Origin of the sequence: Blastomonas sp. SL216 (assembly GCA_026625625.1) — a bacterium.
GTDB lineage: Bacteria > Pseudomonadota > Alphaproteobacteria > Sphingomonadales > Sphingomonadaceae > Blastomonas.
In genome coordinates, this window is the sequence record CP113055.1 from 1,886,371 (window position 1) to 1,943,094 (window position 56,724).

A 56,724-nucleotide genomic window follows, 5' to 3' on the forward strand; every position below is an offset into this window, starting at 1 on the left:
CCGCGTCGGCAGAGTCGCGCGCAGCCGTTTAATCGTTTGGTTAAACAGAGATATGCAGGGGTCCGGGGCGCTTGTCTAGGGCGTGCTGCGATTTTCCTGACATCTATGTCAGTGGCTCGTTACCTGCCGTCAATTCCACGCACGCGCGAGTGCCGGGTCAGCCTTTCAACGGGCGGCAGAACGACTTCTTGCGATATGCATCCACCGCACCGATCTCCCCCCGGTTCTTGAGCAGCACGCGGATCAGCGCGACGCCCTTGGCATCGGGCAGCATGATCTTGCGCGCGCCTTCGGGCACCGCCTGATCGGCCGTCGCCAGCACGATGCGGATAGACTTGCCGCGCGTATCGCGATCGCTTTCGACAAAGGCGACATCGGTCACGCTGTCGAACACCGTCAGCGACCAGTAATGATCGGGCACCGGGTTGGCCATGACCTCGAGCGGACCCTGGCCAAGATCGAAGGTGCAGACCGAATAGGCAAGGTCCGGGCTTGGCCGCACGATGGTCTGCCGCTCGGCGGTCACCAGCGGCGTATGCGCCATCGTGTTCGTGCCGACCTGATCGGCCAGCCGCGCCCATGCGCGGTCCATGATGACGGTCGGCGCAGCGGCCAGCGTACCGTACCAGCCGGCCAGCGCAGCCAGAACGGCCAGCAGCAAAGGTCCTGCCCAGCGGCTCATGCGCGGCACTCCCCACGTTCGATGCGCGGCAGGCTGACGCTCCCGCGCCGCGCCAGCAGATCGCGCGAGGGATGATAGGCGCGCAAAGTCAGCTCGAACGGCTGATCATCGGGCATCGCGATCCAGTGCGGGCCGGTGCGCCTGGAGGAGATGTCGACGGTCCAGTTGCCCACCTCTTGTGGTCCGATTGCAGCGCTGCCGACCGAATAGACGCTTTCGGGATTGGAGATCAGATAGCCCTTGCTGTCGTACAACGTCAGGCTCCACCAGCGCGCATCGATAGCGCCGCCGGTGACGCGATAGCTGCATCTGCCCTCGAGCTGGCGGCCCTGGCTGTCGGTGGTGGCATTGAAATAGATCGCCTCGCGCTCGGGCAGCGCCAGAAGACCGCGCAGCGCGACCGATGCGCGCGTCGAGACGCTGGCATCGGCAGTGCCCACCTTCTCGCCGGTGTGCCAGGGGCCGTTCTCGATCCCCATCGCGGCAAAGCTCTGGCGCAGCTGCAACGCTGCCGCCCCGGTGCCGACCGCCAGTCCGGCGACAAGCATGATGCCATAGCGAAACGCGGTCCGCATGCGATCCCCTCCCTGTTTTGACACAGGCTATGCCGGAAGATCCTGGCCGATGGCAAGCGCGATTGCGGGGTGGCACCAGCTCCCTTTCCCCTCCCCGCGGGGAGGGGCAGGCCCGGCTTGCCCGGGCCGGGGTGGGATGGGCGCACAGCGGCTGCCGCAGCCCCACCCCGCCCTTCGGGCACCCCTCCCCAGCGGGGAGGGGAGAATTCAGCCTCAGCCCTTCTTGAGCGCTGCCTGGGCTGCTGCCAGCCGTGCGATCGGCACGCGATAGGGCGAGGCGCTGACATAATCGAGGCCTGCGGTCTCACAGAACGCGATGCTCGCCGGATCGCCGCCATGCTCGCCGCAAATGCCCAGCTTGATGTCGGGCCGGGTCTTGCGGCCCTTGGCGACCGCGATCTCGATCAGCTGGCCGACACCTTCGATATCCAGGCTGACGAACGGATCGCGCGCGAAAATGCCCTTGTCGACATATTGCGTGAGGAACCGTCCGGCATCGTCGCGGCTGACGCCCAGGGTCGTCTGCGTGAGGTCATTGGTACCGAAGCTGAAGAACTCGCCCACTTGCGCGATCTCGTCGGCCATCAGCGCGGCGCGCGGCAGCTCGATCATCGTGCCGACCAGATATTCGATCCGGCGGCCCTTTTCGGCGAACACCATCTCGGCGGCGGTATCGACGACCTTCTTCATCAGCTCCAGCTCGCGCCGGGTGGCGACCAGCGGGATCATGACTTCGGGGATCGGGGCTGCACCGCTCTTTGTGGCGACATCGCATGCCGCCTCGAAGATTGCGCGCGCCTGCATCTCGTAGATTTCGGGATAGGTTACGCCCAGGCGGCAGCCGCGATGGCCCAGCATCGGGTTGAATTCGTGCAGCTCGTTGGCGCGACGCTTCAAGACCTCGATGCCGACACCGGCGGCCTCGGCGACCTCGGCAAACTCGTTCTCGCTGTGCGGCAGGAACTCGTGCAGCGGCGGATCAAGCAGGCGGATGGTGACCGGCAGGCCCGCCATCACCTCGAAGATGCTGTGGAAGTCGCCGCGCTGTTCGGGCAGCAGCTTTTCCAGCGCCAGACGGCGGCCAGCCTCGTCCTCGGCCAGGATCATCTGGCGCACGGCGGTGATGCGGCTCGCCTCGAAGAACATGTGCTCGGTGCGGCACAGCCCGATGCCTTCCGCGCCGAAATCGCGCGCGACGCGGCAATCGTCGGGCGTTTCGGCATTGGTCCGCACCTTGAGGCGGCGGACCTTGTCAGCCCAGCCCATCAGCACGCCGAAATCGCCGACCAGTTCGGGCTGTACAGTGGGCACTTCGCCCAGCATCACCTCGCCCGAGGTGCCGTCGATGGTGATGACATCGCCCTCGCGCAGCTCGCGCGATCCGATGCGCAGCACGCGCTCCTTGTTGTCGATCGACAGGCTGCCCGCGCCCGAGACACAGGGACGGCCCATGCCGCGCGCCACCACGGCAGCGTGGCTGGTCATGCCGCCGCGCGCCGTCAGGATGCCCTTGGCGGCATGCATGCCGTGAATGTCCTCGGGGCTGGTCTCGATCCGCACCAGGATCACCGCATCGCCCATTTCGTTGCGACGCTCGGCGGTATCGGCATCGAACACGATGATGCCGCTCGCCGCGCCCGGCGATGCGGGCAGACCCTTGGTCAGCACGTCGCGGGTCGCCGACGGGTCGAGTGAGGGGTGGAGCAGCTGGTCGAGCGCCATCGGGTCGACGCGCGCAATGGCCTCTTCCTCGGTGATCAGGCCTTCATTGGCCATGTCCACCGCGATGCGCAAAGCCGCCTTGGCGGTGCGCTTGCCCGAGCGGGTCTGCAGCATCCACAGCTTGCCGCGCTCCACGGTGAACTCGATGTCCTGCATGTCGCGATAATGCTTTTCGAGGATGTCGAACACCCGCGCCAGCTCGCCATAGGTTTCGGGCATGGCCTCTTCCATGCTCAGCGGCTTGGCATTGGCTTCCTCGCGCGCCTGTTTGGTGAGGTACTGCGGCGTGCGGATGCCCGCCACCACGTCCTCGCCCTGTGCGTTGATCAGGAACTCGCCATAATACAGGTTTTCACCGGTCGAAGGGTTGCGCGTGAACGCCACGCCCGTCGCCGAGGTATCGCCCATATTGCCGAACACCATCGCCTGGACGTTGACCGCAGTGCCCCATTCGCCGGGAATGTCGTTGAGGCGGCGATAGACCTTGGCGCGCTCCGACTGCCACGAGCCGAACACGGCGGAAACCGCGCCCCACAGCTGGTCGTTCACATCCTGCGGGAAAGGCTTGCCCCATTCGGCCTCGACCAGGCCCATATATTCGCCGACCAGCGCCTTCCAGTGCTTGGCTTCCATCTCGGTATCGCTGAAGAAGCCATTGTCTTCCTTCATGATCTCGAGCGCTTCCTCGAACGCATCATGGTCGAGGCCGAGCACGACGTCCGAATACATCTGGACGAAGCGGCGATAGCTGTCCCAGGCGAAACGCTCGTCGCCCGACACCTTGGCGAGCCCCTCGACGGTCGCGTCATTGAGGCCGAGGTTGAGCACCGTGTCCATCATGCCGGGCATCGATACGCGCGCGCCCGAGCGGACCGATACCAGCAGCGGATCGGCCGCATCGCCGAATGTCTTGCCGGTGACGCTTTCGATATGCGCCAGGCCCTCGGCCACTTCGGCCTTCAGGCTGTCCGGAAACACCTCGCCATCCTGATAATAGCGGGTGCACATTTCGGTGCTGATGGTGAAGCCGGGAGGCACCGGCAGGCCGATCGAGGCCATGCCATCAAGGTTCGCGCCCTTGCCGCCGAGCAGGTTCTTGTTGCCCGCGCCGCCATCATTGGCGCCGCCACCGAACCGGTACACATATTTGGTCATCAGCTTCAGCCTGTCTGTGTGAAATGTTGGTGAAGGGTGTCGAGGCTATCCCTCGATCTTCGAAAAATCGGCGACGCGGTGAACCGCGCTGCGGAACCGGGCCAGCAGCGCCAGCCGCGCTGCCCGCTTGGCCGGATCGGCATCGTTGACGGTCACGCTTTCAAAGAATGCATCGATCGGCGCGCGCAACGCAGCGAGCGCGGCCATCGCGCCTTCGAAATCCTCGGCCTCGATCGCGGCAATCGCGCGCGGCTCGGCGTCATCAAGCGCAGCGATCAGCGCGGCCTCGGCGGGTTCCAGTCCCTCGCCCGGAGGAACGGGGGTGAACTCTTCCTTCTTCAGAATATTCGCCGCGCGCTTGTACCCCGCGAGCAGATTGCCCCCCTCGCCCGTCTCGACAAAGGCCTGCAGCGCATGAACGCGCGCAAGGAGGAGGACCAGATCGTCCTCGCCGCCGAGCGCGAACACTGCGTCGATCAGATCGTGCCGGACACCGGCTTCGCGCTGCTGGACCTTGAGGCGGTCGGCGAAGAAGTCGAGGAGCTCCTCCTCTACTTCGATTCCGCTATACAATACCCTTCCCGCCTGGCTCCCGAGCAGCTCCGCGGTCATTTCAGGGCGATTATCTGCACTATCTTGGCGAACTACGAAAAATGTATCCACGTGTCGTGGATCAGATTTACTATCGTCGACAATAAGTTTGGAGCCGTCAAACTTCAGATTATAAATCCAGAATTGAGATTTCCATTGCTCATAGTAAACATCGAAAGCCAATGAGAAAAGTCGAGTGAGGCTAGCCCTTAGACCGCTTGTATGAATAGTCGTAAGTACCGCAATGGCTGCTCGGCGAAGTGCAAATGGATCTTTTGATCCAGTTGGGCGCAACCGGTTAGCATAGAACCCAACCAAAGTATCCAGCTTATCCGCCAGACTCACCGCCACCGTCACCGGCGCGGTCGGTACGTCATCGCCCTGCCCGACCGGCTTGTAATGGTCGCGGATCGCGGCGGCGACTTGGGGGTCCAAGCCTTCCTTCGCCGCGTAATAACCGCCCATAAGCCCCTGAAGTTCGGGGAATTCGCCGACCATCTCGGTGACCAGATCGGCCTTGCACAGCCGCGCGGCCTGCTCGGCGAGCGCCGGATCGCCTTTGACGATACCCTCTTCGCACAGCCAGCGCGCGAGTTTGGCGACGCGCTCGACCTTGTCGGCGACGGTGCCCAGTTTTTCGTGGAAGACGATGTTCTTGAGCTTCTCGGAATGCTGCTCGAGCGTCTTCTTCTGGTCGAGTTCCCAGAAGAAGCGCGCATCGCTCAATCGCGCTGCCAGCACCTTCTCGTTGCCCGCGACGATCGCCTGGCCGCCATCGTGCGCCGCAATGTTCGCGGTGCAGACGAACGCGGGTGCCAGTGCGCCCGCGCCATCGCGCACGACGAAATATTTCTGGTTGATCCGGGTGGTTAGCTGGATGACCTCAGGCGGAACCTCAAGAAACGCGGGGTCGTAGCGGCCGAGCAGCGGCACCGGCCATTCGGTGAGCCCGGCATTCTCGACCACCAGTCCTTCGTCCTCGACGAGGACAAAACCGGCGTCGCTCGCCGCCTTCATCGCGCCATCGCGGATGATCGCGGCGCGCTCGTCATGATCGACGATCACATGCGCGGCGCGCAGTGCGCTGGCGTAATCCTCAACGCCGCTGATCGTCACCGCGCCCTTGTGGTGGAAGCGGTGGCCGACGGTGGTGTTGCCAGCGACCAGCCCATCGACCTCGCAGGGCACAACATAGCCGCCCAATAGCGCGATGATGCCCTGCAGCGGACGCACCCAGCGCAGGCTTTCAGTGGTCTGGCTGGCGGTGCCCCAGCGCATCGACTTGGGCCAGGGAAAGGCGCGGATGATCGCGGGGATCGCATCGGCCAGCACATCGGCGGTGGCGCGGCCAGGCTTGTTGATGACTGCAAACAGCGTCGCGCGGCCCTTGACGTCGCGGGTTTCGAGCGCGTCGCGGGTCAGCCCCGCCTTGCGCAGAAAGCCCTCGACCGCCGCATCGGGCGCATCGGCGGGCGGACCCTTGAGCTCTTCCGATACCGCTTCGGTCGTCTCGGGCAGCCCGCGGGCGATCAACGCGAGGCGGCGCGGGGTCGAGAAGGTCTGCAGGCTCTGAGCCTTGAGGCCGGCGGCGGCGAGCTGATCGGTGAACAGCTTTTCCAGATCAGCGCGCGCCTTGCCCTGCATCCGCGCTGGGATTTCCTCGGATAGCAGTTCGAGCAGGAAGTCGGTCATGCGCCAACTCCCTTCGATAGAACACAAACCCCGTCACCCTGAACTCGTTTCAGGGCCCATCGGGCACCAAGCGCCTTCACCCTATCGGCACCCGGACGGTGGATGGGTGCTGAAACAAGTTCAGCATGACGGAAATTGGCGGGTCCCATCATCACGCTGCCCATCCGTTCTTTTCCATCCAAGCCTGGCAGCTGCCCTTCGCGAGGTCGCGCACGCGGCCCATATAGGCCTGGCGTTCGGCGACCGAGATCACGCCGCGCGCCTGGAGCAGGTTGAACACATGGCTCGCCTGGATCGCCTGCTCATAGGCCGGGATCGGCAGCTTATTGTCGAGGCAGTTCTCGCACTCGGCGACCGCCTTGCGGAACGCGTCGAACAGGCTCTCGGTGTTCGCCACTTCGAAGTTCCACGCGCTCATTTGGCGTTCGTTCTCGAGGAACACGTCGCCATAGGTGACCCCGCGTCCGTTGAAATCGAGGTCGTAGACGCTGTCCTTGCCCTGGATGTACATGGCCAGCCGCTCGAGCCCGTAGGTCAGCTCGCCCGCGACGGGCTTGCAGTCGAAACCGCCCATCTGCTGAAAATAGGTGAACTGCGTCACCTCCATGCCGTCGCACCAGACCTCCCAGCCCAGCCCCCATGCGCCCAGCGTCGGGCTTTCCCAGTCATCCTCGACAAAACGGATGTCGTGCAGCAGCGGATCGACGCCGATCGCGGTCAGGCTGTCGAGATAGAGCTGCTGGATGTCGCCCGGCGAGGGCTTCAGGATCACCTGATACTGGTAATAATGCTGCAGCCGGTTGGGGTTCTCGCCATAGCGCCCGTCGGTCGGGCGGCGGCACGGCTGGACGAACGCGGCATTCCACGGATCGGGGCCCAGCGCACGCAGCGTGGTCGCGGTGTGGAAGGTCCCCGCGCCCATCGGCATGTCATAGGGCTGCAAGATCAGGCAGCCATGCTGGCTCCAGAAATTGTGCAGGGTCAGGATCATGTCCTGAAAGGAAAGGCTGTGCTCGCTCAAACGTCCGGCCTTCGCAGATGCAAAAAATGATGCGCCGCGCTTTGGCGGATGGGACGCCGCTGGTCAAGGGACTGGTGATTCAGCGTTGGTGTCAGGGGGCTTAGTTGAGCTTTGCCAACCTAACTCGTCATTCCCGCGCACGCGGGAATCCCGCTTCTGCGCCGAGATCGGAAAAAAGCGCTCCCCCCCGCTTTCGCGGGGGTGACGACATGGGCGGCAAGAGGCCCTTATTCCGCCGCCACCGCCTGCTCCACCTTTTCCAGCGTCACCGGCGTGCCGTTGAGCACGGCGTTGCCTGAAATCGGGTCCATCGCCTGCGGGTCGGTCAGGTCGTTGAGCGACACGCCGGGGCGCTTGGCGGCCACCGACAGCCTTGTCCCGGGCTTGTCCTGGCCAAAGCCGTGCGGGATCGAGATCACGCCGGGCATCACATCCTCGCTCACCTCTGCGGCCAGTTGCACCGATCCGACCCGGCTGGTGACGCGCACCTGGTCGCCACTGGCGATGCCGTGCGCCGCCGCATCATCGGGGTGGATCATCGCGGTGCAGCGGTCCGGCCCCTTGGAGAGGCGCGGGCTGTTGTGCAGCCAACTGTTGTTGTTGCGCACATGCCGCCGCCCGATCAGCAGCAACTGGTCTGCGGGTGTCTTCTCGAAATCGGCGCGCCATTGCGCGAGCGCCTCCAGGCACAGCGGCGGCGCGCAGGCGATGCGCTTGTCGGGCGTCTGCAGCCGTTCGGGCAGCCGCTGGACATGCGGGCCGAAATCCCTGCCATTGGGGTTGGGCTCCAGCTCTTCCAGCGTGACGTCATAGTCCGAACGCTGGAGCATCGCGGCGAGCACCGCGCGCGGCGGCACGATATTGGGCACCGCCTCGCCCTTCGCGCCCAGGATCGCGCGCGCAAGCTCCGCCACGATCTCCCAATCGGCCTTGGCGCCCGCTTCCATCGGCAGCGTCGGCGCGGAATAATCGGCATAGTTGCGGATCGCGATGGGGCCGAGCAGCAGCGGATAATGGTCCTTTTCCAGCGGCCCGCACGGCGGCAGGATGTAATGTGCGTGCGCGCTGGTGCCCGTTACATACATGTCGATCGACACCATCAGGTCGAGCTGGGGCAAGGCCGCTTCCCACGCACCCGGTGCCGACAGCGCCGGGTTGCCGGAGATCACGACCAGCGCCTTGATCTGCCCCTCGCCGGGCGTGCTGATCTCTTCGGGCAGCAACGCGCAGGGGAATTCGCTGATCACCTCGGGCCGGTTGCCGATGCGCGAGCGGAAGCGGTCATAGGTGCCCGGCCCCGCACCTGCGACCAAATCGACGACGGGCGACGAGAACATCACGCCGCCCTCGCGGTCGAGATTGCCGGTGGCGATGTTGAGCAGCTGGATCAGCCACAGGTTGAGCGTTCCGGCATGGGTGACCGACACGCCCATGCGGCCGTAGACAATCCCCGGTTCGCCGCTGCCCAGTTTCGCCGCCAGATCGCGGATGACGCTCTCCGCCACGCCGCAATGATCGGCCAATGGCGCAACCTCGAAGCTGCGGATCATCTGCCAGGCAGCGGCCCAGCCTTCATCGAGCATCGCTGCCAATCGGCCCGGCGCGACCAGCCCCGCCTCGTCGAGCGCTTTCAGCAGCGCCAGCAGCAGCGCGGTGTCGGTGCCGGGTCGGATGAAATGGTGCGCATCGGCGATTTTCGCGGTCTCGGTGCGGCGCGGGTCGATCACCACCACCTGCCCGCCGCGCTTCTGCACCGCCTTCAGCCGCTTTTTCACATCGGGGACGGTCCAGACGCTGCCGTTGCTCGCCAGCGGATTGCCGCCGATGATGAGCATGAACTGCGTGCGGTCGACATCGGGAATCGGGAACAGTGCATTGTGCCCATACATCCACATCTGCACGAGCTGATGCGGGATCTGGTCGAGCGTCGAGGCGGAATAGAGTGTGCGCACCCCCAGCGCCTTGCGCAGCACGCCGGTCTGGGTGCCGGTGGCATAGTTATGCGCATTGGGGTTGCCCATATAGAGCGCCGGTTGCCCGCCGCTCGCGATGATGCCCGCCATCCGCGCGCCGATCTCGGCAAAGGCGGTGTCCCAGTCGATCTCCTGCCATCCGGTCGCGGTGCGCTTGACCGGGCGGCGTAAGCGATCAGGATCGTCCTGAAGGTCGGCGAGCGCGGTCGCCTTGGGGCAGATATGGCCGCGGCTGAGCACATGATCGGGATTGCCACGGATCGAGACGACCTTGCGCCCCGCGACCTCAACCAGAACGCCGCAATTCGCCTCGCACAGATGGCACGTGCGGCTGTGCGTGGTGGTGGCCGATTCGCCTGCCATGATGCTCTCTCCCATTGCCTTTGGCGCTAAGGCTATCAGCCGCCCGGCCCGCTGACCAGCCACCGAAAACCGCCACTTTCCCTAGCGGATGTCATGCGTCACTGCCACTAAGTCAGGGTCACTTGACATGGTCAGCGAATCACGACATAAAGTAAGGGTCAGCTGACATTAGGTCAGTGAACAATGACAGGACGCAGCGATGGACAGGCCCTCACCGCCGATCTCAACGACAGCCCTTCGCCGGGCTTACCGCTGGACCATAGGCCTGGCGCTGGTGACCGGCGCGGTCTGCGCGCTGATCAGCATCCGGGCACCCGATGCGGGATCATCGTCGGCGTCCGGCGGTGCCCAGCGGGTCATGCCGATGCTTCTGGTACTCGCATGACTGGACCGATATCGGCAGGTGCACAAGGATGACAAACGGATGGAAGAGATGAAAAACCGTCTGAAGGTGCTGCGCGCCGAACGCGACTGGAGCCAGGCCGAACTCGGCGCCCGGCTCGATGTCTCGCGCCAGGCCGTCAATGCGATCGAAACCGGGAAATACGATCCGTCGCTGCCGCTCGCCTTCCGTATCGCACGCCTGTTTGACATGCCCATCGAGGAGATTTTCGATGACGAATTCACCGGAGGCAATCATGGTTGAAGGCGATTGGCAGGCGCGCGCCAAGCAGCGCACCCGACGGATCAACACCGTGGTCGGCGCGCTGTTTGCCGTGGGACTTGTATCCGGCTTCTTCGTCGGCTTTTTCGAGGACAAGAACGCCGGCCTGGTCGCGGCCAACAGCATTCCGCCCTGGCTGGCGGTGGTCAGCGCCGTCGTCTTCGTCGTCTCGGTATCTTATGGCTCCTGGAAGCTGATGCAGGTGTCAGACGAACTGGAACGGGTGGTCCATACCAAGACCACCGTCGTCGCCGGCAATGTCATGCTGATCGGCTACCCCAGCTGGTTCATTCTATGGAAGGGCGGCATCGTGCCCGAACCTGACGCCCTCTGGCTTTTCGCCGCCGGCATTTTCAGCAGCGCGCTGGCTTATGCCTGGTACAAATATCGCTGATGTTTTCTCAATACCCCAAGAAGAGGATGACCCCATGACGAACATTTTCAAGACCTTGCGCAACGGCGTTGCCACTATTGCTATCGGTGCAATGGCCAGCGTCACCTTTGCCAGCCAGCCGCTGATGGCGCAGCAGCCGACCTCGGTCGCAGAGGCGCTTGGCCCCGCCCCCGAGGTCAAGGACATCAATCCCGCGATGTGGATGGTGCGCGACAAGGATACCACCATCTATCTGTTCGGCACCGTCCATGTGCTGCGCCCCGGGCTCAACTGGCTGAAGGGCGACATAAAGACCGCCTTCGATGCCTCGGACGAGCTGATCCTGGAAGTGCAGGAGCCTTCAGACCCCGCCGCGATGCAGGCGACCGTCAACAAGCTGGCGACCAACCCGCAGGGCACGACACTGCGCAGCCTGCTGACCCCGCCGGTGCTGACCAAGTACGAAAAGACGCTGGGCACGCTGAACATCCCGCCCGTTGCACTTGACCAGTACGAACCCTGGTTCGCCAGCGTCACGCTGACCACCCTGCCGCTGATGATGAAGGGCTATGACCTCAACAGCGGCGCGGAAAAGGTGCTGTCCATCGCGGCCAAGGCGCAAAGCAAGCCGCTCGGCCAGCTGGAAACCATCGAGCAGCAGCTCGGCATCTTCGATAGCCTGAGCACCAAGGAGCAGGTCGCGTTTCTGGACGTAACGCTCGATGGCGTGCCCGAAGTGACGACGCAGATCGACGCGCTGGTCGATGCCTGGGGCAAGGGCGATCTGGCCACGCTCGACAAGCTGATGAACGAGGGGATGGAAAGCTATCCCGGCCTGTATGACGCGCTGCTGACCAACCGCAACGCCAACTGGGTGCAGTGGATCAAGGCGCGGATGGACAAGCCGGGCACCGTGTTCATGGCGGTGGGTGCAGCGCATCTGGTCGGCAAGGACAGCGTGCAGGCCCAACTCGCCAAGGCCGGCATCCAGAGCGTTCAGGTCACCAGCAACTGATCTCCCCAGATCCTGATCTGACGAACCCCGTCAGCGCCCCCGCGCTGGCGGGGTTTGCCTTTCAGAGACTGGCGTTGCGGAAGCAGGCCTGCACCTCGGCAACGAAGATTTCGGGCACCTCCAGCGCAGCAAAATGCCCGCCCTTGTCCACCTCGTTCCAATAGATGATATTGCTGAAGCGCTTTTCCGCCCAGCGGCGCGAGGTCTGGAACAGCTCCTTGGGGAAGATCGTGCCACCCATCGGCAGGCTGACCGGATCAAAGCCCATGTTGGAGAAGCTGTGCCAGTAAAGCCGCGCTGACGAAGCTGCAGAGTTGGTCAGCCAGTAAAGCGTGATCGTGTCGAGCAAAGCATCGCGGCTGAAGCCCGAAAAGCTGTCGTCGCAATCGGACCAGTTGCGGAATTTCTCCAGGATCCACGCCATCTGCCCGACCGCGGAATCGGCCAGCGCGTAGCCGATCGTCTGCGGCCGCGTCTTCTGGATCGACGAATAGCCGCTTTCCTTGTCCTGATAATATTGCATCCGCGCCGCCGCGCGCTTTTCCAGGTCGCTCAGATCGCCCATCGCCGCAGGGTCGGGCAGCGCCAGCACCATGTTCGAATGCACCGCCGCGCATGCCCCCAGATTCTGCCGCGCGATCTCCAGCGTCACGCCCGAACCCCAGTCGCCGCCCTGTGCGAAATAGCGGTCATAGCCCAAAGCCAGCATCAGATCGTTCCAGACCTTGGCGATCTTGGTGATCGACCAGCCGGTTTCGGCAGGCTTGCCCGAAAAGCCGAAGCCGGGGAGCGAGGGGATGACGAGGTGGAAGGCATCGGCCGGATCGTCCGGGTTGGTCAGCGGCGCGATCACCTCCATGAATTCCAGCACCGATCCGGGCCAGCCATGCGTCAGGATCAGCGGCCGCGCGCTTTCATGGCGGGAGCGAATGTGCAGGAAATGGATGTCGACGCCGTCGAGCTCGATCAGGAATTGCGGATAGGCATTCAGCGCCGCCTCGCACTTGCGCCAGTCATAGCCGTTCGCCCAATAGGCCGCGTAATCCTTGACCACGGCCAGCGGAATGCCCTGATCCCAATCGTCTACCGTCTCCTTTTCGGGGAGACGGGCATGTGCAATGCGCGCCTTGAGGTCGTCCAGCGCGGACTGGGGGATGTCGATGGTGAAGGGGCGTGGCTGTGTCATGCCGCAAGGCTAGACTGCGGCGGGGGGACCGCGCAACTGACAATCGTGTCAGCGATCAGACCGGACGCGCGCCCGATCCCTTGCCGCCGCGATTGGCATATTCCTGGGTGCCCAGGTGATAGACCTTGTCGCCGCCCAGCACCGCCTGGTTGGAATAGGTGAAGCCCGGCGTCAGCCCGCGATACAGATCATCGAAATTGCGCTCGACCGTCTTGCGGAACAGCTCCTCGAAGCTGTCGATGACGAAATAGGTCGGCTGCATGTCCGAGATCACATAATCGGTGCGCATCACCCGGTCGACTTCCAGATGGATGCGGTTGGGCGACTGCGCCTCGACCGAGAATACCGCCTCGAGCGGGCCGGACAGGATGCCCGCGCCATAGGCCTTGATACCATCGGCCTCGCGGATCAGCCCGAACTCCACCGTGTACCAGTAGAGCGCGGACAGCGCCTTGAGGCGGTTGTACGCCAGTGCCTTCCACCCCGCGCGGCCATATTCCTGCATGTAATCGGCATAAACCGGATCGGTCAGCATCGGCACATGACCGAACACGTCGTGGAATACGTCCGGCTCCGAGATGTAATGGAATTCCTCGCGCGAACGGATGAAATTCCCTGCCGGGAAGCGCCGATTGGCGAGGTGATAGAAGAACACGTGATCGGGGATCAGCATCGGCACCGGCACCACCGACCAGCCCGTGATCGCTTGCAGTTCCTCGCTCAGTGCGCCAAAATCGGGCACGCCGCCGCGCCCCAGATCGAGCCGGTCAAGCCCCGCCATGAAGCTGCTCGCCGCTCGGCCCGGCAGCACGTCCATCTGCTGCGCGAACAGATCGTCCCAGATGGCGTGCTCTTCGCTCGAGTAGACGCGCTGCTTCGGCTCCAGCCAGTCCTCACCCAGATGCTCGGGGCGCACCAGCGGCGCGACAAAGGTGTCGGCGGGCACGTCGGGAATGACCGAGAAGTCCACGGCACCCGGTGTGATGAGCAGGCTTTCCATATCCGTTCCCTGTTTGTCAGCTGAATGAGACATATAGCACCCCATAAGCGAAAAATCCTGTCCCATTCTTGCCTTTCGGAAGCCCAATCCAGAAGGTTCTTCCATTTTCAGCGGATAACTGGCAATTTCTATCCATGACCGATCTGGACGCCGAAGATATCCGCATCCTGCGCGCGCTGCAGGAACACGGCCGCATGACCAATGCGGAACTCGCCGAAACCGTCGGCATGTCCGCCTCTCCCTGCTGGCGGCGCGTGCGAAGGCTTGAGGCAGACGGCGTGATCCGCGGCTATGCGGCACGGCTGAGCCGCCGCGCACTGGGCCTGGGCGTGCTCGCCTATGTCAGCGTCGAGATCGCCGACCATGGCGAGGCGGTGACGCGCGAATTCGAAGCGGCGATCGCCGGGCTGGACGAGGTGATCGCCTGCCACCAGGTCACCGGCGGCGCGGACTATATCCTCACCGTGGTGAGCCGCGACCTCGACAGCTATGCGGACTTCGCCAACACTAAACTGCGCCCGATCGCGGGCATCAAGGCGATCAGCACCAGCTTCGTGCTGAAGGAGGCGAAGGCGCAGGGCGGGCTGCCGATTTAGGGGACCGGAACTGGGTGGTGAGCCGACGTCAGGCTTCGTGGCTATCAAACTCCCAGCGCGACCATTGCCCCAGTTTCGTGGCTATGGTCTGCCAATCCGGGCCAGTGGCATGAAGCAAACGCTTTCGCACATAGGCTTCTACGACTGCCGGAGCGAACCGTTTGGCAATCAGGCGCGAACCACCGGAGAGAATGGGCAAGCTGTCCAATTCGTTCTCCAACCATGCCGGCGAGCATACATCAAACTCGAAAGCGTCAGCGCCTTTTTCTCCCGTGACGCCGATTTCGGCACGAAGCGTGTGACAAAAGCTCCCGGAAACTGGCGTGAGATCAGAAAGGTCTTCATCAACTTGACCCCTCAAGGAGCGAAGTTCGGGTTGTAGATTTGGGCGCTTCATCAGCAAAGGATGCCCCGGAAGTCCGAATTCAGCAACAGGGTCGTTTCCCGACCTGCCGATATATGCCGCCATTCCCTCCGATCCTCCAGGGCTTGGTCGAAGGGCCCAGATGCTTGCAGCGTCCCAAACCCGCCCTTGGGTTAACCCGATGTAGAATCTTCTGCGCCAATGGAATGGATCGGCTCCATAGTCCTCCGGTACTGCTCCGCAGCCATGCGCCGCCGATTGGCGGGCCATGCGGGGAATGCCGGATCAGTAGAGGGCAGATCGGGATGAATGAACTCAAGGTTTCCAGCGACACCTCCGCTTTTGAAGTCGCTGCCGTTCTGGATCGCAATGGCAAGCTGACGCAGCAATGCGTCCACCAGGCCCTGACGATGATGGATAAGTACGGCCTGGTTGTCCTGACCGACCTGCTGTCGGCTGCCGAAGCCGATATCGGGCTGGAGCTGATAAAGCAGACCATCGACGATCCGGAGCGCAACCGGTGCGCCTTTGCCAGCGAGACCGATAATCGCTACATGCGCCGCGACTTCTGCTCGCTGCCTTCGACCCGGCCCGTCCAGGGCTTTGCCGCCACCTTGTGCCAGCGGCTCGAGGGTGTGCTTTCGGAATATTGCGGTCGGTCGCGCCCGCTGCTCGAGGTCATCACGCTGACCAGCTATATCGGCTCATCGCACCAGTATATTCACCGCGATCCCGCCGGCGTGATCAGCCTTCTGGCCGCAGTGGAGGATGTGAGCGAGCAACAGGGCGGCACGGTGTTTGTTCCGGGGTCGCATATGTATGGCGGCGCCGATAGCAAGCATGGCGGCGGAGCCTATGGGCTGATGGATCTGTTCCGCATCCAGTGGAATTACCGCATCTTCCGGCACAATCTGAAAAAGCTGTGGGGCATGCGCAGCGACGACAAAGCGCCGCTGGCACCCGGCGAGTTTCTGGACCGGGTGTTTTCGCGCAAATGGGACCAGCACCAGCCAAATCTACTGCGCTTCCTGCTGGGCAAGAATTCGCAGTTCAACCTGCGCATGCTTGGTCCGCGCACCTTGTGGAAGCTGTATCGCGAGCGCGATGTCCTGAATGACCTGTTCTCGCTGGTACAGACGGCACCGCGCAAGGGGACGGTCATTCTCTACCGGAGCGACCTGCTCCATGCCGGACCCGACAACCGATCAGCCCAGCCGCGGCGTTTCTTCGGCATGAGCATTGCGCGCGACATCGTCGAACCCAAATTCTGGCATGATGGCTATACGCCGCATCCCACATTGACGGCGCAACCCATGAGCTTTGGCGACCTGCTCGAGACAGAGCCGATGCCTGCCCCGCCCATGGCGCTGGACCACAAGCGGAGGGCGTGAAGGGGCCACTCCGCCGACCGCGGCCCTCTCTGCGACACTGGCGCCCTGCGGATGACCCTTGCACGGCAGTCGATGGTGCCAAGGCCAGTCAATCACTTTGAGAGCTGCAGGCGGGATGATATGGTGCGGCGATGCCGAAAGTGCCCGAGCCTGCCGCGAAGCCCGGTGAACCCCTGCCGCCTCCGAGCGCCCTTACCCTCTGGCTCTGCGCATCGGCCGGGGTCTGGGCCATGTATCTGCTCGTTTTCCTGCAGGTGCCGGGCAATGGCTTGGTGGATTCCGCGACCTTCGCGCTCATCAATGTCGCGCCGCTGGCTGTGCTGGCAGCGGCGGCGCACTGGCTGATCAAGCGTCACCTGATGCTATGGTCGGTCCCGGCGCAAATCATCGGTCATGTGGCGGTAGCAGCAGCCTTTGCCGTTGTGTGGTTCGCGCTGGTCACCGGCCTGCTGGAGGTGAGGAGCGCCGTGATATCAGGCGGCAAGCTGGAGTTCGCAGGCTTTACCGGCGGGGCCTTTATCTGGCAGGCGTTGCAGGGTCTGGTGCTCTACTGGGCCGTTGCAGCAACGACTTATGCCGTGCGCGGCGGGCGCGGGGCAGCGCCGGTCACGATCGTCTCCGCCGCCCCGCTCGAACGCTATCTCACCCGCACGGGCGACGAGATTGCGCCCGTCAATGTCCGCGATATTGTGCTGATTGCCGGAGCGCAGGACTATGCCGAGGTGACGACGCTCACCGGCATGCATCTGGTGCGCATGAGCCTTGGCGAGTTCGAACAGCGGCTTGATCCGGCGCGGTTCATCCGGGTTCATCGTTCGCATATCATCAACATCGATCATCTCGATCATGCCGAGCCTGCAGGCGGGGGGCGGTTGGTGGCGCATATGGCGACAGGGACGGTCGTGCCGCTCAGTCGGAGCGGATCGCAGGCGCTGCGGCAATTGATCGTCTAAGGCGTTCGCTTACCGGCACGAACTGCCCGTTCACGGCAAAATCCCCGCGCGACCAACCAAAACAGCGATGAAGCGGCTCACGTTCACAACGGAGCCACGCCGATGGCGCCGAGGCAATCGAACGAACTATTCTTGCGGGAGATTTTGGATGCGTTTCCTGACTTGGTTCGCTTTCTTGATGACCCTTCCGGCCAGCGCCTACGCCGAAACAACGGTCATTACTGGCGCTCAGGTGTGGAATGGGGAGCATTTCGAAGTGCGCACCTTGGCTGTTCGCGATGGTCGCTTTGTGCGAGCTCCCCGAAATCTTGCCACGGTCGAGAAACTTGATCTGTCAGGGCGTTACATTGTCCCGGCTTACGCCAATTCCCACTGCCACGTGACAAGCGCTGACCGGACTTCGAGTGATGGGTTTCTGAGGAATGGGGTTTTTTACGTTTGGAACCCGAATACCATCGTGCTTTCGAGCAAGGACAAGGCCTTTTTCGGCACGGCGACAACTTATGACCTCAAGATAGCGCAAGGCGGGATAACCGAACCGCGTGGCCATCCCGAGCCGCTCTATACCGACATTCTGGCGCAATTCGTCTACAAAGGCCGCCAAAAACAATGGTTCATCGGAAATGCCTTTCACTACGGCCGCACGATGGCCGAGATACGTACAGTGCTTGATACGTTGAAATCGCAGGGCGCTGATTTTGTAAAAGCATATCTGCTTCATTCTGAAGATTACGCGATGCGCGCGAACGATCCCAAATTTGAGGGTGCGCGTGGGCTGAACCCAGAAAACATGCCGTTTCTTGTATCGGAAGCACGCCGCCGAGGCATGAAAGTTGCTGTTCATGTGGAAACCGCTGCGGACTTGGTAACTGCCGCCCAATCAGGAGCAGCAGTAGCGGCACATCTACCGGGCTATGGCGGGAGTGGCACCGAGGCAATGCAATTGTCAGCCGAACAGGCGCGCATTGTCGCCGAAAGCGGTATCAGGCTTACCCCGACTTACGGTCTGGCTACAGGCCTTGTCGATGACAAGGCGAGTTTGGCTGAACAAAAGGCGACAGCGGACGCAACCGCCAAGCGTCAGCTTGAGAATATGCTGTTACTGAAAAATGCTGGCGCGCCTTTCCTTATGGGTACGGATGGACTTGGCCCCGTATTTGACGAGGCGGAGCGATGGGTAGCCATTGGAGGCATGACTGCGCCTGAAGCTGCACGCGTCGTTTTCGAAACTGGCGCGTGGCTTTTCCCCGAGCGGCGCATCGGCTGCTTTCAGCCAGGCTGCGAAGCAGACTTTCTGGTACTATCGTCCGATCCAACACTTGATATCCGCAAACTCCGGGCAATTGAAAAACGGTACAAGGCAGGAAAATTGCTGAATCTACCGGATCCTCCCAAGGACGACGGCCTTCCATGATACACGAAACCGGAAGTTGCGAGTGGCAAGACAGTCCGACTGCCACAGATGTCGATTTCACAGCCAAATGGCCGATTTCGGGGCTGCGCATTCCTGCCGCTCATGCCCGCTCTTGGGTGGTTTGCGGAGCTAGACCAATGGCAGATTGTAAGAGATGAAATTGGTCTCACGAACCCAGCCCGTACCCTCATAAAGCGATTGCGCCGCGCCGTTGTCATGGGCAGTGGAAAGCGTAAGCCGAACCGCTCCGACAGCCTTGCCATAGTCGGCTGCCGCAGCCAACAATGCCTTTCCAACGCCCTTGCCGCGCGCTTCTGGAGCCACGTACAAATCATTCAAGATGAAGGTCCGAGCAGCTCTGCCGGATGAAAAACTTGGAAAGAGCTGCGTAAATCCGATGGCTTGACCTTCGAAAGAGGCAATGAAGATGATGGACTGGAGGTGCCGGAGCCGGTCCAGAAGGAAAGACCGGGCCAAGTCTTCATCGGACGGTTGTCCGTAGAAAGTACGGTAGCGGTCGAACAAGAGCACGAGCTCGTCGAGATCGGCAATGGTTCCCTGACGTATTTGCACTGTAAACTCCTCAGGTTTCCGCTCATTCGCGATATCAGAGAATGACCGCAATGGGGTCGCTTGCAGAACGGCAGGTATTTCCCAACAAAGCTCAAAACCAGCCGCCCCTCCGCTGGGCTTGGAGCCCGTCCAAGGCCCTGCTATCTGGCAAGCGTGAGGGGGATTGGGCGTACCAAGAGCGGCACGCTGATCGTCCGTCAGCCCTGCCCGGCAATCACCCCATACAGGTCATGCTCGTCCGCATCCTCTACAGCCACATCGACGAACGATCCCGGCTCCAGCCCCTCCGGCACGTCGCGCAAATACACATGGCCGTCGATCTCGGGCGCGTCGGCCTGCGAGCGGCCGGTGGCACCGACCGAGCCGTCTTCCTCGTCGGGCTCGCCGACCTCGTCGATGATCACCGGCAGCGTCCGGCCGACCTTGGCGGCGAGCTTGGCGGCGCTGATCGCGGCGGTCTTTTCCATCAGGCGCTGGTAGCGCTCTTCCTTGATTTCCTCGGGCACGGGATCGGACAGGCTGTTGGCAGCGGCACCTTCGACCGGTTCGAAGCGGAAGCCGCCGACGCGGTCGAGCTGCGCCTCGTCGAGCCAGTCGAGCAGATACTGGAAGTCCGCCTCGGTCTCGCCGGGAAAGCCGACGACGAACGACGAGCGGATGGTGATATCGGGCGCGATCTGCCGCCACGCCTTGATCCGGTCGAGCACTTTGGCCTCGTTCGCCGGGCGCTTCATGCGCTTGAGCACCGCTGGGGCTGCATGCTGGAACGGGATGTCGAGATAGGGGGTGAGCAGCCCCTCGGCCATCAGCGGGATGACCTGATCGACATGCGGGTACGGGTAGACATAATGCAGCCGCACCCAGGGGGCCTTGCCCTCTGCGGTGCGCAATCCGCCCAGCTCGCGCGCCAGATCGGTCATGTGCGCGCGGACCTGCTGCCCCTTCCACTCGCGCGGCTCGTGCCGGGTATCGACGCCATAAGCCGAGGTGTCCTGGCTGATGACGAGCAGCTCGCGCGTTCCGGCGGCGACCAGCTTTTCCGCCTCCCGCAGCACTGCGTCGATGCGGCGGCTGGCCAGATCACCACGCAGCGACGGGATGATGCAGAATGAGCAGCGATGGTTGCAGCCTTCGGAAATCTTGAGATAGCTGTAATGGCGCGGGGTCAGCTTGATGCCGCCTTCGGGCACCAGATCGATGAACGCACCGCGCGCCGGCGGAGCGGCATCGTGCACTGCCTGCACGACGTCCTCATACTGATGCGCCCCGGTGACCGCGAGCACATCGGGGAAGCGCGCGCGAATGACGTCCGCCTCATTGCCCATGCAGCCGGTGACGATGACGCGGCCGTTCTCGGCCATCGCCTCGCCGATCGCCTCAAGGCTCTCTTCCTTGGCGCTGTCGAGAAAGCCGCAGGTGTTGACCAGAACGACATCCGCGCCCGCATAATCGCCGGACATCTGATAGCCCTCGGCGCGCAGCTTGGTGAGGATGCGTTCGGAATCGACCAGCGCCTTGGGGCAGCCAAGCGAGACCATGCCGACTTTCGGCGGGGCGGGAATAGTGATGGGGCTGGACATGATGGCCGGGCGCATAGGCGTTTTGCGCGCCTTTGTCATCGGGGAAGTCGAAACGGCGTCAGCGCGGCTCTTCGGCAAACAGAGTCCGGCCCACCGCCCAGGCTGCCAGTGCGCCTGCGAACTGGGCGGCAATGAACAGGGGAACATCGGTAGGAGCAATGCCAGCGAAGCTGTTCGACAGCGACCGCGCGACCGCAATCGCGGGGTTGGCAAAGCTGGTCGAGCTGGTGAACCAGTATCCCGCGACGATATACAAGGCGACGGCGACGGGCACATTGTCGGGGCGATGGCGCACCGCGCCCAATATGGTCAGCAACAACCCGAAGGTGGCAACAAACTCGCCCGTCCATTGGCCGATGCCGGTGCGCGCCTTGGTGGAAAGCTGCAGGATCGGCAGGTCGAACATCAGGTGCGTCAGCCAGATGCCGATGATCCCGCCTGCCAGCTGCACCACGACAAAGGCCAGCGCCTCGCGCGTCGCGATCTCTCCGCGCAGCCGCATCACCAGCGTCACCGCAGGGTTGAAATGCGCGCCGGATATGGGACCGAAAATCGTGATCAGCACATACAGGATCGCGCCGGTCGCCAGCGTATTGCCGAGCAGCGCGATGGCGACATTGCCGCCCGCCAGCGCCTCGGCCATGATCCCCGAGCCGACGACACAGGCAAACAGCAGCCCCGATCCCAAGCCTTCAGCGATCAGCCGCCGTGCCTGATGCCCCATATGTCGCCCCCTCGAATCGCCCAATCTCGGCCAGCGCACGCTGGAGCGATTGCGGATCGCCTGCAAGGTCCAGTTCCAGCATGGCCGCAATCCGCGCCTGCATCTGGACGAACGCGGTTTCGAACGCGGCACGCTGGCCGTCGCCTTCGACCGCTGCCGGATCGGCTATGCCCCAATGCGCCTTGATCGCGCGGCCCGGGAAGATCGGGCAGACCTCCCCTGCCGCATTGTCGCAAACGGTGATGACGATATCGATCGGCGGCGCACCGGGTGCGGCAAACTCATCCCAGCTTTTCGAGCTGAAATCGCCGGTGATGCCATGATCGGCCAGCACCGCCAGCGCCATCGGATGCGGCACGCCCTTGGGGAAGCTGCCCGCCGAGACCGCATGAAGGCGGCCCTGCCCCATCTGGTTGGCGAGCGCTTCTGCGAGGATCGAGCGCGCCGAATTGCCGGTGCACAGGAACAGGATGCTGGTCATGCCGACTGTCCCTCACATCGTCGGGCAGCAGGTCGTTTCCGGCGCGCTCAGCGCACCCTTGGCCACCGGGCCGGGATCGCCATAAACGGTCGCCTCGCCATCGGTGTAAAAGGCTTCCCACACGATGCCATTGGGGTCCTTGACCCAGCTCTTTTCCGAACGGGCATAGCAGCAGGTGGTCTTGCCCTCTTCCAGCACCGGCTGGTCGGCCTTGGCGAGCCCGGCATAGACCTGGGCGAGTTCGTCGGTATTTTCCGCCTGGATGCCCAGATGCTCGATGCCCTCGCTTGCGCCGCAGCCGGCCAGCGAGATCGCAAAATTGACGCGGGGATCGTCGAGCTGCCACTTGGCGTAATCGTTCTTCACCACGGTCGGCTCGGCACCGAACATCGCGGAGTAAAAGGCGATCGAGCCATCGAGATCGCGGGTCTTGGCGTGGACGTGCATGCGCTTCATCAGGTCTCTCCTTTGAAAGGGCGGATCAGCAGCCGGAGCCCCGGCAGCAGTTTTCGGTGAGAAAGCCGACCAGCGCGGCCATCGCGGCAAAGTCGGCGGAATAGATCAGCGACCGGCTCTCGCGGCGCTGCACGATCAGCCCGGCCTGCATCATCTGGTTGAGATGGAAGGACAAAGAGGATCGAGGTATGCCGAGCCGGTCTGCCAGATCGCCTGCGCTGACCCCATCGGGGCCAGCCTCAACCAGCAGCCGGAACGCGGCCAGCCGATGTTCCTGCGCCAGCGCCGCCAGCGCGGTGACGACCGCAGCGCTGTCGAGCGCGCTCGCGGGCGGCGCGAATGGCGGGCTCGGCGCACAGGAGGCAAAGGTCGATTCCATATTTCCAATATTATGGAAATGACCGACAGAGTCAAGTCATCGCGCGGTAAACGCTTTGTGAACCATTTTGCCGCAATTTCGCCTTGATGGCCCTCCGATCCGCACCCTTGCCCGTTCTGGCGATGGCCGCCGCGTTGCTGCTTGCAGCACCCCTGGCGAATGCGCAGGAGCCGCTGCTGCAATGCGTGCCCTATGCCCGGCAGCTGAGCGGCATCCAGATCTTTGGCGACGCGCAGAGCTGGTGGCAGCAGGCCGAGGGCCGGTACGAGCGCGGCAAGCGCCCGGCGGTGGGCGCGGTGCTGGCGTTCAAGCCCTATCGATCGATGCAGCTTGGCCATGTCGCGACGGTGAGCCAAGTGCTCGATTCGCGCCGCGTGCTGCTCGATCATGCCAACTGGTCACCGATTGACGGGCGCAAGGGGCAGATCGAGCGCAATGTGCTGGCCGAGGACGTGTCGGGTGCGAATGACTGGAGCGAGGTGCGCGTCTGGTACGCGCCGATCGGCGCCCTGGGCAACACGCGCTATCCAGCGCACGGCTTCATCTATCCCGAGGGCCGGACGCCGGGCCGCCTGCAGACGCCGCCGGTCCAGGTTGCATCGAACGACCGCGACCCGGCCAGTTTGAGCCGCGAAGAGCGCAAGGCGCAGCGCCAGGCGGAAAAGGACGCCAAGCGCAGGCTCAGGGATATCGAGAAGCAGCGCCGCGAATATGCGCAATATATCAAGCGGCAGGACCAGGCCCGGCGCAGTTCCGCCCAGCCATCACCGCCGGCTGCCCCACGGCTGGAAACCGACCCGATCGGCGACCTGATCGCGTCGACGGGCGGCTAGCCGCGGATCAGGTCCTGGCGATCGGCGCGTCGTCGCCCAGATCCTTGTACCAGGCTTCCACCGGTCCGCTCAGCTTCAGGGTGAGCGGCTGCCCCTTGCGGTCCATGGTCTTGCCCGCCTGGACGCGGATCCAGCCTTCGGAAATCGAATATTCCTCGACATTGTTCTTTTCGACGCCCTTGAAGCGGATGCCGATGCCGCGACCCAGCAGGTCGGCATCGAAATACGGGCTGCGCGGGCTGATCGCCAGACGATCCGGCGGCACGTCCGCAGCGCCGGTGCTGGCGGCGGTCGGGGTCTGTTCGGGCGTTTCCGGGGTGTCGGTCATGATGGGGTCCGTTCTGGCAAATTCGTGCCGCGCCCATAGCCAGCCCTAGCGGACATCGCAATAGACCTGCCGGATGATGCCCTGATCGAGCAGCGTCTGAAACAACCGCGCCGCCCGGCCGGGGCTGGACAAATCGGTCACCTCGCCCCGGTCATCGACCGCGGCACTGGCCACGACCAGCCGCAATATGGCGAGCGGATCGGTGGTCAAGACGCGCCCGCGGCGCGGCGTCGAGGCGGCGTTGACACCGACCACACGCCCCCGCTCGTCAAAGGTCGGCCCGCCGCTGATGCCGCTCAAGGCTCCGTCGAAATCGGGCAGCCGCTCGCCCTCCGCCCAGGCCAGGATCGGCTCGCTCTGGCCGCCAGGGCCACCGCGCGTGGCATAGGTAGCGCCCAGGAAGCGCGAGACCACCACCGCCGGATTGCCCGCCGGAAAACCCATGTGATAGCCAAGGCTCCCCTCTTCGGGCAGTTCTTCGGTCAGGGCGAGCGCATATTCGGGCAGCGGACCCTGGCGGATCACCGACGCGTCCGCTTCGCTGCTCTCGATGACATCGGATATCGCATCGATGCCATCATCGGCGACCAGCCCGATCCGGTCACAGCCATGCGTCACGTGCTGCGCCGTCAGCCAGGTGCCGTCGCTGTCGACCGCAAAGGCCGTGCCCTGACTGTCCTGTTGCGGTCCCGGATCGGCGATGACGAAGCTTTCGCCGATATCGGGCAGCGGCCTGCGCGGGTTGCGCGGGTCGAACTGCTCGACGCTCAGCGGCGCATCGGCCCATTGCTCGTCTTCACCGCCGAACCAGACCATCAGCAGCACCGCGCCCAGGATCCAGGGCAGACATCCGCGCCGGTTGGAGGCCTTGGCCTTGCTCATGCGTATGCCGGCGGACCGGAACCTTCTTCAGCCTTGTGCATAATTGCGACGCTACTGCCGATCACGACAGAATCAAGCGCGCAACGGAAAATCCGCGATACAAGTGTTGTCTAACGCTACCCAAGTTCAACTCGTCGCACTTTCCTGAATATGTGCCTGCCTGCCGATTAATCCTGCATTCATGGCCGCATCATCCCAACATGATTGTGTGACATAATCGCAACTCATGCTCATCAATGTTGATTATGTTGGAACCCTGATGCCGGTCTGTAGGTTTGGCATGCGTCTGAATATCAAAAATCAAGGACGCGAAAACATGAAAACCCCCATCAAATTCTCGGCCGTTTCGGCCATTGCCATCGCCATGCTGGCCACGCCCGCCTTCGCCCAGACGGTGAAGGAAGACACCGATTTCGACGGCGTCTATGTCGGCGGTCATTTCGGCTATTCGGCGCAGTCCAGCCCGCGCGGTGAAGGCGTGACCTTCGACACCAATGTCGATGGCGATTTCAACGACACCGTCCGCACCGCTGCTGGCGCGAATGCCTTTGCACCCGGCTTCTGCCGCGGCTCGGCGCGTACCGCCATTGCAGGCGATGGCTGCCGCCAGGACCAGAACGACATCGAATACGGCATCCGGATCGGTGCGGACAAGCGCTATGGCAATTTCGTGATCGGTGCGCTGGTCGAAGGCAGCCGTTCGGAAGCCAAGGATTCGGTGACCGCATTCAGCTCGACCCCGGCCAATTATGTCTTCACTCGTGAGCTCGATTATGCCGTGTCGGCACGTGCCCGCGCTGGCTACACCCCGGGCGGCGGCATCCTGTTCTACGGCACCGGCGGTGCCAGCTATGGCCGCATCGACAACAGCTTCCGCACCACCAATGGTGCCAATGCCTTCACGCCGCGCAACGGCAAGGATTGGTCGTGGGGCTGGCAGGCCGGTGGTGGTGTCGAAGCCAAGATCGCTCCCAACATGAGCATCGGCCTCGAATATCTCTACAACACCTATACCAATGACGATTATGTCGTGAACGTCGGCCCGGGCACCGCGACAGCGACCAACCCGTTCCTGCTGCGTGCCGGCCAGACCGACATGCGCCGCAGCGACCCGAACTTCGAATTCCACTCGATCCGCGTGACCACGGCGTTCCGCTTCTGATCGATCGGATTTGACTGACGATGGCGGGGCTGCACAAGCGGCTCCGCCATTCGTTTATCCGGCCACGGCCGCCGCATTCAGGCAGGCCAGCGCGACCTTGGTCATCGCCAGGAAAATCGCGGCGGCCAGCTGATCCTCCTCGATCCGCTTCGACAGATTGCCGATCGCAAGGTCGACCGCGCGAAAGGCGATGAGCTGCAGGATCAGGGTGACACTGCCCCAGATCAGCACGTCCCAGACGTTCACCGAAGCGGCGAGGCAGAAGGCCAGTGGCAGCGCCAGCCCCAGCGCTGCGCCGCCCAGCGACACCGCCGCGGACACATTGCCCTGACGGATCAGCGCAAATTCCTTGTGCGGCGTGATCCACATGTACAGCGCCAGCGCCAGCGCCCAGGCCACGGTGGCGGAGCCCAGATGCAGCATGAAGATGGGAAGCCCGGCAAACAGGCTCTGGATTACGGGCGCAGGATCGGTCATGGCCCGACTGTTGACCGGAAAGGCCTGAGCGATCAAGCCCGATCCGCACCCCATTTCCAGCCAGGCTATCTCCATGCGTGTCACCATCCTCATCCCCGATCAGGGCGATCTCACCCGTTATGACGACTGGCAGGACCAGGCGGTGGTGATCGAGCCGCTGCTGGCCGCGCATGGGCTTGAGGTCGAGTGGCGCGCCTGGACCGATGCTGCGCCGATCACGGCCGACCTGGTGCTGCCGTTGATGGCCTGGGGCTATCACCGCGCGCTGCCGCGCTGGCATGAACAGCTTGATCGCTGGCAAGGGGCACGCTTCCTGAACCCGCTGGAGGTGCTGCGCTGGAATACCGACAAGCGCTACCTGCTCGAACTGGAGCGCCGCGGCGTCGCGATCGTGCCCACCCGGTTTCACGATGCGCTCGATATGGCGGCGCTGGATGCAGCGCGTGCAGCGTTTGCCACCGACGACCTGGTGGTGAAGCCGCCGGTCTCTGCGGGCTCCGACCATACCTGGCTGCTCCGCGACAAGGCCGCCTGCCCGCCCGAGGCACTGGGCCGCGCGATGCTGGTGCAGCCGATGATGCCGATGATCGCCAGCGAAGGCGAATATTCGCTGTTCTGGCTGGCGGGCGATTTCGCCCATGCCATCGTCAAGCGCCCCAAAAGCGGCGATTTCCGCGTGCAGGGCCAGTTCGGTGGCCAGTCGCAGGCGGTCACGCCGCCCGCAGCGGCGCGCGATCTAGCGCTGGCGACGCTCCAGGCGATCGATGCCGAGTTGCTTTATGCGCGGATCGACATGGTCGGCGATGGCCGGGGCGGCTATGCGCTCATGGAAATCGAGCTGATCGAACCCTGGCTTTCGCTTGATCGCACTGCCGATGGCGGCAAGGCCTTTGCCGCAGCCATTGCCGCCGCCGCACGCCAGCCAGCCAGCGCCGGTTAAGGTCGGCAGGGTCACAGGAGCCGTCATGACAATCATGCTCACCCCCGCGCTGCTCCTGCTCTCTGCCCTGCAGGTCGGCCCCGCCGATGCCAATGCGCCCGCCCCGCTGCCCGCACAGGCTGCGCCAAAGACCGATGCCCCGCTGCCCGGCCCCACCGCGCCGACCTTCACCCCGCCCCTGGCGGACGAGGCGCGGTTTGATGCGTGTATGGACATGGCGACCGACGACCCGGCGAGCGGCATCGTCGCGGCGAACGAATGGCTGATCGCGGGCGGCGGCTATTTCGCGCGCCATTGTTTGGGCTTTGCCTATGCCAAGGACGGCCGCTGGGCCGCGGCTTCCGATGCGTTCGTTTCTGCCGCGCGCGATGCCGAAAAAGCCCGCGACAAGCGCGCTGCCAATCTGTGGACCCAGGCGGGCAACGCCGCGCTGGCGACCGGTGATGGCGAGAAGGCGCTGACCTATTTTGATGCCGCAATGGCACAGGGCGTGGCGCAGGGGCTGTTGCTGGGCGAACTGCATCTCGACCGCGCCCGCGCGCTGGTCGTCGCCGGCCGAACCGACGAGGCCGAGGCCGCGCTCAATGAGGCACACCAGCTGGCGCCCGAAGACCCGCTCGCCTGGCTGCTGTCCGCCACGCTCGCGCGCCGCCTGGGCAAGCTGGACCGCGCGCAGGCCGATATCGACATTGCCGCGCGCCTGGCTCCGCGCGACCCTGAAGTCGCGCTGGAGGCGGGCAATATCGCCGCGAGCGCCGGGAAATACGACATCGCCCGGCGCAACTGGACCCAGGCGATCGAGATCCGCCCCGAAGGCCCGGTCGCGCGCACCGCGCGGGGGCATCTGACGCAGCTGGACGAGGCAGCGGCGGAGACGGAGGCAAAGAAGTGAGCCTCTCCCCTTGGGAAGGGGCAGGTTCAGCTTGCTGAACCGGGGTGGGCCTGAATTAGCAGCACCACCGGCGCCACATCCCCACCCCGCCCTGCGGGCACCCCTCCCGCACGCGGGAGGGGAGACCCATCATCAGTCCAGGTAGAAATCCACGGTCGTCACGACGCGGACCTTCTTGTACGGCGTGTCGCTGACACCCCAGCCGCCGCCGCTTTCGCCATCGCGCGATTCGACCGAAAAATAGCCCTGGGTCGCGCTCTTGATGCCGCCGACATCGGTGCCGCTATCCTGGGCAAACTGCTCGGCAGAGGCGCGCGCGTCCTTGGTTGCCTCGGCCACCATCTTGGGCTTGATGTCGTTCAGCTTGGTGAAGCTGTACGCCATGCCCGAGCCTTCCTCGAGCACCACGCCGCGCTTGATCAGGTCGAACTGGCGCTTCACCGCAGCCTGGGCCTTCTTGATGTCATTGGTGCGCAGCGACATGCGCTGGCGGATGGTATAGGTGGTCGATCCGTAATTGTTGTTGAACTGCGAGACATTGGCACCGGTCGGCTGCAGCGCATCGCCATCAAAGCCCAGTTCGGTGAAAAAGCCGCGCAGCGCCTTGGTATCGGCGTCGATATCGGCCTGCGCGCTCGCCAGATCGTCGGCCTGGGCCGAATAGGCGATGGTCCAGGTGGCAAGATCCGCCGTCACGTCCTTCTCGGCAAGGCCGCGCACCGTCACCGAGCGATCCGCCTGCTTGGCGCGCAGCAACCCGTCGCCCAGCAGATAGCCGCCCGCGACCATGCCCAGCGCCAGGATCCCAGCGCCCGCCAGCAGCACATTGTCGCGCACCCAGCCGCGCTTGCCCGAACCGTCCGATCCCCCATTATCCGCCATTGCAAAGCCCTTTCAAAGCCCATCGCGCCGCCTATATTCGCAGGGCAACACCACCCTTACGGCACGCTCTGTCGATTAGCCTTTGCGCGATGAACCGTGTCTGAACTGCGATGAACCGAGACCCATCATAATGACCAAATATCTGCACACCATGATCCGCGTCACTGATCCGGACGCGACGATCCGATTTTTCGAGCTGATCGGCCTCAACGAAGTCCGCCGTTTCTCCAGCGAACAGGGCCGCTTCACGCTGATCTTCCTCGCCGCCCCCGGGCAGGAAGGCGTGGCCGAAGTAGAACTGACCCATAACTGGGACCCGGAGGAATATTCGGGCGGGCGCAATTTCGGGCACCTGGCCTATCGGGTCGAGAATGTCTACGAGACCTGCCAGCGGCTGATGGACGCCGGCGTCACCATCAACCGCCCCCCGCGCGACGGGCATATGGCGTTCGTCCGCAGCCCCGACGGCATTTCGGTCGAACTGCTGCAGGACGGCCATCTCGAGCCTGCCGAACCCTGGGCGTCGATGCCCAATACCGGGGTCTGGTAAGCCGCTGGCGAATGGCGGCAAACCGGATTATGCTGCGCCCCATCGGGGGCCGATCAAAGGATGATATCATGCGCACCATCCCCGCATTACTGGGTTTTGCCGCCATCGCCTGTGCCGCGCCTTTGCTGGCGCAGGATTCGGACCGTCCTGATATCCGTGAACGCACCTTGTCGGCGATCGAGGGGCTGGACGAGCGCGGCCAGAAGATCGCGAAGCTGTACCTGAAGGATCGGGTCGCGGGAAAGCCGGTCTCGTGCATCCCGCAGATCCGCCTGCGCCGCTCGACCGCGGCCAGTGACGAAGTGCTGCTCTATGACGATGGCTCGGTCGTTTACGTCAACACGCCCTATCTCGGCTGCCCGCGCGCCCGCGACAATACCATGATCTCGCGCACCCCGATGGGCCGCCTGTGTTCGGGCGATATCGTGCTGGTCCAGGACCTGCGCATCAACGTACCCCTGGGCAGCTGCGCGCTGAGCGAGTTCGTCCCGTTCCGCAAGGCGAAGAAGGAGGACTGACTGGCCGCTGGCCGTCGTGCACGGATAGAGCGCCTGGCCCACCCCGGCTCAGCAAGCTGAGTATGCCCCTCCCGCACGCGGCAGGCCAGAAAGATTGCGCACCCCCTCTCCCCTCCCCTTGGGGAGGGGTGGCCGAAGGCCGGGGTGGGGGCGAGCTGAAAGCCGGGGTGGGGCTATTCAAACCCCTTGAGGAACGCCGCGACATTGGCGCCGAGGGCGTCCACTGCATAGCCGCCTTCCATCACGATCACCGTGGGCAGATCGAGCGCCGCGATCGCGCGGGCGATGGGGGTATAATCCGCCGTCTGCAGCGCGAATTGCGAGATCGGATCGCCGGCGAAGGTATCCGCACCGAAAGACACGCACAGCAGGTCCGCGCCGAAATCGCGGATCGCGGCCAACCCTGAGTCCAGCGCCGCGACATAGGCGGCAAGATCGGTGCCGCGCGGAAGCGGCAGGTTGAGCGTTGCGCCCTCGCCTGCGCCTTCGCCGCGCTCATCGGCATGGCCCCAGAAGAACGGGTAATCTGTGGCAGGATCGGCATGGACCGACACGAACAGCACGTCGCCGCGATCGTAGAAAATGTCCTGCGTGCCGTTGCCGTGATGATAGTCGATATCGAGAATGGCGATGCGCTGCCGCCCCGCAGCGATGGCCGCTTCTGCAGCAACTGCGACATTGTTGATGAAGCAATAGCCGCCCAGATAATCCGCGCCGCAATGATGGCCCGGAGGACGGCACAAGGCGAAGGCCGCGCGATCCCCCGCCAGCACCGCCTCGGTTGCCGCCAGTGCCGATTGCGCGCCCCAATAGGCGCTCACCCAGGTTCCGGCGCTGATCGGGCTGGAGGCATCGAAGCTGAACTGGCCGAGATCGGCGTCGATCCGGTTGAGCTTCAGCGGACGCCGCCCCACCACCGGCCAGGCATAGCCATGCGCATCGCCATTGCGCCCAGCATCGACCCAGCGCTGATGCGCCGATTGCAGGAACTCCAGATAATTGTCGCGATGCACTCGGCGGATCGGCTCCAGCCCGAAATCGCGCGGCGCCTCAACATCGCTGAGCGCGCCCAGCACATTTTCCATCCGCCCGCGATGCTCGGCATAGGGAACATAGGCCCCGTTATGCAGCTCCATCGCGGGCGCATGGTCGTGCTGGCGTGGATCGAAGAACGCCTTCATTGCGCGAACAGCTTGCGCAGGAACACCGTCTCCACCTCGCGGCGCAGATCGTTGTTCGCCTTTTTCAGGAAGCCATGCCCTTCATCGGCATAGAGCACGTACCAGGTTTCGACGCCGTTGCCACGCAGGGCCGCGACAACCTGATCGGATTCGGACTGCGGCACGCGCGGGTCGTTCGCACCTTGCATGACCAGCATCGGCTTGGTGATCTTGCCGACATTCTTCAGCGGCGCGATGCGCTCATAGACTGCGCGCATCTTGGGGTCGCGCTCGTCGCCATATTCGGCGCGGCGGTTGTCGCGGCGATAGGCCTCGGTATTGGCCATGAAGCTGATGAAGTCGCTGATGCCATAGCGCTCGACGCCGCCCACCAGCCTGTCCGAATAGAAGGTCATGCTCGCCAGCGACATATAGCCGCCATAGGACTGGCCATAGACCGCGATCCGCTTCGCATCCATGCCCGGCTGCTTGCCCGCCCAGTCGATCAGCGCGCCGATATCCTTGACGCTGTCCTCGCGCAGCGGGCCATTGTCGAGGTTGAGATACTTGGTGCCATAACCGTCCGATCCGCGCACATTGGGCAGGATCACCACCGCACCCAGCACATCGGCAAAATATTGCGCGCCGGGGTTCCAGCTGGGCCGGGTCTGCGCCTCGGGTCCACCATGAATGTCGATGATGACCGGCAGCTTCGCATCGGGCGCGGCGTTCTTGGGCCGATAGACAAAGGCGGGCACGGTCAGCCCGTCAAAGCTCGTGAAGCGGACCAGCTGCGGTTCGACCAGCTTGGCGACGTCCAGCTCGCCGGGTTCCGACTGGGTCCAGCGGGTAATGGCCATGCTGCCCATATCCACCGCCCAGACATCGCCCGCCGTGGTCGCATTGCTCAGGCCCACAGCGAGCTGGCGCCCATCGGGCGAGAAGGACAAGGCCGTTACCACACCGCGCGGCAGTGCCGGGGACGCTGCCTGCCCGCCACCGGCGAGCGGCATCAGGATGACGCGCGAATAGCCGTCCTCGTTCAGCGTATAGGCAACCGTGGCACCGTCGGGCGAAAGGTCATAGGCCTCGACATCCCAGCCCGGTTCGCGCGAGAGGGTGGTCATCTTGCCGGTGGCGATGTCGATCCGCACCAGCCGCCGCGTATCGGTCCCCGCATTGGTGATCGCGACGATCGCCTTGCCGCCATCGATGAAGCGCGCATCCTCGAACCGCGCCTTGGCCTTGATCGAGAAATCGAGCGGGGTCACCTTGCCGCTCGCCATATCGAGCAGCATCAGCTGGTTCTCGCGGTTGGAAATGCCCTTGGCGAGCAGCACCGTCGCCTTGTCGGCGCTGATGTCCTGCGGGCCGACAGCGCCGGTGCCCTGCCAGACCACGCGGCGGCTCTTGGGGTCCGCCGGGTCGGCGGCCATGATCGCGTAATCCGCCGAGCCCTTGATCGCGCGCGACCAGACCAGCAGGCTGCCATCCTTGGCGAAGACCGGCGACTGGTTGCGCGTCACCGGCTCGGTCAGCGGCTGGGCGATGCCATCGAGATCGCGGACGAACAGCTGGAACCACTCATCGCCGCCGGTGTCGCGGGTCAGCACGAAACGCTGCTGACCCGGCACGGTCTTCGCGCCGCCCACCGGCTCGTTGAAATAGGTCAGCTGCCGCCGCGCCGCGCCGGGGGCGGGTACATGGTGCACCTGAAAGGTCGAGCCGAAGCGGGTGGTGATCAGCATGCCGCCATCGGGCAGCCAGTCCTGGAACCGCGCTTCGCGATAATTCTGGTAGCGCTGCACCGCATCGCGCACATCCTGGGGAATTTCAGGCACATTCTCCAGCCGCGCGGTGCCGACCTGGCGCGTTTCGACAGGGGCCTGCTGCGCGGCAGCGGGGACGGCCATACAAGCGGCAAGAGCCAGCAGCGACGATCGGAACAGCATGCGACACTCCTTGATTATCCAATGAATCTCTTCCCGCGCCGGGAAGGCTTTTCAAGAGCTTACGGTCAGAAAATTCCCAAGGCCAGCCCCGCGCCGAACATCGCGCCCATTTCCCGGCACGGCTCCAGCGTCGCTGCATCCGGATGCTTAGGCGCGGCAATCGCTTCGGCCGTCTGGGCATGGGTGCAGACGATCAGGCTGTCGGCGACGCGCCTGAGCCGCCAGCCGGTCGCAATCCGTTCGATCTGGCGCACCGCCCCTGCCCCGTCGGATCCCGCCGCGACCATCGCCGCATAGGGCCGCCCTTCGACAAGACCCAGCAGCGGATAATAGCAGCGGTCGAAAAACTCCTTCATCGCGCCAGACATGGTCGCGAGATTTTCCGGGCATACGAACAGATAGCCGGACGCGGCGAGCATGTCCTCGGGCTGCACCTCGTGGGCCGCGATCATCCGCACCGGGCCTTCGCCCGACGCCGCCTCCAGCGCCGCCTCGGCCATCGCCCGTGCGGTGCCGGTGCGGCTGTGCCAGATGATCAGCAGTTCGGGTGCATCGGTCATGGCGCATTGATAGCCGCCCCTCGGCTTTGATCCAGACTTTTCCCGGCATCGCCCCTCGCCAAGCGGAATCGCGGCAGCTAGACGTAGCGCATGGCCACCCTTCACCCCGATCCCGTTCTTGGCATTACCCGCTCGCTCACCGGCCAGCCCTGGCATTGGCGCGGCGCCGAAGGTGACCGGCGCGAGGCTGATCTCCAGCCCGATGATCTGGTGGCGCTGCTGCTGCTCAGCCGCGGCGTGCCGCGCGACGATCTGGACCGGCACCGGTCGCCGACCATTCGCGGCTTCATGCCCGATCCGTCGATCTTCCGCGACATGGACAATGCCGCCGACCGGCTGGCCCAGGCGGTGATCGCGCGCGAAAAGGTGACCATCTATGGCGATTATGACGTCGATGGCGCGACCAGCGCGGCGCTGCTGATCCGGCTGCTGCGCGATCTGGGGCTCGATGCCGGGGCCTATATCCCTGACCGGCTGATGGAAGGCTATGGCCCCTCGGGCGCGGCGCTGACCAGGCTGGCGCAGGATGGCTCGACGCTGATCGTCACCGTCGATTGCGGCGCAATGGCCTATGAGGCGCTGCAGATGGCGCATGAGGCCGGGGTCGATGTCGTGGTGGTCGATCACCACAAATGTGCAGCAGAGCTTCCTCGCGCCTTTGCGCTGGTCAACCCCAACCGGCTGGACGAGGAGGACGAGGCAGCATCGCATGGCCATCTGGCGGCGGTCGGCGTCGCGTTCCTGCTCGCCGCTGCCGTGGTGCGCACCCTGCGCCAGCAGGGCTATTTCGCGAGTCGCGCCGAGCCGGCGCTGATGGAGCTGCTCGATCTCGTGGCGCTGGGCACGGTTGCCGATGTCGCACAGTTGAAGGGCCTCAACCGCGCCTTTGTCGCGCAGGGGCTGAAGATCATGGGGCGCAGGCGCAATATCGGCATGGCCGCGCTGATCGAGGCCAGCCGCCTGACGCGCGCACCGATATGCTCGGACCTGGGCTTTGCGCTGGGCCCGCGAATCAATGCCGGCGGGCGAGTCGGCGCGGCGGACCTGGGCGTGCGGCTGCTGACGACCCAGGACGAGGCAGAGGCGCGTGCGATCGCAGCCGAACTGTCCCGCCTCAACGAAGAACGCCGCGCGATCGAGGCGATGGTGCAGGAAGAGGCCGAAGCCCTGCTCGCCGCGCAGCATAACCGCGACGTGGCGCTGCTCGCCGGGCACGGCTGGCATGCGGGCGTGATCGGCATTGTCGCGGGGCGAATCAAGGAAAAGACGGGCCGCCCGTCGCTGGTGATCGCGCTGGACGAGGCAGGGATCGGCAAGGGATCGGGCCGCTCCATCCCGGGCGTCGATCTGGGCGCGGCGATCATCGCGGCCAAGGATGCTGGGCTGCTGGTTGCAGGCGGCGGCCATGCCATGGCAGCCGGGCTGACGATCAACGCGGATTTCATGGACCGGTTCGGCGAATTTCTGGAAGACCGGCTCGCCGCCCCGGTCGCCGCAGCCTCTGGCGCAGCGCGGCTGCTGGTCGATGCGCTGGTTGCGCCGCGCGGGCTGACACCCGATCTGGTCGAGCAGATGGAGGCAGCGGGACCCTATGGCATGGGCTGGCCCGCGCCGCGTCTTGCGACCGGGCCGGTGCGAATCGTGCGCTGCGATGTCGTCGGCACCACCCATGTCCGCGCGATCGCGGCAGGCGATGACGGTGCATCGTTCAAGGCGATGGCGTTCCGCAGCGTCGACACCCCGCTGGGCCAGGCGCTGCTCGGCGCGCCGCGCGACCGGCGGTTCTGGCTGGCCGGGCGCGTAAAGATCGACAATTGGAACGGCAATCACGCCGCCGAAATGCATGTCGACGACCTTGCGCCGGTCGAATTCTGAAAAAGCCAAAAAAAGCCAAATCGGGCGCTTGACTGCCCCCCGCCAACTGCTTAGAGGGGCGCTTCCCGCAGATGGCCCCTTCGTCTAGCGGTTAGGACGCGGCCCTTTCACGGCTGAAACACGGGTTCGATTCCCGTAGGGGTCACCACCTCCGACAGGGTGGTTACTGGATGCGGACTTCCTCCCGACAATGGATGAAATCGCCCGCCACAGGGCTGTGCCTGTGGCGCGCGCAGCGGTCGTCTGCATTCGGCGATCGGGGCGAAGGCGGCAACCATAGGTCGCCCTTCCTTCGCCCGTTCAGGTTCGGCTTCAGAAATCGTAGGTCATCGATGCCTTGAACGTGCGCGGTGCGCCGAGCTGGAGATCGGGGCGGAAGCTGTCAAAGGCCGAAGCCCAATAGTCCGCATCGGCCACATTATCGATATTGAAGCGGAAGGTCAGCGGCTTTCCGCCCACCACCGCGACATAGCGCGCGCCGATATCGAACCGGGTCCAGGAATCGAGGAACAGGCTGTTGGCGACATTCGCCGCCTGTTCGCCGGTATGCACCACCCGCCCGGTCAGGGTCAGCGCGGGCACGAAGGGCACGTCCCATTCGACATTGGCGTTCAGCGTGTATTCGGGCACGCCCACCGCCTGCGCGCCCTCATTCACCCCGTTCTGCGTCCGGCGCAGCTTGGCATCGATGATCGAACCGCCCGCAATCAGGCGCAGGCCTTCGGCCAGTTCGCCCGCCATGGTGAATTCGATGCCGCGGTTGCGCTGAATGCCGAACGGTCCGAACTGCAGCGCGCCGACGGTGTTCGGATCAGCCCGCAGGATCGCGGTTTCGCGATCGATCTGGAACAGCGCCAGCGACAGGTCGACAGGCCCAATTGTCCATTTGCCACCGAGTTCATATTGCTCCGACACGAACGGCGGCAGGATCTCCCCGGCATTGGTCACCGGCAGAGCAGCACCGCCGGTGGGATTGGCCCCGGTCAGCGGCGCAGTGGCACCCTGTACCAGCGCTTCGATGCGGTTGGCATAGAGCGACAGCCCCTCTGCCGGCTTGAACACCAGGCCAAACACTGGCGTCACCTTGTCCTCGTCATATTCGCTGACCAGCGCGCCGCTGACGTTGGAATAGGATTTGGCGTTGATCGTCTGCAGCCGCAATCCGGCCGTCAGCAAAATGCGGTCGTTCCACAAGCCGATGGTGTCCGAGAAGAACACACTGGAAAGCTGCGTGCGCGAAATCGGGAACGGGTCGCTGAGATTGCCGCCCACGAAGGTGATACGGGTCGATGGCGTCACTTCGACAGGCGCGTAGAGATTGTTGCGCTGGGCCGACAGGTCGAAGAACTGGAAGGCGTTGCGGTTGACCAGCCAGTTCATCAAGCCGCCAACGTTGAATTCATGCGTGATCCCGCCGCCGCTGAGCCTGGCGCGGGCCCCCACTGTGGCGGCCTCGTTATTGTCGGTGCGCGGGATGAACGAGCTGCTCACCGTGATGTCGCCATTGAGGCTGACCAGCGTCGGCGTGCTGTAGACGCCCTCTTCGGAACCGTCGCGCGCACCGAATGCGGCATAGACCATCACGTCCTTGGCCACGTCATATTCCATGCGGAACTGGCCGAAAATGTCGCGCAGCGTAGTATATTGCCAGGGCTGGCCAAAATTGGTGCTGGCATCGGGCGCGTCCGGTATTTCGGCCAATGTGTTGACGCGCAATTTGGGCCGGAAGTGCGACACCTTGACCCGCTGATAGGCAAGATCGAGCGTGGCGCGGAACGGCCCGGAATTATAGTCGATCGCCGCGCCCAGCACATAGCTGCTGCGGAATTCGTCATCGACTGCGACATCGCCTGCGCGCGCGGTGCCGTTGATGCGGATGCCCCATTCGCCGTTCTTGCCCATCCGGCGTCCGAAATCGAAGCCGCCGCCGACATGTTCGGGCCCGGTATAGCCGATGGTCGCGCGCGTGATGGGCTCCGCCGTCGCGCGCTTGGGGATCAGGTTGACGCTGCCGCCGATCCCGGTGCCGCCAGGGGCAGCGCCGTTCAGAAAGGCGCTCGACCCGTTGAGCACCTGAACCGATTCATACAATTCGGGCGCGACGAGCTGGCGCGGGGTGATGCCGTAAAGCCCGTCATAGCCGATATCGTCCCCGGCGAGCGAAAAGCCGCGGATCACGAACAGTTCGCCCGCGATGCCGAAGCCGGTGGTGGTGCGGATGGTGGGATCGTTCTCCAGCACCTGGCCCAGCGTCTGCGGCTGCTGATTGAGGATCAGCGCGGCGTTATAGCTGCGGATGCTGAACGGCACATCGGCTGCATCCTTGTCGCCCAGCACGCCCGCACTGCCCTGCTGCTCGACGCCCGACTGGTTCTGCCGCTGGGCGGTGACGATGATCAGCCGTTCATCATCGTCCGATTGCTGGGCCAGCACGGGGTTGGCGAAACCGAGCGTGCCCAGCGAGCTGGCAACAAGAAGGGCGCGGCGAATGGCATATGTCTTCACTTTGAGGTTCCTTGCAGATCGAAGGTCGAGAAAAATTCAGCAGCGGCGGGCGCGCATCGCCCAGATGACCGCCGCCACCGGGGCGCTCAGCGCCGCCCATGAAGCCGCATCGCGCCAGCCATCGCCGGTGAGCGCGATGACAAGCCCGGCAAGCCCGATGACGAGGATGAGCAATGGCCAGGCAAAGATGCTGCGGAGCGAGCGGGCGCGGCTCATTCGGCGGGCTCCGCAACGGGCATGGCAGAGCGCGTGCGGACCGGCGCGCCGGCCTTGCGCCTGGCGAGCCACAGATACAGGCCGGTCCCCAGCACATGGATGGTGAACAACGTCAGCGCGGCCCACAAGAGCTTCAGTGGCAGGCCGCCATAATCGCCGAAATGCAGCGGCCGCGACAGCGACAGCGCCTGATAATACCAGGGCATCTGCCGTGCAGCGGTGAAGGTGCCGCTTTCCGCATCGACCAGCGCCGGGGTCAGCAGCCGCTCGGTCAGCGGCGTATCCCCCTGAAAGAACACCGCATAATGGTGGCTTGAGCTGAACGTACCGCCGGGAAAGGCAATGAACTGGGGATTGTTGTCGGGCAGCGCCTCACGGGCGGCCGCCATCGCCGTGTCGAGCGACCCGTAGCGCGAAGGATCGAGCGGGGCACGTCCGGCATATTCGCGCGTCATCTGGGCGAGCTGGTCGGCCTTCCACAGCTTCTCGATCGGCACGGCGAGCGCGTTGATGACTCCGGTCAGCCCGACCACCAGCATCCAGGCAAGCCCGACAATGCCCAGCAGGTTGTGGTAGTCGAGCCATTTGGTCCGCGCGCTGCGGCTGGTCCGCACCGTCCCGAAATCGAGCTTGCGCATGAACGGGGCGTAAAGCACCACGCCGGAGATCAGCGCCACGACAAAGGCCGCGCCCATAGCGCCCAGAAACAGCATGCCGGGCAGGCCCAGGAACATGTCGGTATGCAGTTCCAGCAGGAAATGCATGACGCCGCCCGTCCCTTCGGATTCGAGGCCGATCTGCTTGCCGGTCGACCGGTCGAACGACTGGATCGTCATCTGCGACGCGGGCGCATCGGGGCGCGGGCCGGTTGTGATCGTCATCGACGGCTGATCGTTGTCAAACGCCATATAGAGCGGAACTTCGCCGGGCCGGTTGGCCAGCGCCCGGGCCATCATGTCGTCCAGCGAGAGCAGCCCCCTGGCGGTCCCCGAAGACCCGACCCCCGGCATGCCGAACACCGGCTGCTCTTCGGTCAGATAATCGATTTCATCGTGGAATATCAGGGGCAGCCCGGTGAGGCACAGCATCAGCAGAAAGGCGGTGCAGACCAGGCTGGTCCATTTGTGCACCACCGCCCAGGCCTTGATCGACGACCGGGTCATGCCACGCACCCAGCCATGGTCACCGCGCGCGCACACCACCGCTGCTTGGCGCAGTTGATCGGCTTGGCGAAGGTGGTTGTGCGTATCTGGCGATGCATGAAAAACCCCGGGTCGACAGGGCTTCGCGGCTATCGAACCCATCGCATAGAGTCAATGCAAATCATTCTCAAGAACAACAGTCCGCCAGAACGTGGCGAGGATAATGGGACAGGCCCGGGAAAAAGCCGGTGCGCCAGCCGTAACCTGAACGTGTCTCGCCGCAAATGCGTCGCAAATACCGAATCGAAGCCCCTTCCCCGCCCAGGATGAATGGTCGGCGATGCTCAGCGGTATCGGGTCCAGCGGCGCTCAGCCGAGCGGCGCCTCGATGATCGCGGCCAGTGATGCGGCCACCGCATCGAGCGTGCGGTCGCTCGACCACATCGGATGCTCGCGCGACCGGTCGGCCAGCTCCGCCTCGCGCGCCGCCAGAATGCCGCCCAGCGCTGCACCCATAAACACCAGCCGCTGGTTCAGCACCTCGCCCGGCATGTCCGAGCGCAGCCGGCGGACTTCATCCAGGCACCGCAGATAGCCTTTGTTCCAGCGTCCGCCGAGTGCGTCCATGAACAGTGCCCGGTTGGACATCTGCAGCCCGACGACAAAACGGTTGTAGCATTCGCCCCAGGCCGGGGGATCGGGATCGATCGAGGTGACCACCAGCCCCTGCATCACCGCGAACACGCTGTCGATCCCGTCGCTCGCCAGGTTTTCGTCCAGCCAGGCGTTGCGCCGTTCGTCGATCGCCCGCGCGCCATCGACGATCAAGGTGCGGACGAGCAGGTCCTTCGATCCGAAATAATAGGTCAGCGCGGCATGGTTCTTTTGCCCGGCCGCATCCGCGATCTGGCGCACCGTGACGCCGTCGATCCCGCGTTCGGCAAAGAGCTTGAGCGCGACGGCCTTGATATGGTCCGGGGCACCCGGACGCGGGGCGGAGGGGGCAGGCATCATCCCGCACAATTGCCATTGACAGAGCCAACCGTCAAACCGCATTATCCATTTGGATAAACAAGAGGGTGAGGATGGCGGACGGGGTCGATCTCGCAGCGCTGCAGCGCTGGATGGACGCGCAGGGCCTGGGCGAAGGAGCGATCGACTCGGTCGAAACGCTGACCGGCGGTACGCAGAACATCCTGATACGCTTCCATCGCGGCGAGGCGCGTTATGTGCTGCGCCGGCCGCCGCCGGTGCCGCGCGCCAATTCCAACGAGACCATGCGCCGCGAGGCCCGGGTACTTTCGGCGCTACAGGGTTCCGCCGTGCCGCATCCCCGGCTGATTGCGGCCTGCCATGCAGAGGATGTGCTCGGCGTTGCCTTTTACCTGATGGAACAGGTGGAGGGCTTCAACCCGACCCAGGGCCTGCCCGCGCTCCACGCGGCAGATGCTGCGCTGCGCCACCGTATCGGCCTGTCGATGGTCGAGGCGATCGCTGCGCTGGGCGCGATCGATTATCGCGCGGTCGGGCTCGAGGGCTTCGGCAAGCCCGACAATTATCTGCAGCGCCAGGTCGGCCGATGGCAGGCGCAGCTCGCAAGCTATGCGGACCTGCCCGGCTGGCCAGGCCCCGCCGGCATTCCGGGCGTAGACAAGGTCGGCGCATGGCTGGAGGCCCACCGCCCTGCCGACTTCACGCCCGGCATCATCCATGGCGATTTCCATCTGGCCAATGTCATGGTCCGTCCGGACAGCGGCGATCTTGCCGCCGTGGTGGACTGGGAGCTGAGCACCATCGGCGATCCGCTGCTGGATCTGGGCTGGCTGCTCGCGACCTGGCCCGAAGGCGACAGCCCAAGCCAGACCGATGTCGCGATCACCCCGTGGCAAGGATTTGCCACGCCCGGCGAGCTGATCGCGCATTATGGCAGCGTGAGTGGCCGCGATCTGGCGGCGCTGGACTGGTACGTGATCCTAGCCTGCTACAAGCTCGGCATCATCCTGGAAGGCACCTATGCCCGCGCCTGTGCCGGCAAGGCCCCCAGGGACACCGGCGACAAGCTGCACGCGCATACGCTGGACCTTTTCGAGCGCGCCCTGCGCCGCATCCGCTGAAGGAATGGACATGAACCACGACACCGATTTCACCGACCGCAAGGTGCTGGTCGTTGGCGGCTCCAGCGGCATCGGCAATGGCATCGCGCACGCCTTTCGCACGCGCGGGGCGCAGGTGCATGTCTGGGGCACCAGGGCATCGGCAGCCGAATATGATCCGCAACAGGGCTCTGACCTCAGCGGACTGGGCTATGCGCAGGTCGACATCGGCGATCCCGATGCGATCGAGGCGGCTGCCCTGCCCTTTGCGACGCTGGACGTGCTGGTGCTGTGCCAGGGCACGGTGGTCTATCGGCGCGGCGAGTTCGAGCGCGCCGGCTGGGACCGGGTGATGGCGGTCAACCTCGACAGCCTGATGCACTGTGCCCAGAAATTCCGCGCCCAGCTCTCCGCCGCGCAGGGCGCGATGATCATCGTCAGTTCGATTTCGGGCCTGAAGGCCAATATCGGCAACCCCGCTTATGCCGCATCCAAGGCAGGCGCGATCAGTCTGACCAAGACGCTGGGCCAGGCCTTTGCCGCCGATGGCATCCGCGTGAACGGGCTCGCGCCGGGGCTGGTCGATACCAAGCTGACAGAGGTGACCACCCGCAATCCCGCACGGCTCGAAGGCGCGCTGGCCGCCATCCCGCAGCGGCGCATGGGTACACCGCAGGATATGGCAGGCGCTGCGATCTTCCTCGCCTCGCCGCTTGCCGCCTATGTCACCGGCCACACCATCGTCGTCGATGGCGGGCTGTCGCTTTAGGGTTCAAACGAAAGGCTTACCGATGGACTTTGAGTATAGCGAAAAGGTCAAGGCGCTGCTGGCCCGGCTGGAAGCGTTCATGGACGAACATGTCTACCCCAATGAGCGCGCCTATTACGACTTTGTCCACGATCACCACAATCTGTGGCAGGAATGGCCGGGCATGGCCGCGCTCAAGGAAAAGGCGCGCGCGCAGGGTCTGTGGAACCTGTTCCTTCCGCACGAATATGGTGCATTCTCGCCGGGGCTGACCAATCTGGAATATGCCCCGCTCGCCGAGATGATGGGGCGGGTGCCCTGGGCGAGCCAGGCGTTCAACTGTTCCGCGCCCGATACCGGCAACATGGAAGTGCTGGCCAAGTTCGGCTCGCCCGAGCAACAGGAGCGTTGGCTCAAGCCGCTGCTCGATGGCGCAATCCGCTCTGCCTATGTGATGACCGAACCGCAGGTCGCCTCGTCCGACGCCACCAATTTGCAGCTGTCGATCACCCCCGATGGCGACGATTATGTGATCAACGGGCGCAAATGGTGGATATCGAACGCGATGCACCCGCAATGCGCGCTGTTCATCGTGATGGGCAAGACCGATTTCGATGCGCCGCGCCACGCGCAGCATTCGCAGATCATCGTGCCGCGCGATACGCCCGGTGTCGCCGTGGTGCGCAACCAGACCGTGTTCGGATCGATGAACTCACCCGGCGGCGAGTGCGAACTGCGCTTCGACAATGTCCGCGTGCCGCGCGAGAACCTGATCCTGGGCGAAGGGCGCGGTTTCGAGATCGCACAGGGACGGCTCGGGCCGGGCCGCATCCACCATTGCATGCGTTCGATCGGCCAGGCGCAGCGCGCGCTCGAGCTGATGGCCCGCCGTGTCGACAGCCGCGTGGCCTTTGGCCGCAAGCTGGCCGACCAGAGCAGCATCCGCCAGGATGTGGCGCGCAGCTTTTGCGAGATCGAAATGGCCCGGTTGCTCACCTTGAAGGCGGCCGACGCGATGGACCGCTATGGCAACAAGGTGGCCAAGGATCTGATCGCCGCGATCAAGGTCGTCGCCCCGCAGATGGCGCAGACCGTCGCCGATCGCGCCATCCAGGCGCATGGCGGCATGGGCGTGAGCGAGGATACGCCGATCGCCTATTTCTTCACGCTCAACCGCTATATCCGCATCGCCGACGGCCCGGACGAGGTGCATATGGGGCAGCTGGGCAAGCAGAAGATTGCCGAATATGTTTCCGCCAACCGCCATTGATCGCTGCAGGAGAGCCCCGGCATGAAAGCCCTTCGTTATTTTGGCGCGCATGACATTCGCTACGAAAGCATGGACGACCCCGTGCCGCAATCGGACCGCGATGCCATCGTCCAGGTCCAGGCCTGCTCGATCTGCGGCAGCGACCTGCATATCTATCACGGCCATGGCTTTTCCGAAGATACCGGCTTTTGCGTCGGGCATGAAGCGGTCGGCGAAGTCGTGGAGATCGGTCGCGGAGTCACGCGGCTGAAAGTCGGCGACAAGGTGATGATCCCCGCTGCGGTCGGGTGCGGCAGCTGCCGTCCGTGCCGTGCCGGTGTCGTCAATCTCTGCGAGAATGGCATGGCGTCGTGCTACGGGCTCTCCGCGCAGCTGCAGGGCTCGCAGGCCGAGGCGGTGCGGGTTCCGGCGGCCGATGCCAATGCGGTCGCCATTCCTGAAGGGATCAGCGCAGAACAGGCATTGATGATGACCGATGCGCTCGCCACCGCCTGGTTCGGCGCGCGCAATGCCGATATCGTGCCGGGCAGCAGCGTCGCCGTGGTCGGGCTGGGGCCGATCGGCCTGATGGCGGTGGACAGCGCATTCGTGATGGGCGCGCATGTCGTCTATGCGATCGACCCGGTGCCCGAACGGCGCGCGCGCGCAGAAGAGGCTGGCGCGGTCGCGCTGCACCCCGATGAAGCGCTGGAGACGATCCGCGCAGCAACGCGGGGGCGCAAGCTCGATTGCGCGATCGAGGTGGTGGGGCGCGACGCGACCGTGGACCTGGCCCTGCGGCTGGTCCGCCCGCGCGGCACGGTTTCGGTGATCGGCGTGCAGCAGTCGCGGCGCTTCCCCTTCCCGCTGGAGCGCGCCTTTGGTGCCGGGCTGACCTTCCGCATCGGCACCTGTTCGGTTCCCGAAGAGCTGCCGACGCTGTTTCCGCTGGTGCAATCGGGTCGGCTCAAGCCCGAACGCTATATCTCGCACCGGCTGCCGCTGAGCCAGGGTGAGCAGGCTTATGCCCTTTTCGACCAGCGCGATGCCGGCACCCTGAAAATGGTGCTTACGCCGGACTGAGGCCTTCGCGGCAAGGCATAGTGATGCAGGCCATTTTTGCACGGATGACATCAACCTGGTCTATGATATAGCGCCTGCTGCTGCGGTATCATTGCGACACGGTGGCATGATGGAGCAACTTGCGGGGGGATTGCCGCATGCCCGACCGGGAACCGTTGATTGATCGCAAGTTCGCCACCAGGGTGGACTGGAACCTGCTGCGCACCTTTGTCGATATCGTGCGCGCGGGCGGAATCGGCGCGGCGGCGCGCAAGCTCAACCGCCAGCAGCCCAGCATCAGCGCGGCCTTGAAGCGGCTGGAAGAGCATGTCGGCACGTCGCTGCTGATCCGCACCGCCACCGGGGTCGAGATGACCCCTGCGGGCAAGGCGATGATGGCCTTGTGCGAGGACATGCTCGAGTCGGCGCGAATGATGCCGCACCAGATCGCGCAGGCGACCAAGAGGGTCGAAGGCTTTGTGCGGATCCAGATCGTCTCCGGGCTGATCTCGCCCGAGTTCGACGAGGCGATCGCCAGCTTCCATCGGCGCAATCCGGATATCCATATCGAAATCCGCGTCTCGCCATGGCGCCAGGTTCTCGATGCGCTGGAACAGGGCGAGGTCGAGATCGGCGTCAGCTATGACAGCAGCGTGCGCGGGGGATTGAAATACGAACCGCTGCTGGTCGAGCGCCAGCAGCTCTATTGCTCGCGCGCCAGCCCCCATTTCGGCCATCGCTTCAGCCGCCTCAACGAGCTTCGCGAGGACCATTTCGTCCTGACAGGCGATGACGAGATCGAGCTGATCACGAACCTGCGGCGGCGCAACGGGCTGGGCACCAAGGTCAGCGGGCTGGCCGAGGACATCAACGAGGCGCAGCGGCTGATCAGTCTCGGCGTCGGTATCGGCTTTCTCCCCGTATTGGCGGCGGAGAAGGATGTCGCCAGGGGCAGGCTCTGGCCCATGCTCTATGCGGACATCGAGCCGGCCTATGACATCTATCTGCTCGCCCGCAGCGATCCGGCGCGCGACACTGCGACCCAGCTGTTCTGGGACGAGGTTTTCCGCCGCGTCAGGGCCATGCGCGAGACATAGACACAGGCTATGACTTTCATCGCATTTTTGCCTCTCCCGGCATGATGCACCGCAGCGCAGTCTTCCCGAGAGTTTCGGAGCTGCGCGATGACGGATTCCTTCAAGGCCAAGATCTTCAACCACGTGCCACCTGCCATGGTCGCACTGGTCGTGATGTTCTGGGCTTTTGCCCCCAAATCGGTGACGGGATTGCCGTGGATGCTGATCGTCACCTCTTCGGCGATCACCATCACCGTGCTGCTGCTCGAACTGGTGCACGAACGCCACCAGGGCTGGCGGATGAACTGGCAGGAGTTTCGCACCGACCTGTTCTATGTCGTCCTCAGCTCGACGCTGATCGCCTGGCTGAGCAAGACGCTCGCCGAGGATCCGCTGCTTGTGCTCAAGGACTGGCTGGGCATCAGCACCACGTGGATGGCGCAGGTGCCGTGGCTGGTGCAGGTCATCATGGTCATCGTTATCCTGGAATTCGGCCAGTACTGGATGCACCGGCTGATGCACAATTCGACGCCCTTCTGGCTGACCCACGCGCCGCATCATCACATCACCCAGCTTAACGCCGCCAAGGGCTATGTCGGCAATCCGATCGAGCTGTTCCTCATCAGCCTGAGCGTCCTGGCGTTCTTCGATTTCGATCTGACCGCGCTGTTCGCGGGGCTCAATGTGCTCAACGTCATCTCCACCTTCGCGCATGCCAATGTGAAGGCCGATCCGCCGATCTGGTATTCGTTCTTCTTCACCACCATCCGCCACCACAGCCTGCACCACTCGACCGATTATGAGGCGACCCGTTGCAATTACGGCAATTCGCTGATCCTGCTCGATCGCATCTTCGGCACCTACAAGGAAGGCGAAGGCGTGCTGGTGGGGCAGGACGACCGCAAGCGTCTGACCATCTGGGAGCAGACGATCTTTCCCTTCCAGCCGCTGATCGATCGCTGGAAGGCGCGGCGGACCGACAATGGCGGGAGCAGCGCCCCGGCATGATCGGCACGCGTGTCCACCGAATCGATGCGGCGCGCCAGGCTCTCGCCGACGGGGACATGTACGCCACGCACCAGTTCGCCGCATCGCTGATTGCCGACAATCCGCGCGACGCCGAGGGGCATTTCCTGCTCGGCATCGCCGAATCGAGCACGGGGCGTATCGCGCAGGGCATCGCCTGTCTGGAGCGCGCGGTGGCGCTGGACCCGCAAGGCGAATATCGCGCGCAACTGGCCAAGCTCTATTCGATGGTACGGCGCGATGGCGATGCGGCAACGGTGCTGGCAGAGGCTGAAAGCGCGCTGCCCAAGGATGCGCTGAGCCGCGACACCATGGGCTGCGTCTATGCCCGGCTCGGCAACCACCAGGCCGCGCTGGACCATTTCCGCGAGGCGGTGCGGCTCCACCCGGACAATAGCGAGTATCGCTACAATCTTGCGGTCACGCTCAACTTTCTCGGCCGGGTGGACCAGGCGGACGTGGCGCTCGAGGCGCTGATCGCCATGGTCCCCGGCCATGCCCGCGCGCATCATCTGCTCGCCAGCCTGCGCAAGCAGAGCGCGACGACCAACCATGTGGCGCGGCTCGGCCAGACCTATGCCCAGGCGCGCGATGGTCGCGACCGGCTGCTGCTGGGCTATGCGCTCGCCAAGGAACTGGAGGATGTCGGCGAGCCCGAGCGCGCGCTCGACATATTGTGCGAGGCCAATGGCGAGCATCGCCGCGCGCTCGATTATGACTTTTCGCGCGACGCCGCCAATTTCGACGCGATCGAGGCGGCATGGGCGCGGATGCAGACTGGGCCGCAGACCAATGTGCCGGCCGAGGCACCGATCTTCATCATCGGGATGCCGCGCACCGGCACGACGCTGGTCGACCGCATCCTGTCGTCGCATCCGGATGTCGAGAGCGCAGGCGAGCTGCAGGCGATGCCGCTCGCGGTGAAGCGCGCCTCGGGCACGCGCAGTCGCAATGTGCTCGATCCCGAAACCATGGCGGCCGCAGCGGGCGCTGATATGGGCGCCATCGGCCGCGACTTTATCGACCGCGCGCGTCACCACCGCCGCGACACGGGCCTGCGCTTCACCGACAAGTTTCCCGGCAATTTCCAGTATGTCGGCGTCATCGCCCGCGCGCTGCCCCAGGCGCGGATCATCTGCCTGCGCCGTCACCCGATGGACACGGTGCTCAGCAACTTCCGCAACCTGTTCGCGGTCAGCTCGCGCTATTATGATTACAGCTACGACCTGCTCGACATCGCGGCCTATTATGCGCGGTTCGACCGACTTATGCGCTTCTGGGCGGACGCCCTGCCAGGTCGTGTGCTCGAAGTGCAGTATGAGGATCTGATCGCCGACCAGCAGGGCCAGACGCGCCGCCTGCTTGATCATGCCGGGCTGGACTGGTCGGACGACTGCCTGGCGTTCCACACCAATGCAGCCCCGGTTTCCACCCCCAGCGCCGCGCAGGTGCGCCGCCCGATCTATGCCGATTCGGTCGCACGCTGGAAGCGCCATGCCGATGTGCTGGGCCCGGTCGCGCGCTTCTTCGAACAGCACGGCATTTCCGCCACATGAAAGGGAGTTTTCCGCCTATGTCGCGTCTCTTGGCTCCTGCCGCCCTGTTGCTGGCCGCATCCGGCATGGCCGCCCCTGCCCTGGCGCAGCCCGATGGTGCGCCGAGTCTGCGCGTGGTCGAATGCGGCGCTGAAAGCTGTCTGCGGCTGTCCGGACACAGGGCCGATGCCGGTGCGCCGGTGAAGATCAATGGGCATGATATTGCGGTCACCGGCCAGCATCACTGGACGGCGCGCGTGCCGGTGGCCAGGCTGCGCCACTGGTCGGCCCCCTATGCGCGCAGCATCCTGGTTTCGGTTGCAAATGAAGAACATAGCACGCGGCTGCCGGTCGGGCTGCTGGGAACACGCGGCGATCTCGCCATGCTGGTCGTCTCGGTCAAGTAATAACGGGGTCAGAGCAAAGTAATAAAAGTACAAAACCGGGATATATATTGAAAGTTTTCTCCTCTGCGGCTATAGCGTGCCGCAGCGGCCGCAGAGCTGCATTCGTCTGACGCAGGAGAAAAACCCATGAAGACCCGGCTTGTGGCGCTTGCCACCGTCGCGTTCGCGCTGTCCGCCACTGGCGCAGCGGCGAGCGAAACCCCCGCCACCGACAATCCCTTCGCCAAGGACAAGGCGATCCTGAACCTTCAGGATCTCGACTTGTCGACCGCCGATGGCCAGCAGCGCCTTGCCATTCGCGTCGATCAGGCCGCCCGCGCAGTGTGCGGCGAGCGCCTGTCGGGGGTGCACCTGGCCCTGGAAGCCAAGACCCAGGAATGCCGCACGTCGGTCGCTGCCGATGTTCGCGCACAGATCGAACAGCGCATCGCTCGCGCGAACGGCGCGTCGGCCACGCGTCTCGCGTCGCTCCGCTGATCTGCCTGTCCTGATCCGCGACCGGAATGCCCGGTCGCGGACAGGTCATTTTGCGGATGCCAGGTTCGGCGCTGGAGAGAGAATGGGCTGAGGCCACCAGGTCAGCGTGTGCACGTCATGCGCCGAGGTCCAAAGCCCATCGCCCGCATAACGCAGCGCACCGCTGCCCTCCGCCTTGCCCAGCCGCGCGACAACGGTCAGCGCCTTGGGGTCGATCGCGACAAAGGTCTGCTCCTCGGTCGTGCGCAGCCACACCATGCCCGCCCCGGTATCGATATCGCCATAAGCCAGCACCTTGCCGACCTTGACCCGGCCGGTCACCGCACCCGTGGCCGGATCGATCCGCGCCACGGTGCCATCGCCCTGCTCCTGTACCCAGACCGCGCCCTCACCCGCCGTCAGAAAGCCGGGCGACGTGCCGAGCGTTGTCGTGCTGGTCACCGTATTGGTCGCAGGGTCGATGCGCTGGATGGTCTTGCCATCGCTGCTCACCGCCCAGACGGCATCAAAGCCAAAGGCCAGATAGTGGGTGCCCGGCGTCACCGTGATCGTTGCCACCACGCTGTTGGTTGCCGGATCGATCCGCGAGACGACGCCCTTGTTGTCGCTCGCCACCCAGATCGATCCCGCGCCCGCAACCACGTTCAGCTCGCCCTTGGGATTGGCGATCCCGGTGGCGATGGTCGCGACCTTCTCGGCCTTGGCAGTATCAATGCGGACGACCGCGTTTTCCTTGCAATCGGCCACCCACAGGCTGCCGGCATGGATTGCCATCGCGCCGCATGGCCGGCCCATGGCGACGGCAGCCTGCTTGCCGCTGCGTGACCAGCGTTCGACCCGACCGTCATTGGTGGCCCAGACGCTGTCGCCCTCCACCGCCAGGAAATCGGCGAAACCGGGCACATCGATCACCTGCTCGGCCATGGCCGGGGTGACCGCAAAGGCGGAGAGACCAGCGGCCATGACGGTGGCGGTCTTGCGGAAATTCTGCATGGTCGGCCCTTTCCTTGAGATGAGACGCGTTGGCTGAAGTCAGGTGAGCTGCGCGATATAGGCGCGCCAGCCGCCCAGATGGGTGATGTCCTCAGCACCAGTCAGCGCACGCGGCTCGGCGACGAAACCCTTGACGCTGGAGCCATCGGACAAGGTCACCGTGCCGATAGCCAGCGGCGGCGGCACCTCGACGGTGAAGCTGCCGAACTCGGCGACGCCGAGCTCATATACCTCGACCGCGATCGATGCCCCCTCGCCGCTATGGACCAGTGCCGGCTTGGGCGGCACCGAATTGGCGATCGCATAGAGCCGGTATTCGGGCGCGGTCTCGAACGCGCCGACGAATTTTGCCTCGCGCGAGGTGAGCTGCCAGTGCAGCGGCATGTCCTTCAAGTGCGCGCCAACGACGGCGAGTTTCACGGTCTGCATTTTGCCCTCCAGATCGAGCGGTGGTGGCGGTGGAAGCGACGCTGCGGCGCGATAGGCATCGGCCATGTCGAGCAGCGCGCGGTCGGTATCGGCAGGGCCGATCAGCGTGATGCCGAACCCGGTGGCGTTGCCGCGCGCGCCTGCGGGCACGGCGAGCGCCGCCATGTCGAGCAGGTTGACGAAATTGGTGTAGAAGCCGAGCGCGCTGTTGAGGGCTATCGGCGCGGCCAGCATTTCGGCCACGCGATAGGTGGTCCCGGTGGTGGGGAAGGCCATCACGTCGATGCTGTCCCAAAGCGCATCGGCATGGCGCTTCAGTTCGGCCAGCCGGTAGATGCCCTTGAACAGATGGACCGCCCGGGTCTCCAGCCCTGCCGACACGATCTCGCGCACCGTGGGGTCGATGGCATCGGGTTTGGTGGCGAGCAGATCGGCCAGCGCAGCGGTCCGCTCGGCGACCCAAGGGCCACCATAAAGCAGCTGCGCAGCCTCCTGCAGCGGGGCATAGTCGATCTCGACCACCGTCCCCAGGCCCGCCAGCACCTCCAGCGCCTTGTCGTAGAGATATTCCGCTTCTGTATCGCCGAAGAACAGGCGCTGGTCACGGCGCGGCACGCCGATGGTGCGGTGGCTGCGCGGTGCATCGGCGAGCGGCTTGGACCAGGCATCCGCCGCGTCATAACCCGCGACGATGGTATCGATCAGCCGTGCATCCGCGGTATCGTCGGTGAACACGCTGATGCAGTCGATCGATCGGCAGGCAGGCACCAGCCCTTGCGTGCTCCAGCGCCCCTTGCTGGGCTTGAACCCGAACAGGTGCTGGAAGGCTGCGGGCACGCGGCCCGAACCGGCGGTGTCGGTGCCGAGCGCGAACGCCACCAGCCCCGCGGCCACCGCGCTGGCTGAGCCCGAGCTCGATCCGCCGCTGACATAGGCCAGGTTATGCGCGTTGCGCGGCGCGCCATAAGGGCTGCGCGTACCATTGAGCCCGGTGGCGAACTGGTCGAGATTGGTCTTGCCGACGCACAGCGCGCCTGCTGCCAGCATCCGCTCGACAACCGTGGCGGAGCCCTCCGGCGCATAGGCGAAAGCGGGGCAAGCCGCAGTCGTCTCGAACCCGGCAACGTCGATATTGTCCTTCACCGCAAAGGGCACGCCGGCGAGCGGCAGATGCTCGCCCGCCGCAACCCGCGCATCAATGGCGCGCGCCGCATCGAGCAGCGCGTCCGGCGATGCGCGGCTGATCCAGATCTGCGGCTGGACCGCATCATAAGCCGCGATGCGTTCGAGCGCGGCTTGCGCCTGTTCCACCGCGCTGGTCTCGCCGCGCATGACGGCCTGCGCGATGTTCGTGGCGCTGAGGCGGAACGGCGCGCTCATCCGTGCCTCGTCAGCGCCAGGATTGGCTCGCCCGGCTGCACCGATTGCCGCTCGCGCGCATAAAGCGCCGCGACCGTGCCCGCGCCTGGGCTATCGACGCGGCATTCCATCTTCATCGCCTCGATGATCGCGATGGCATCGCCCGCCGCCACCTCGTCGCCGACCTCGACCAGCATCTTCCACACGCTGCCGCCGAACGGTGTTTCGACCAGATCAGCGCCTTCGGGCACGTCGACCGCCTGCACCTCGCTGACCACCAAATCCGCCGGATCGACGCGGTCGAATTCGCCCAGACGTTGCCATTCGGCGCGCTCGGCATCGAACGCCGCCTGGCGCTGCGCCTCGAACGCGCTGATCGATTCCGCATTGTCGGCGAGGAACGCGCGATAATCGGCGAGGCGGAATTCGGATGGCTCGATGCGGATCGAGCGCCTGCCGCTTGGGAAATCGCGCCGCCATTCGGCCAGCTCTTCCGCGCTCACCGGATAGAAGCGGATCTGGTCGAAGAAGCGCAGCAGCCAGGGCTTGCCCTCGGTAAACGCCTCGGTCTGGCGATAGGTGTTCCACACCTGGATGGTCCGCCCGAACAGCTGGTACCCGCCCGGCCCCTCCATGCCGTAGATGCACATATACGCGCCGCCGATGCCGACGACATTGGGCGGAGTCCAGGTGCGTGCCGGGTTGTATTTGGTCGTCACCAGCCGGTGGCGCGGATCGACCGGAGTTGCGACCGGCGCGCCGAGGTACACATCGCCCAGGCCCAGTACGAGATAATTGGTCTGGAAGATGAGGTTTTCGACCGCCGCGGCGTCGGGCAGGCCGTTGATGCGGCGGATGAACTCGATATTGTCCGGGCACCAGGGCGCATCGTCGCGCACCGTGCCCATGTACTTCTCGATCGTCTCGATTGTCGCCGGATCGCGCCAGCTCAGCGGCAGGTGGACGATGCGCGAGGGGATGGTGAAATCCTCCAGATCGCCCAGCCGCTCTTCCGCCGCCATCAGCGCTGCCAATGCCGCGCCCTGCGTCATCGTGCTGCCATCGAAATGGAATTGCAGCGACCGGATGCCGGGCACGATGTCGATCACGCCGGGCAGTGCCATCCGCTCAAGCTCGGTCAGCAGCGCCTGCACGCGGATGCGCAGCTCGATGTCGAGCACGATCGGGCCATATTCGACCAGGATGTTGCGGTCGCCCTGCTGGCGATACACGGTGCGCGGGCGCTGCGGCCCTTCGGCAATGATGCCCAGGATCGGCGAGAGCGTCTCGATCGGCCGCGCAGGGCTTTCCATATGCGCCTCGCCGGTCGCGACCAGCCGCCGCTGCAGGCTGTCCGCCGCAAAGGCATCATGCGCGTTGACGGGTACGAAGCGGAGCTTGTCGCCGGGGGTCAGCTGCCCGATCTTCCAGCGGTCCGCCGCGATTACCACGAACGGGCAGACGAACCCGCCTAGCGACGGTCCGTCCGGCCCCAGGATGATCGGCATGTCGCCGGTAAAGTCGACCGCGCCGATGGCATAGGGGTTGTCGTGGATGTTCGACGGATGCAGCCCCGCCTCACCGCCATCCTTGCGCGCCCATTGCGGCTTGGGGCCGACAAGGCGCACGCCGGTGCGGTTGGAATTATAATGCACCTGCCATTCGGCCGAAATCAGCGTGTCGATATCGCCGTGGGTGAAGAAATCGGGCGCGCCATGCGGGCCATAGAGCACGCGCAGCGTCCATTCGCTGCCGATCGGGGGCAGCGCGACCTTCGGCAGCGGGTCGGACGTCGCCGCCCCGGCCAGATGCAGGGTATCGCCCGCGAGCAGCCGCCGCGCCGCATGGCCGCCGAACTGGCCGAGCTCGAACGTGCTGGTGCTGCCCAGATAGGGTGCGATGTCGAGCCCGCCTGCGAACAGGATGTAACCGCGCAGGCCGCCCTGTTTGGCGCGCCCCAGACTCAGCGTCTGGCCCGCTGCGATCTCGACCGCCTGACCCAGCGGCACCGGCGCACCATCCAGCATCGCGCTGAAATCCGCACCCGTCAGGCAGATGCGCGCGGGCGCGTTGAACAGCAGCGTCGGCCCGGTCAGCGTCAGCTCCAGCCCGGATGTGCCCTCGGGATTGCCGAGCAGCCGGTTGCCGAGGCGGAACGACTGGTCGTCCATCGGCCCCGAGGGCGGCACGCCGACCGCCCAGAGCTTCTGACGTCCCGGCCAGTCCTGCACCGTGGTCGCGGTACCGCCGCTCACCACCTGGATGCTCTGGGGGTGATAAACCACGCTTTCCAGCGCGCGCGTGGACACCTCGCCGGTGACGAACGCAGGCGCGCGCACCACTTCGCGCAGCCAGCGCAGATTGCTCTCGATGCCATCGATCCGGGCGTCGTCGAGCGCCGCCTGCATCGCGGCGACGGCCAGTTCGCGCGTCTCGGCATGCACGATCAGCTTGGCGAGCATCGGGTCGTACCAGCTGCTCACCGTGCTGCCCGCCATCACCCAGGTTTCGGTGCGGATGTCGGCGGGAAACTGGACCGATGTCAGCGTGCCGGAGGTCGGGCGATAATCCTGCGCAGGGTCCTCGGCGTACAGGCGGACCTGCACCGAATGGCCGCGGGGCGTGGTTGGCGCATCGCCCAGAAACGCGAAATCGCCCTGCCCGCCGCGCACCATCCATTCGACCAGATCGATGCCCATGACCTCTTCGGTCACGCCATGTTCGACCTGAAGCCGGGTGTTCATCTCCAGAAAGAAGAATTCCTGCCGCTCGGCATCGTAGAGGAATTCGACCGTGCCAGCGGAGCGATAGCGCGCCGCCTGACCCAGCCGGATCGCAGCGGCATAGAGCTCGGCGCGGATCGCTTGCGGGAGCAACGGTGCGGGCGCTTCCTCGACGACCTTCTGGTTGCGGCGCTGCAGCGAGCAGTCGCGCTCGCCCAAAGCCACGACCTTGCCCGCGCCATCGCCGAAAATCTGGACCTCGATATGCCGGGCGCGGCGGATGAACCGCTCCAGGAAAACGCCGGAATCGCCGAAATTACCCTGGCCAAGCCGTGCGACGGTGGCAAAGCCGTCGCGCACGGCATCGGCATCCTCGCACACGCGCATGCCGATGCCGCCGCCGCCCGCCGTCGCCTTGAGCATGATCGGAAAGCCGATGCGCTCTGCCGCCTCGACCGCTTCGGCCTCGTCGGTCAGCAGATCGGTGCCCGGTGCCAGCGGCACATCATGCGCGGCGGCGAGCGCGCGCGCGCTGTGCTTCAACCCGAAGGTCCGGATATTCTCGGGGCTGGGGCCTATGAACACGATGCCCGCTGCCGCGCAGGCCTCGGCGAAATCGGCGTTCTCGGCGAGAAAGCCATAGCCCGGATGGATCGCCCCTGCCCCGGTGGCGCGCGCCGCTTCCAGGATCGCAGGGACGTTAAGATAGCTCTCGCTCGCCCGCGCCGGGCCGATGCACACCGCCTCGTCGGCGAGTGCCACATGCAGCGAATCCTCGTCGGCTTCGGAATAGACCGCGACCGAGCGCAGCCCCATGGCCCGCAGCGTGCGGATGATCCGGGTGGCAATGGCACCGCGATTGGCAATCAGGACCGTATCGTAGCTCATGCGGTGACGATCATGCGGACGGGCGTGGGGTTGAAGCCGTTGCAGGGATTGTTGATCTGCGGACAGTTGGAGACGACCACGGTCACGTCCATCTCGGCGCGCAGATCGACCGTCAGGCCCGGCGCGGAAATCCCGTCGACAATGCCGAGCGAGCCATCGGCTTCGACCGGCACGTTCATGAAGAAGTTGATGTTCGACACGATGTCGCGCTTGCCGCGCCCTTCGAGCAGGTTCGCCTCAAGGAAGTTCTCGACGCATGCATGTTCGGACTTGGTGTGATGGCCGTAACGCAAGGTATTGGATTCGCATGAACATGCACCGCCAATGGTGTCATGATAGTCGACCGATGTCCCGGTGATGGTCATCATCGCCCGGCCCTCGTTTGATCGCAGCACCGTTCCTTCGCGCAGGAACAGGTTGCCCTGCGCCGCGACGGTATCCTGCGCGCTATAGCGTTCGGCATCGTCGGCGGTGGCATAGAGCAGGAAATCGACCGCCTGGTTGCCTTCCAGATCGACGATGCGCAGCGTCTGCCCGGCAGCGACATGGTGCAGCCAGGGCGCGCGTGCGGGGACGATGGCGTCATGAACAATCGGTCCGGACAGGCCGGAAACATGCGGGTCGGCGCTCATTGGGCTCAGGCTCCTGCGATCAGCGACGGAAATAGTCTTCGACGTTCACAAAGGCGCGCTGGCCTTCGGGCGTCGCATTGCGGATGGGGTCGTTCTCGGGCGTGATCGGCCCGCGCCAGGCGCTGACCCGCAGCGGGGCCACGGTATATTCGGGGCGTGGATCGAGCACATGGGGGACGTTGGCGATCACCACGATCACGTCCATCTCCGCGCGCAGCAGCACCTGGCGG

General features: G+C 64.6%; 54 protein-coding genes and 1 tRNA gene (1 of these 55 only partly in view). 24 read left to right on the forward strand and 31 right to left on the reverse strand.

What is annotated here, in order from left to right; genetic code table 11:
• Positions 1-157: 157 nt before the first annotated feature.
• From OU999_08820 to OU999_08845, 6 genes are all read right to left on the reverse strand, one after another.
• Positions 158-682, reverse strand: a complete 525-nt coding sequence (locus OU999_08820; protein ID WAC25267.1) for a DUF1254 domain-containing protein — start codon at positions 680-682, stop codon at positions 158-160.
• Positions 679-1,257, reverse strand: a complete 579-nt coding sequence (locus tag OU999_08825) for a DUF1214 domain-containing protein (GenBank protein ID WAC25268.1) — start codon at positions 1,255-1,257, stop codon at positions 679-681. Before OU999_08825 ends, OU999_08820 begins: the two co-directional genes overlap by 4 nt.
• A 213-nt stretch (positions 1,258-1,470) precedes the next feature.
• Complete coding sequence (gene ppdK, locus OU999_08830; GenBank protein WAC25269.1) at positions 1,471-4,134, reverse strand: pyruvate, phosphate dikinase; 2,664 nt, start codon at positions 4,132-4,134, stop codon at positions 1,471-1,473.
• A gap of 45 nt (positions 4,135-4,179) precedes the next feature.
• Positions 4,180-6,417, reverse strand: a complete 2,238-nt coding sequence (glyS, locus tag OU999_08835; protein ID WAC25270.1) for a glycine--tRNA ligase subunit beta — start codon at positions 6,415-6,417, stop codon at positions 4,180-4,182.
• A gap of 151 nt (positions 6,418-6,568) precedes the next feature.
• Positions 6,569-7,438 (reverse strand): glycine--tRNA ligase subunit alpha, encoded by an 870-nt coding sequence (locus OU999_08840; GenBank protein ID WAC25271.1) that lies wholly within the window; start codon positions 7,436-7,438, stop codon positions 6,569-6,571.
• Positions 7,439-7,665: 227 nt separating this feature from the next.
• Complete coding sequence (locus OU999_08845) at positions 7,666-9,774, reverse strand: molybdopterin oxidoreductase family protein (protein WAC25272.1); 2,109 nt, start codon at positions 9,772-9,774, stop codon at positions 7,666-7,668.
• Between the two features lie 433 nt (positions 9,775-10,207).
• Here OU999_08845 and OU999_08850 point away from each other — a divergent pair, with 433 nt between their 5' ends.
• From OU999_08850 to OU999_08860, 3 genes are read left to right on the forward strand one after another with little or no spacing between them, the layout of a single operon-like run.
• Positions 10,208-10,420 (forward strand): helix-turn-helix transcriptional regulator, encoded by a 213-nt coding sequence (locus tag OU999_08850; protein WAC25273.1) that lies wholly within the window; start codon positions 10,208-10,210, stop codon positions 10,418-10,420.
• A complete protein-coding gene (locus tag OU999_08855) occupies positions 10,389-10,832 on the forward strand; it encodes a hypothetical protein (GenBank protein WAC25274.1) in 444 nt (147 codons plus the stop codon). The genes OU999_08850 and OU999_08855 overlap by 32 nt, the downstream gene beginning before the upstream one ends.
• 34 nt (positions 10,833-10,866) lie before the next feature.
• On the forward strand, positions 10,867-11,826 hold the full coding sequence (locus OU999_08860; GenBank protein ID WAC25275.1) for a TraB/GumN family protein: 960 nt from the start codon (positions 10,867-10,869) through the stop codon (positions 11,824-11,826).
• A gap of 61 nt (positions 11,827-11,887) precedes the next feature.
• Here the strand turns inward: OU999_08860 and OU999_08865 are convergent, their stop codons facing one another.
• Complete coding sequence (locus OU999_08865) at positions 11,888-13,012, reverse strand: epoxide hydrolase (GenBank protein ID WAC25276.1); 1,125 nt, start codon at positions 13,010-13,012, stop codon at positions 11,888-11,890.
• 55 nt (positions 13,013-13,067) lie between these two features.
• Positions 13,068-14,012 (reverse strand): phenylalanine 4-monooxygenase, encoded by a 945-nt coding sequence (gene phhA / locus OU999_08870; protein ID WAC25277.1) that lies wholly within the window; start codon positions 14,010-14,012, stop codon positions 13,068-13,070.
• 134 nt (positions 14,013-14,146) lie between these two features.
• Between phhA and OU999_08875 the strand changes: the two genes are divergently transcribed.
• On the forward strand, positions 14,147-14,608 hold the full coding sequence (locus OU999_08875) for an Lrp/AsnC family transcriptional regulator (GenBank protein ID WAC25278.1): 462 nt from the start codon (positions 14,147-14,149) through the stop codon (positions 14,606-14,608).
• A 28-nt stretch (positions 14,609-14,636) separates the two neighbouring features.
• Here the strand turns inward: OU999_08875 and OU999_08880 are convergent, their stop codons facing one another.
• Positions 14,637-15,077, reverse strand: a complete 441-nt coding sequence (locus OU999_08880; protein ID WAC25279.1) for an Imm8 family immunity protein — start codon at positions 15,075-15,077, stop codon at positions 14,637-14,639.
• 200 nt (positions 15,078-15,277) lie between these two features.
• Between OU999_08880 and OU999_08885 the strand changes: the two genes are divergently transcribed.
• The 3 genes from OU999_08885 (at position 15,278) to OU999_08895 (ending at position 18,730) form a co-directional block, all read left to right on the forward strand.
• Positions 15,278-16,363 carry a phytanoyl-CoA dioxygenase family protein gene (locus OU999_08885; protein ID WAC25280.1) on the forward strand — a complete coding sequence of 362 codons (1,086 nt, stop codon included), beginning with the start codon at positions 15,278-15,280 and terminating at the stop codon, positions 16,361-16,363.
• 230 nt (positions 16,364-16,593) lie between these two features.
• On the forward strand, positions 16,594-17,316 hold the full coding sequence (locus tag OU999_08890) for a LytTR family DNA-binding domain-containing protein (protein ID WAC25281.1): 723 nt from the start codon (positions 16,594-16,596) through the stop codon (positions 17,314-17,316).
• A gap of 148 nt (positions 17,317-17,464) precedes the next feature.
• The gene (locus OU999_08895) at positions 17,465-18,730 is read left to right on the forward strand and encodes an amidohydrolase family protein (protein ID WAC25282.1); all 1,266 of its coding nucleotides are present in this window, start codon (positions 17,465-17,467) and stop codon (positions 18,728-18,730) included.
• 129 nt (positions 18,731-18,859) lie between these two features.
• Here OU999_08895 and OU999_08900 read toward each other — a convergent pair whose 3' ends face one another.
• The 6 genes from OU999_08900 to OU999_08925 all read right to left on the reverse strand — a co-directional run bounded on the left by OU999_08900 (position 18,860) and on the right by OU999_08925 (position 22,923).
• Positions 18,860-19,303, reverse strand: coding sequence for a GNAT family N-acetyltransferase (locus tag OU999_08900; GenBank protein WAC25283.1), 444 nt, complete (start codon positions 19,301-19,303; stop codon positions 18,860-18,862).
• 197 nt (positions 19,304-19,500) lie between these two features.
• On the reverse strand, positions 19,501-20,883 hold the full coding sequence (rimO, locus tag OU999_08905) for a 30S ribosomal protein S12 methylthiotransferase RimO (GenBank protein ID WAC25284.1): 1,383 nt from the start codon (positions 20,881-20,883) through the stop codon (positions 19,501-19,503).
• A 58-nt stretch (positions 20,884-20,941) separates the two neighbouring features.
• Complete coding sequence (locus tag OU999_08910; GenBank protein ID WAC25285.1) at positions 20,942-21,607, reverse strand: aquaporin family protein; 666 nt, start codon at positions 21,605-21,607, stop codon at positions 20,942-20,944.
• Positions 21,576-22,088, reverse strand: coding sequence for an arsenate reductase ArsC (locus OU999_08915; protein ID WAC25286.1), 513 nt, complete (start codon positions 22,086-22,088; stop codon positions 21,576-21,578). Before OU999_08915 ends, OU999_08910 begins: the two co-directional genes overlap by 32 nt.
• A 12-nt stretch (positions 22,089-22,100) precedes the next feature.
• Complete coding sequence (locus OU999_08920; GenBank protein ID WAC25287.1) at positions 22,101-22,544, reverse strand: VOC family protein; 444 nt, start codon at positions 22,542-22,544, stop codon at positions 22,101-22,103.
• Between the two features lie 25 nt (positions 22,545-22,569).
• The gene (locus OU999_08925) at positions 22,570-22,923 is read right to left on the reverse strand and encodes a metalloregulator ArsR/SmtB family transcription factor (GenBank protein ID WAC25288.1); all 354 of its coding nucleotides are present in this window, start codon (positions 22,921-22,923) and stop codon (positions 22,570-22,572) included.
• Between the two features lie 122 nt (positions 22,924-23,045).
• Here OU999_08925 and OU999_08930 point away from each other — a divergent pair, with 122 nt between their 5' ends.
• Positions 23,046-23,756, forward strand: a complete 711-nt coding sequence (locus tag OU999_08930) for a CHAP domain-containing protein (GenBank protein ID WAC25390.1) — start codon at positions 23,046-23,048, stop codon at positions 23,754-23,756.
• Positions 23,757-23,763: 7 nt separating this feature from the next.
• On the opposite strand, the gene OU999_08935 is transcribed toward OU999_08930, so the two are convergent.
• Positions 23,764-24,084, reverse strand: coding sequence for a DUF3297 family protein (locus OU999_08935; protein ID WAC25289.1), 321 nt, complete (start codon positions 24,082-24,084; stop codon positions 23,764-23,766).
• 45 nt (positions 24,085-24,129) lie between these two features.
• Positions 24,130-24,966, reverse strand: a complete 837-nt coding sequence (locus OU999_08940; GenBank protein WAC25290.1) for a serine protease — start codon at positions 24,964-24,966, stop codon at positions 24,130-24,132.
• Between the two features lie 316 nt (positions 24,967-25,282).
• On the opposite strand from OU999_08940, the gene OU999_08945 reads away from it, so the two are divergent.
• Complete coding sequence (locus OU999_08945; GenBank protein ID WAC25291.1) at positions 25,283-26,128, forward strand: outer membrane beta-barrel protein; 846 nt, start codon at positions 25,283-25,285, stop codon at positions 26,126-26,128.
• 54 nt (positions 26,129-26,182) lie between these two features.
• Here OU999_08945 and OU999_08950 read toward each other — a convergent pair whose 3' ends face one another.
• Positions 26,183-26,605, reverse strand: coding sequence for a DUF350 domain-containing protein (locus OU999_08950; protein WAC25391.1), 423 nt, complete (start codon positions 26,603-26,605; stop codon positions 26,183-26,185).
• A gap of 73 nt (positions 26,606-26,678) precedes the next feature.
• On the opposite strand from OU999_08950, the gene OU999_08955 reads away from it, so the two are divergent.
• Together OU999_08955 and OU999_08960 are read left to right on the forward strand one after the other, a co-directional pair.
• Positions 26,679-27,545 (forward strand): hypothetical protein, encoded by an 867-nt coding sequence (locus tag OU999_08955; protein WAC25292.1) that lies wholly within the window; start codon positions 26,679-26,681, stop codon positions 27,543-27,545.
• A gap of 25 nt (positions 27,546-27,570) precedes the next feature.
• The gene (locus OU999_08960; protein ID WAC25293.1) at positions 27,571-28,437 is read left to right on the forward strand and encodes a tetratricopeptide repeat protein; all 867 of its coding nucleotides are present in this window, start codon (positions 27,571-27,573) and stop codon (positions 28,435-28,437) included.
• 132 nt (positions 28,438-28,569) lie between these two features.
• On the opposite strand, the gene OU999_08965 is transcribed toward OU999_08960, so the two are convergent.
• Positions 28,570-29,319, reverse strand: coding sequence for an SIMPL domain-containing protein (locus OU999_08965; protein WAC25294.1), 750 nt, complete (start codon positions 29,317-29,319; stop codon positions 28,570-28,572).
• Positions 29,320-29,449: 130 nt separating this feature from the next.
• Here OU999_08965 and OU999_08970 point away from each other — a divergent pair, with 130 nt between their 5' ends.
• Complete coding sequence (locus OU999_08970) at positions 29,450-29,869, forward strand: VOC family protein (protein WAC25295.1); 420 nt, start codon at positions 29,450-29,452, stop codon at positions 29,867-29,869.
• Between the two features lie 68 nt (positions 29,870-29,937).
• Positions 29,938-30,387, forward strand: a complete 450-nt coding sequence (locus OU999_08975) for a hypothetical protein (GenBank protein ID WAC25296.1) — start codon at positions 29,938-29,940, stop codon at positions 30,385-30,387.
• A gap of 173 nt (positions 30,388-30,560) precedes the next feature.
• Here OU999_08975 and OU999_08980 read toward each other — a convergent pair whose 3' ends face one another.
• From OU999_08980 to OU999_08990, 3 genes are all read right to left on the reverse strand, one after another.
• Positions 30,561-31,568: a histone deacetylase family protein gene (locus tag OU999_08980; GenBank protein ID WAC25297.1), complete on the reverse strand. Its 1,008-nt coding sequence runs from the start codon at positions 31,566-31,568 to the stop codon at positions 30,561-30,563.
• Positions 31,565-33,499 (reverse strand): prolyl oligopeptidase family serine peptidase, encoded by a 1,935-nt coding sequence (locus tag OU999_08985; protein WAC25298.1) that lies wholly within the window; start codon positions 33,497-33,499, stop codon positions 31,565-31,567. Before OU999_08985 ends, OU999_08980 begins: the two co-directional genes overlap by 4 nt.
• A gap of 65 nt (positions 33,500-33,564) precedes the next feature.
• Positions 33,565-34,059: an NAD(P)H-dependent oxidoreductase gene (locus OU999_08990; protein WAC25299.1), complete on the reverse strand. Its 495-nt coding sequence runs from the start codon at positions 34,057-34,059 to the stop codon at positions 33,565-33,567.
• Positions 34,060-34,149: 90 nt separating this feature from the next.
• On the opposite strand from OU999_08990, the gene recJ reads away from it, so the two are divergent.
• Both recJ and OU999_09000 read left to right on the forward strand, forming a co-directional pair.
• Positions 34,150-35,934: a single-stranded-DNA-specific exonuclease RecJ gene (gene recJ / locus OU999_08995; GenBank protein WAC25300.1), complete on the forward strand. Its 1,785-nt coding sequence runs from the start codon at positions 34,150-34,152 to the stop codon at positions 35,932-35,934.
• 73 nt (positions 35,935-36,007) lie between these two features.
• A tRNA-Glu gene (locus OU999_09000) sits at positions 36,008-36,082 on the forward strand.
• A 164-nt stretch (positions 36,083-36,246) separates the two neighbouring features.
• Here OU999_09000 and OU999_09005 read toward each other — a convergent pair.
• From OU999_09005 to OU999_09020, 4 genes are all read right to left on the reverse strand, one after another.
• Positions 36,247-38,439 (reverse strand): TonB-dependent receptor, encoded by a 2,193-nt coding sequence (locus OU999_09005; protein WAC25301.1) that lies wholly within the window; start codon positions 38,437-38,439, stop codon positions 36,247-36,249.
• A gap of 36 nt (positions 38,440-38,475) precedes the next feature.
• Positions 38,476-38,655 (reverse strand): hypothetical protein, encoded by a 180-nt coding sequence (locus OU999_09010; protein ID WAC25302.1) that lies wholly within the window; start codon positions 38,653-38,655, stop codon positions 38,476-38,478.
• Entirely contained in the window at positions 38,652-39,818 is a 1,167-nt protein-coding gene (locus OU999_09015; GenBank protein ID WAC25303.1) for a PepSY domain-containing protein, read from the reverse strand. The genes OU999_09010 and OU999_09015 overlap by 4 nt, the downstream gene beginning before the upstream one ends.
• 348 nt (positions 39,819-40,166) lie before the next feature.
• The gene (locus tag OU999_09020; GenBank protein WAC25304.1) at positions 40,167-40,811 is read right to left on the reverse strand and encodes a TetR family transcriptional regulator; all 645 of its coding nucleotides are present in this window, start codon (positions 40,809-40,811) and stop codon (positions 40,167-40,169) included.
• A 71-nt stretch (positions 40,812-40,882) separates the two neighbouring features.
• Between OU999_09020 and OU999_09025 the strand changes: the two genes are divergently transcribed.
• The 9 genes from OU999_09025 (at position 40,883) to OU999_09065 (ending at position 49,470) form a co-directional block, all read left to right on the forward strand.
• Complete coding sequence (locus tag OU999_09025) at positions 40,883-41,911, forward strand: phosphotransferase family protein (protein WAC25305.1); 1,029 nt, start codon at positions 40,883-40,885, stop codon at positions 41,909-41,911.
• A gap of 10 nt (positions 41,912-41,921) precedes the next feature.
• On the forward strand, positions 41,922-42,659 hold the full coding sequence (locus OU999_09030) for an SDR family oxidoreductase (protein ID WAC25306.1): 738 nt from the start codon (positions 41,922-41,924) through the stop codon (positions 42,657-42,659).
• A 22-nt stretch (positions 42,660-42,681) separates the two neighbouring features.
• Entirely contained in the window at positions 42,682-43,908 is a 1,227-nt protein-coding gene (locus OU999_09035) for an acyl-CoA dehydrogenase family protein (protein ID WAC25307.1), read from the forward strand.
• Between the two features lie 21 nt (positions 43,909-43,929).
• Positions 43,930-44,970 carry an alcohol dehydrogenase family protein gene (locus tag OU999_09040; GenBank protein ID WAC25308.1) on the forward strand — a complete coding sequence of 347 codons (1,041 nt, stop codon included), beginning with the start codon at positions 43,930-43,932 and terminating at the stop codon, positions 44,968-44,970.
• A gap of 137 nt (positions 44,971-45,107) precedes the next feature.
• The gene (locus OU999_09045; GenBank protein ID WAC25309.1) at positions 45,108-46,046 is read left to right on the forward strand and encodes a LysR family transcriptional regulator; all 939 of its coding nucleotides are present in this window, start codon (positions 45,108-45,110) and stop codon (positions 46,044-46,046) included.
• Between the two features lie 87 nt (positions 46,047-46,133).
• Positions 46,134-47,033, forward strand: coding sequence for a sterol desaturase family protein (locus OU999_09050; protein WAC21924.1), 900 nt, complete (start codon positions 46,134-46,136; stop codon positions 47,031-47,033).
• Positions 47,030-48,607, forward strand: a complete 1,578-nt coding sequence (locus OU999_09055; GenBank protein ID WAC21925.1) for a sulfotransferase — start codon at positions 47,030-47,032, stop codon at positions 48,605-48,607. Before OU999_09050 ends, OU999_09055 begins: the two co-directional genes overlap by 4 nt.
• Before the next feature lie 17 nt (positions 48,608-48,624).
• Positions 48,625-48,993, forward strand: a complete 369-nt coding sequence (locus OU999_09060; protein ID WAC21926.1) for a hypothetical protein — start codon at positions 48,625-48,627, stop codon at positions 48,991-48,993.
• 126 nt (positions 48,994-49,119) lie between these two features.
• On the forward strand, positions 49,120-49,470 hold the full coding sequence (locus OU999_09065; protein ID WAC21927.1) for a UrcA family protein: 351 nt from the start codon (positions 49,120-49,122) through the stop codon (positions 49,468-49,470).
• Between the two features lie 45 nt (positions 49,471-49,515).
• Here OU999_09065 and OU999_09070 read toward each other — a convergent pair whose 3' ends face one another.
• From OU999_09070 to OU999_09090, 5 genes are all read right to left on the reverse strand, one after another.
• Positions 49,516-50,433 carry a YncE family protein gene (locus OU999_09070; GenBank protein WAC25392.1) on the reverse strand — a complete coding sequence of 306 codons (918 nt, stop codon included), beginning with the start codon at positions 50,431-50,433 and terminating at the stop codon, positions 49,516-49,518.
• A gap of 69 nt (positions 50,434-50,502) precedes the next feature.
• Entirely contained in the window at positions 50,503-52,272 is a 1,770-nt protein-coding gene (gene atzF / locus OU999_09075; protein ID WAC21928.1) for an allophanate hydrolase, read from the reverse strand.
• Complete coding sequence (gene uca / locus OU999_09080; GenBank protein WAC21929.1) at positions 52,269-55,862, reverse strand: urea carboxylase; 3,594 nt, start codon at positions 55,860-55,862, stop codon at positions 52,269-52,271. Before uca ends, atzF begins: the two co-directional genes overlap by 4 nt.
• A complete protein-coding gene (locus OU999_09085; GenBank protein ID WAC21930.1) occupies positions 55,859-56,494 on the reverse strand; it encodes an urea carboxylase-associated family protein in 636 nt (211 codons plus the stop codon). Before OU999_09085 ends, uca begins: the two co-directional genes overlap by 4 nt.
• A gap of 19 nt (positions 56,495-56,513) precedes the next feature.
• Positions 56,514-56,724: the 3' portion of an urea carboxylase-associated family protein gene (locus OU999_09090; protein ID WAC21931.1), read on the reverse strand. The gene runs 614 nt beyond the window's last position; 211 of the gene's 825 nt are visible here — the last part of the coding sequence; its start codon lies beyond the right edge, outside the window — the gene reads right to left on this strand; its stop codon occupies positions 56,514-56,516.

Excerpts from the sequence above, each read along its gene's own strand:
- OU999_08820 (WAC25267.1), bottom strand. The coding sequence starts at position 682 with ATGAGCCGCTGGGCAGGACCTTTGCTGCTGGCCGTTCTGGCTGCGCTG.
- OU999_08825 (WAC25268.1), bottom strand. The coding sequence starts at position 1,257 with ATGCGGACCGCGTTTCGCTATGGCATCATGCTTGTCGCCGGACTGGCG.
- ppdK (WAC25269.1), bottom strand. The coding sequence starts at position 4,134 with ATGACCAAATATGTGTACCGGTTCGGTGGCGGCGCCAATGATGGCGGC.
- glyS (WAC25270.1), bottom strand. The coding sequence starts at position 6,417 with ATGACCGACTTCCTGCTCGAACTGCTATCCGAGGAAATCCCAGCGCGG.
- OU999_08845 (WAC25272.1), bottom strand. The coding sequence starts at position 9,774 with ATGGCAGGCGAATCGGCCACCACCACGCACAGCCGCACGTGCCATCTG.
- OU999_08850 (WAC25273.1), top strand. The coding sequence starts at position 10,208 with ATGAAAAACCGTCTGAAGGTGCTGCGCGCCGAACGCGACTGGAGCCAG.
- OU999_08855 (WAC25274.1), top strand. The coding sequence starts at position 10,389 with ATGACGAATTCACCGGAGGCAATCATGGTTGAAGGCGATTGGCAGGCG.
- OU999_08860 (WAC25275.1), top strand. The coding sequence starts at position 10,867 with ATGACGAACATTTTCAAGACCTTGCGCAACGGCGTTGCCACTATTGCT.
- OU999_08865 (WAC25276.1), bottom strand. The coding sequence starts at position 13,012 with ATGACACAGCCACGCCCCTTCACCATCGACATCCCCCAGTCCGCGCTG.
- phhA (WAC25277.1), bottom strand. The coding sequence starts at position 14,012 with ATGGAAAGCCTGCTCATCACACCGGGTGCCGTGGACTTCTCGGTCATT.
- OU999_08875 (WAC25278.1), top strand. The coding sequence starts at position 14,147 with ATGACCGATCTGGACGCCGAAGATATCCGCATCCTGCGCGCGCTGCAG.
- OU999_08880 (WAC25279.1), bottom strand. The coding sequence starts at position 15,077 with ATGGCGGCATATATCGGCAGGTCGGGAAACGACCCTGTTGCTGAATTC.
- OU999_08885 (WAC25280.1), top strand. The coding sequence starts at position 15,278 with ATGAATGAACTCAAGGTTTCCAGCGACACCTCCGCTTTTGAAGTCGCT.
- OU999_08890 (WAC25281.1), top strand. The coding sequence starts at position 16,594 with ATGTATCTGCTCGTTTTCCTGCAGGTGCCGGGCAATGGCTTGGTGGAT.
- OU999_08895 (WAC25282.1), top strand. The coding sequence starts at position 17,465 with ATGCGTTTCCTGACTTGGTTCGCTTTCTTGATGACCCTTCCGGCCAGC.
- rimO (WAC25284.1), bottom strand. The coding sequence starts at position 20,883 with ATGTCCAGCCCCATCACTATTCCCGCCCCGCCGAAAGTCGGCATGGTC.
- OU999_08910 (WAC25285.1), bottom strand. The coding sequence starts at position 21,607 with ATGGGGCATCAGGCACGGCGGCTGATCGCTGAAGGCTTGGGATCGGGG.
- OU999_08915 (WAC25286.1), bottom strand. The coding sequence starts at position 22,088 with ATGACCAGCATCCTGTTCCTGTGCACCGGCAATTCGGCGCGCTCGATC.
- OU999_08920 (WAC25287.1), bottom strand. The coding sequence starts at position 22,544 with ATGAAGCGCATGCACGTCCACGCCAAGACCCGCGATCTCGATGGCTCG.
- OU999_08925 (WAC25288.1), bottom strand. The coding sequence starts at position 22,923 with ATGGAATCGACCTTTGCCTCCTGTGCGCCGAGCCCGCCATTCGCGCCG.
- OU999_08930 (WAC25390.1), top strand. The coding sequence starts at position 23,046 with ATGGCCGCCGCGTTGCTGCTTGCAGCACCCCTGGCGAATGCGCAGGAG.
- OU999_08935 (WAC25289.1), bottom strand. The coding sequence starts at position 24,084 with ATGACCGACACCCCGGAAACGCCCGAACAGACCCCGACCGCCGCCAGC.
- OU999_08940 (WAC25290.1), bottom strand. The coding sequence starts at position 24,966 with ATGAGCAAGGCCAAGGCCTCCAACCGGCGCGGATGTCTGCCCTGGATC.
- OU999_08945 (WAC25291.1), top strand. The coding sequence starts at position 25,283 with ATGAAAACCCCCATCAAATTCTCGGCCGTTTCGGCCATTGCCATCGCC.
- OU999_08950 (WAC25391.1), bottom strand. The coding sequence starts at position 26,605 with ATGACCGATCCTGCGCCCGTAATCCAGAGCCTGTTTGCCGGGCTTCCC.
- OU999_08955 (WAC25292.1), top strand. The coding sequence starts at position 26,679 with ATGCGTGTCACCATCCTCATCCCCGATCAGGGCGATCTCACCCGTTAT.
- OU999_08960 (WAC25293.1), top strand. The coding sequence starts at position 27,571 with ATGACAATCATGCTCACCCCCGCGCTGCTCCTGCTCTCTGCCCTGCAG.
- OU999_08965 (WAC25294.1), bottom strand. The coding sequence starts at position 29,319 with ATGGCGGATAATGGGGGATCGGACGGTTCGGGCAAGCGCGGCTGGGTG.
- OU999_08970 (WAC25295.1), top strand. The coding sequence starts at position 29,450 with ATGACCAAATATCTGCACACCATGATCCGCGTCACTGATCCGGACGCG.
- OU999_08975 (WAC25296.1), top strand. The coding sequence starts at position 29,938 with ATGCGCACCATCCCCGCATTACTGGGTTTTGCCGCCATCGCCTGTGCC.
- OU999_08980 (WAC25297.1), bottom strand. The coding sequence starts at position 31,568 with ATGAAGGCGTTCTTCGATCCACGCCAGCACGACCATGCGCCCGCGATG.
- OU999_08985 (WAC25298.1), bottom strand. The coding sequence starts at position 33,499 with ATGCTGTTCCGATCGTCGCTGCTGGCTCTTGCCGCTTGTATGGCCGTC.
- OU999_08990 (WAC25299.1), bottom strand. The coding sequence starts at position 34,059 with ATGACCGATGCACCCGAACTGCTGATCATCTGGCACAGCCGCACCGGC.
- recJ (WAC25300.1), top strand. The coding sequence starts at position 34,150 with ATGGCCACCCTTCACCCCGATCCCGTTCTTGGCATTACCCGCTCGCTC.
- OU999_09010 (WAC25302.1), bottom strand. The coding sequence starts at position 38,655 with ATGAGCCGCGCCCGCTCGCTCCGCAGCATCTTTGCCTGGCCATTGCTC.
- OU999_09015 (WAC25303.1), bottom strand. The coding sequence starts at position 39,818 with ATGACCCGGTCGTCGATCAAGGCCTGGGCGGTGGTGCACAAATGGACC.
- OU999_09020 (WAC25304.1), bottom strand. The coding sequence starts at position 40,811 with ATGATGCCTGCCCCCTCCGCCCCGCGTCCGGGTGCCCCGGACCATATC.
- OU999_09025 (WAC25305.1), top strand. The coding sequence starts at position 40,883 with ATGGCGGACGGGGTCGATCTCGCAGCGCTGCAGCGCTGGATGGACGCG.
- OU999_09030 (WAC25306.1), top strand. The coding sequence starts at position 41,922 with ATGAACCACGACACCGATTTCACCGACCGCAAGGTGCTGGTCGTTGGC.
- OU999_09035 (WAC25307.1), top strand. The coding sequence starts at position 42,682 with ATGGACTTTGAGTATAGCGAAAAGGTCAAGGCGCTGCTGGCCCGGCTG.
- OU999_09040 (WAC25308.1), top strand. The coding sequence starts at position 43,930 with ATGAAAGCCCTTCGTTATTTTGGCGCGCATGACATTCGCTACGAAAGC.
- OU999_09045 (WAC25309.1), top strand. The coding sequence starts at position 45,108 with ATGCCCGACCGGGAACCGTTGATTGATCGCAAGTTCGCCACCAGGGTG.
- OU999_09050 (WAC21924.1), top strand. The coding sequence starts at position 46,134 with ATGACGGATTCCTTCAAGGCCAAGATCTTCAACCACGTGCCACCTGCC.
- OU999_09055 (WAC21925.1), top strand. The coding sequence starts at position 47,030 with ATGATCGGCACGCGTGTCCACCGAATCGATGCGGCGCGCCAGGCTCTC.
- OU999_09060 (WAC21926.1), top strand. The coding sequence starts at position 48,625 with ATGTCGCGTCTCTTGGCTCCTGCCGCCCTGTTGCTGGCCGCATCCGGC.
- OU999_09065 (WAC21927.1), top strand. The coding sequence starts at position 49,120 with ATGAAGACCCGGCTTGTGGCGCTTGCCACCGTCGCGTTCGCGCTGTCC.
- OU999_09070 (WAC25392.1), bottom strand. The coding sequence starts at position 50,433 with ATGGCCGCTGGTCTCTCCGCCTTTGCGGTCACCCCGGCCATGGCCGAG.
- atzF (WAC21928.1), bottom strand. The coding sequence starts at position 52,272 with ATGAGCGCGCCGTTCCGCCTCAGCGCCACGAACATCGCGCAGGCCGTC.
- uca (WAC21929.1), bottom strand. The coding sequence starts at position 55,862 with ATGAGCTACGATACGGTCCTGATTGCCAATCGCGGTGCCATTGCCACC.
- OU999_09085 (WAC21930.1), bottom strand. The coding sequence starts at position 56,494 with ATGAGCGCCGACCCGCATGTTTCCGGCCTGTCCGGACCGATTGTTCAT.